General features: G+C 52.2%; 58 protein-coding genes (2 of these 58 running past the window's edge). 32 read left to right on the top strand and 26 right to left on the bottom strand.

Features of this window, described 5'->3' with window-relative positions; genetic code table 11:
- Together AB8Q18_05775 and AB8Q18_05770 are read left to right on the top strand one after the other, a co-directional pair.
- Positions 1-234, top strand: the end of a protein-coding gene (locus tag AB8Q18_05775; GenBank protein XDZ52566.1) for a phosphatidylserine/phosphatidylglycerophosphate/cardiolipin synthase family protein. It extends 1,245 nt beyond the left edge of the window; 234 of the gene's 1,479 nt are visible here — the last part of the coding sequence; its start codon lies beyond the left edge, outside the window; the stop codon is at positions 232-234.
- Positions 235-311: 77 nt separating this feature from the next.
- The gene (locus tag AB8Q18_05770) at positions 312-890 is read left to right on the top strand and encodes a MarR family transcriptional regulator (protein ID XDZ52565.1); all 579 of its coding nucleotides are present in this window, start codon (positions 312-314) and stop codon (positions 888-890) included.
- A gap of 64 nt (positions 891-954) precedes the next feature.
- On the opposite strand, the gene AB8Q18_05765 is transcribed toward AB8Q18_05770, so the two are convergent.
- The 4 genes from AB8Q18_05765 to AB8Q18_05750 form a co-directional block, all read right to left on the bottom strand.
- Entirely contained in the window at positions 955-4,821 is a 3,867-nt protein-coding gene (locus tag AB8Q18_05765; GenBank protein XDZ52564.1) for a DNA translocase FtsK, read from the bottom strand.
- 112 nt (positions 4,822-4,933) lie between these two features.
- Positions 4,934-7,519, bottom strand: a complete 2,586-nt coding sequence (acnB, locus tag AB8Q18_05760; GenBank protein ID XDZ52563.1) for a bifunctional aconitate hydratase 2/2-methylisocitrate dehydratase — start codon at positions 7,517-7,519, stop codon at positions 4,934-4,936.
- A gap of 139 nt (positions 7,520-7,658) precedes the next feature.
- Entirely contained in the window at positions 7,659-8,057 is a 399-nt protein-coding gene (locus AB8Q18_05755) for a GyrI-like domain-containing protein (GenBank protein ID XDZ52562.1), read from the bottom strand.
- 139 nt (positions 8,058-8,196) lie between these two features.
- Positions 8,197-9,723 (bottom strand): fumarate hydratase, encoded by a 1,527-nt coding sequence (locus AB8Q18_05750; GenBank protein ID XDZ52561.1) that lies wholly within the window; start codon positions 9,721-9,723, stop codon positions 8,197-8,199.
- Positions 9,724-10,030: 307 nt separating this feature from the next.
- Here AB8Q18_05750 and trkA point away from each other — a divergent pair, with 307 nt between their 5' ends.
- From trkA to AB8Q18_05735, 3 genes are read left to right on the top strand one after another with little or no spacing between them, the layout of a single operon-like run.
- On the top strand, positions 10,031-11,413 hold the full coding sequence (trkA, locus tag AB8Q18_05745) for a Trk system potassium transporter TrkA (GenBank protein XDZ52560.1): 1,383 nt from the start codon (positions 10,031-10,033) through the stop codon (positions 11,411-11,413).
- A 2-nt stretch (positions 11,414-11,415) separates the two neighbouring features.
- Complete coding sequence (locus tag AB8Q18_05740; protein XDZ52559.1) at positions 11,416-12,909, top strand: TrkH family potassium uptake protein; 1,494 nt, start codon at positions 11,416-11,418, stop codon at positions 12,907-12,909.
- A gap of 16 nt (positions 12,910-12,925) precedes the next feature.
- Positions 12,926-14,791 (top strand): transglycosylase SLT domain-containing protein, encoded by a 1,866-nt coding sequence (locus tag AB8Q18_05735; protein XDZ52558.1) that lies wholly within the window; start codon positions 12,926-12,928, stop codon positions 14,789-14,791.
- A 49-nt stretch (positions 14,792-14,840) separates the two neighbouring features.
- On the opposite strand, the gene AB8Q18_05730 is transcribed toward AB8Q18_05735, so the two are convergent.
- Positions 14,841-15,704 carry a hypothetical protein gene (locus tag AB8Q18_05730; GenBank protein XDZ52557.1) on the bottom strand — a complete coding sequence of 288 codons (864 nt, stop codon included), beginning with the start codon at positions 15,702-15,704 and terminating at the stop codon, positions 14,841-14,843.
- Positions 15,705-15,772: 68 nt separating this feature from the next.
- The gene (locus tag AB8Q18_05725; protein ID XDZ52556.1) at positions 15,773-16,147 is read right to left on the bottom strand and encodes a winged helix-turn-helix transcriptional regulator; all 375 of its coding nucleotides are present in this window, start codon (positions 16,145-16,147) and stop codon (positions 15,773-15,775) included.
- 147 nt (positions 16,148-16,294) lie between these two features.
- Here AB8Q18_05725 and AB8Q18_05720 point away from each other — a divergent pair, with 147 nt between their 5' ends.
- Positions 16,295-17,308, top strand: a complete 1,014-nt coding sequence (locus AB8Q18_05720; protein XDZ52555.1) for a zinc-binding alcohol dehydrogenase family protein — start codon at positions 16,295-16,297, stop codon at positions 17,306-17,308.
- A 74-nt stretch (positions 17,309-17,382) separates the two neighbouring features.
- Here the strand turns inward: AB8Q18_05720 and AB8Q18_05715 are convergent, their stop codons facing one another.
- On the bottom strand, positions 17,383-17,661 hold the full coding sequence (locus tag AB8Q18_05715; GenBank protein ID XDZ52554.1) for a hypothetical protein: 279 nt from the start codon (positions 17,659-17,661) through the stop codon (positions 17,383-17,385).
- A gap of 149 nt (positions 17,662-17,810) precedes the next feature.
- A complete protein-coding gene (locus AB8Q18_05710; protein XDZ52553.1) occupies positions 17,811-19,121 on the bottom strand; it encodes a nucleobase:cation symporter-2 family protein in 1,311 nt (436 codons plus the stop codon).
- Positions 19,122-19,678: 557 nt separating this feature from the next.
- On the opposite strand from AB8Q18_05710, the gene AB8Q18_05705 reads away from it, so the two are divergent.
- The 3 genes from AB8Q18_05705 to AB8Q18_05695 are packed head-to-tail and all read left to right on the top strand — an operon-like array spanning position 19,679 to position 22,440.
- Complete coding sequence (locus AB8Q18_05705) at positions 19,679-20,683, top strand: ABC transporter substrate-binding protein (protein XDZ52552.1); 1,005 nt, start codon at positions 19,679-19,681, stop codon at positions 20,681-20,683.
- Positions 20,684-20,740: 57 nt separating this feature from the next.
- Complete coding sequence (locus AB8Q18_05700) at positions 20,741-21,640, top strand: ABC transporter permease (protein XDZ52551.1); 900 nt, start codon at positions 20,741-20,743, stop codon at positions 21,638-21,640.
- Between the two features lie 5 nt (positions 21,641-21,645).
- Complete coding sequence (locus AB8Q18_05695) at positions 21,646-22,440, top strand: ABC transporter ATP-binding protein (protein ID XDZ52550.1); 795 nt, start codon at positions 21,646-21,648, stop codon at positions 22,438-22,440.
- A 60-nt stretch (positions 22,441-22,500) separates the two neighbouring features.
- On the opposite strand, the gene AB8Q18_05690 is transcribed toward AB8Q18_05695, so the two are convergent.
- On the bottom strand, positions 22,501-23,406 hold the full coding sequence (locus AB8Q18_05690) for an EamA family transporter (protein ID XDZ52549.1): 906 nt from the start codon (positions 23,404-23,406) through the stop codon (positions 22,501-22,503).
- A 373-nt stretch (positions 23,407-23,779) separates the two neighbouring features.
- Here AB8Q18_05690 and AB8Q18_05685 point away from each other — a divergent pair, with 373 nt between their 5' ends.
- Entirely contained in the window at positions 23,780-24,517 is a 738-nt protein-coding gene (locus AB8Q18_05685; protein XDZ52548.1) for a TatD family hydrolase, read from the top strand.
- Between the two features lie 118 nt (positions 24,518-24,635).
- Complete coding sequence (locus AB8Q18_05680) at positions 24,636-25,445, top strand: hypothetical protein (GenBank protein XDZ52547.1); 810 nt, start codon at positions 24,636-24,638, stop codon at positions 25,443-25,445.
- 50 nt (positions 25,446-25,495) lie between these two features.
- Here AB8Q18_05680 and argH read toward each other — a convergent pair whose 3' ends face one another.
- On the bottom strand, positions 25,496-26,878 hold the full coding sequence (argH, locus tag AB8Q18_05675) for an argininosuccinate lyase (protein ID XDZ52546.1): 1,383 nt from the start codon (positions 26,876-26,878) through the stop codon (positions 25,496-25,498).
- A 219-nt stretch (positions 26,879-27,097) separates the two neighbouring features.
- On the opposite strand from argH, the gene AB8Q18_05670 reads away from it, so the two are divergent.
- Positions 27,098-27,829 carry a nitroreductase family protein gene (locus tag AB8Q18_05670; protein XDZ52545.1) on the top strand — a complete coding sequence of 244 codons (732 nt, stop codon included), beginning with the start codon at positions 27,098-27,100 and terminating at the stop codon, positions 27,827-27,829.
- Between the two features lie 66 nt (positions 27,830-27,895).
- On the opposite strand, the gene AB8Q18_05665 is transcribed toward AB8Q18_05670, so the two are convergent.
- From AB8Q18_05665 to AB8Q18_05655, 3 genes are read right to left on the bottom strand one after another with little or no spacing between them, the layout of a single operon-like run.
- Positions 27,896-28,552 carry an HAD family hydrolase gene (locus tag AB8Q18_05665; protein ID XDZ52544.1) on the bottom strand — a complete coding sequence of 219 codons (657 nt, stop codon included), beginning with the start codon at positions 28,550-28,552 and terminating at the stop codon, positions 27,896-27,898.
- Positions 28,539-29,249 carry an HAD family hydrolase gene (locus tag AB8Q18_05660; GenBank protein XDZ52543.1) on the bottom strand — a complete coding sequence of 237 codons (711 nt, stop codon included), beginning with the start codon at positions 29,247-29,249 and terminating at the stop codon, positions 28,539-28,541. Before AB8Q18_05660 ends, AB8Q18_05665 begins: the two co-directional genes overlap by 14 nt.
- A gap of 23 nt (positions 29,250-29,272) precedes the next feature.
- Positions 29,273-30,112 (bottom strand): ferritin-like domain-containing protein, encoded by an 840-nt coding sequence (locus AB8Q18_05655; GenBank protein ID XDZ52542.1) that lies wholly within the window; start codon positions 30,110-30,112, stop codon positions 29,273-29,275.
- Between the two features lie 138 nt (positions 30,113-30,250).
- Between AB8Q18_05655 and AB8Q18_05650 the strand changes: the two genes are divergently transcribed.
- Together AB8Q18_05650 and lolA are read left to right on the top strand one after the other, a co-directional pair.
- Entirely contained in the window at positions 30,251-31,855 is a 1,605-nt protein-coding gene (locus tag AB8Q18_05650; GenBank protein XDZ52541.1) for an NAD+ synthase, read from the top strand.
- A 20-nt stretch (positions 31,856-31,875) separates the two neighbouring features.
- On the top strand, positions 31,876-32,493 hold the full coding sequence (gene lolA / locus AB8Q18_05645; protein XDZ52540.1) for an outer membrane lipoprotein chaperone LolA: 618 nt from the start codon (positions 31,876-31,878) through the stop codon (positions 32,491-32,493).
- A gap of 157 nt (positions 32,494-32,650) precedes the next feature.
- Here the strand turns inward: lolA and ubiE are convergent, their stop codons facing one another.
- The 5 genes from ubiE to queA all read right to left on the bottom strand — a co-directional run bounded on the left by ubiE (position 32,651) and on the right by queA (position 36,148).
- A complete protein-coding gene (ubiE, locus tag AB8Q18_05640; protein XDZ52539.1) occupies positions 32,651-33,421 on the bottom strand; it encodes a bifunctional demethylmenaquinone methyltransferase/2-methoxy-6-polyprenyl-1,4-benzoquinol methylase UbiE in 771 nt (256 codons plus the stop codon).
- Between the two features lie 147 nt (positions 33,422-33,568).
- The gene (locus tag AB8Q18_05635) at positions 33,569-34,141 is read right to left on the bottom strand and encodes an AAA family ATPase (GenBank protein XDZ52538.1); all 573 of its coding nucleotides are present in this window, start codon (positions 34,139-34,141) and stop codon (positions 33,569-33,571) included.
- Positions 34,102-34,725 carry a nicotinamide riboside transporter PnuC gene (gene pnuC / locus AB8Q18_05630; protein ID XDZ52537.1) on the bottom strand — a complete coding sequence of 208 codons (624 nt, stop codon included), beginning with the start codon at positions 34,723-34,725 and terminating at the stop codon, positions 34,102-34,104. Before pnuC ends, AB8Q18_05635 begins: the two co-directional genes overlap by 40 nt.
- A gap of 7 nt (positions 34,726-34,732) precedes the next feature.
- On the bottom strand, positions 34,733-35,098 hold the full coding sequence (locus AB8Q18_05625; protein XDZ52536.1) for a gamma-butyrobetaine hydroxylase-like domain-containing protein: 366 nt from the start codon (positions 35,096-35,098) through the stop codon (positions 34,733-34,735).
- 12 nt (positions 35,099-35,110) lie between these two features.
- Positions 35,111-36,148: a tRNA preQ1(34) S-adenosylmethionine ribosyltransferase-isomerase QueA gene (gene queA / locus AB8Q18_05620; GenBank protein XDZ52535.1), complete on the bottom strand. Its 1,038-nt coding sequence runs from the start codon at positions 36,146-36,148 to the stop codon at positions 35,111-35,113.
- A gap of 351 nt (positions 36,149-36,499) precedes the next feature.
- Between queA and aroQ the strand changes: the two genes are divergently transcribed.
- The 6 genes from aroQ (at position 36,500) to AB8Q18_05590 (ending at position 41,758) form a co-directional block, all read left to right on the top strand.
- Positions 36,500-36,949, top strand: coding sequence for a type II 3-dehydroquinate dehydratase (gene aroQ, locus AB8Q18_05615; protein XDZ52534.1), 450 nt, complete (start codon positions 36,500-36,502; stop codon positions 36,947-36,949).
- A 111-nt stretch (positions 36,950-37,060) separates the two neighbouring features.
- Positions 37,061-37,540 (top strand): acetyl-CoA carboxylase biotin carboxyl carrier protein, encoded by a 480-nt coding sequence (gene accB / locus AB8Q18_05610; protein XDZ52533.1) that lies wholly within the window; start codon positions 37,061-37,063, stop codon positions 37,538-37,540.
- Between the two features lie 86 nt (positions 37,541-37,626).
- Positions 37,627-38,994 (top strand): acetyl-CoA carboxylase biotin carboxylase subunit, encoded by a 1,368-nt coding sequence (accC, locus tag AB8Q18_05605; protein XDZ52532.1) that lies wholly within the window; start codon positions 37,627-37,629, stop codon positions 38,992-38,994.
- Positions 38,994-39,884, top strand: coding sequence for a 50S ribosomal protein L11 methyltransferase (prmA, locus tag AB8Q18_05600; GenBank protein ID XDZ52531.1), 891 nt, complete (start codon positions 38,994-38,996; stop codon positions 39,882-39,884). Before accC ends, prmA begins: the two co-directional genes overlap by 1 nt.
- Before the next feature lie 138 nt (positions 39,885-40,022).
- Complete coding sequence (gene argA / locus AB8Q18_05595) at positions 40,023-41,366, top strand: amino-acid N-acetyltransferase (protein ID XDZ52530.1); 1,344 nt, start codon at positions 40,023-40,025, stop codon at positions 41,364-41,366.
- Positions 41,367-41,491: 125 nt separating this feature from the next.
- Complete coding sequence (locus tag AB8Q18_05590; protein ID XDZ52529.1) at positions 41,492-41,758, top strand: oxidative damage protection protein; 267 nt, start codon at positions 41,492-41,494, stop codon at positions 41,756-41,758.
- A gap of 144 nt (positions 41,759-41,902) precedes the next feature.
- Here AB8Q18_05590 and AB8Q18_05585 read toward each other — a convergent pair whose 3' ends face one another.
- From AB8Q18_05585 to AB8Q18_05565, 5 genes are all read right to left on the bottom strand, one after another.
- Positions 41,903-42,781: an ATP-binding protein gene (locus tag AB8Q18_05585; GenBank protein XDZ52528.1), complete on the bottom strand. Its 879-nt coding sequence runs from the start codon at positions 42,779-42,781 to the stop codon at positions 41,903-41,905.
- Positions 42,782-42,885: 104 nt separating this feature from the next.
- Positions 42,886-43,269 (bottom strand): aspartate 1-decarboxylase, encoded by a 384-nt coding sequence (panD, locus tag AB8Q18_05580; GenBank protein ID XDZ52527.1) that lies wholly within the window; start codon positions 43,267-43,269, stop codon positions 42,886-42,888.
- 45 nt (positions 43,270-43,314) lie between these two features.
- On the bottom strand, positions 43,315-43,995 hold the full coding sequence (locus tag AB8Q18_05575) for an HAD family hydrolase (GenBank protein ID XDZ52526.1): 681 nt from the start codon (positions 43,993-43,995) through the stop codon (positions 43,315-43,317).
- Positions 43,992-44,675 carry a DnaA regulatory inactivator Hda gene (gene hda, locus AB8Q18_05570; protein XDZ52525.1) on the bottom strand — a complete coding sequence of 228 codons (684 nt, stop codon included), beginning with the start codon at positions 44,673-44,675 and terminating at the stop codon, positions 43,992-43,994. Before hda ends, AB8Q18_05575 begins: the two co-directional genes overlap by 4 nt.
- A 61-nt stretch (positions 44,676-44,736) precedes the next feature.
- A complete protein-coding gene (locus tag AB8Q18_05565) occupies positions 44,737-45,855 on the bottom strand; it encodes an AI-2E family transporter (protein ID XDZ52524.1) in 1,119 nt (372 codons plus the stop codon).
- A gap of 188 nt (positions 45,856-46,043) precedes the next feature.
- On the opposite strand from AB8Q18_05565, the gene purM reads away from it, so the two are divergent.
- The 12 genes from purM (at position 46,044) to fdxA (ending at position 55,080) form a co-directional block, all read left to right on the top strand.
- Positions 46,044-47,078, top strand: a complete 1,035-nt coding sequence (gene purM, locus AB8Q18_05560) for a phosphoribosylformylglycinamidine cyclo-ligase (protein XDZ52523.1) — start codon at positions 46,044-46,046, stop codon at positions 47,076-47,078.
- A gap of 113 nt (positions 47,079-47,191) precedes the next feature.
- A complete protein-coding gene (gene purN / locus AB8Q18_05555; GenBank protein ID XDZ52522.1) occupies positions 47,192-47,833 on the top strand; it encodes a phosphoribosylglycinamide formyltransferase in 642 nt (213 codons plus the stop codon).
- A gap of 9 nt (positions 47,834-47,842) precedes the next feature.
- A complete protein-coding gene (locus AB8Q18_05550; protein XDZ52521.1) occupies positions 47,843-49,087 on the top strand; it encodes a hypothetical protein in 1,245 nt (414 codons plus the stop codon).
- Between the two features lie 33 nt (positions 49,088-49,120).
- Positions 49,121-50,383 carry an RsmB/NOP family class I SAM-dependent RNA methyltransferase gene (locus AB8Q18_05545; protein XDZ52520.1) on the top strand — a complete coding sequence of 421 codons (1,263 nt, stop codon included), beginning with the start codon at positions 49,121-49,123 and terminating at the stop codon, positions 50,381-50,383.
- Positions 50,384-50,410: 27 nt separating this feature from the next.
- The gene (gene grxD, locus AB8Q18_05540; protein ID XDZ52519.1) at positions 50,411-50,716 is read left to right on the top strand and encodes a Grx4 family monothiol glutaredoxin; all 306 of its coding nucleotides are present in this window, start codon (positions 50,411-50,413) and stop codon (positions 50,714-50,716) included.
- Positions 50,717-50,796: 80 nt separating this feature from the next.
- A complete protein-coding gene (gene upp, locus AB8Q18_05535; GenBank protein XDZ52518.1) occupies positions 50,797-51,432 on the top strand; it encodes a uracil phosphoribosyltransferase in 636 nt (211 codons plus the stop codon).
- A gap of 66 nt (positions 51,433-51,498) precedes the next feature.
- On the top strand, positions 51,499-51,831 hold the full coding sequence (locus tag AB8Q18_05530) for a DUF2322 family protein (protein ID XDZ52517.1): 333 nt from the start codon (positions 51,499-51,501) through the stop codon (positions 51,829-51,831).
- A gap of 119 nt (positions 51,832-51,950) precedes the next feature.
- The gene (locus AB8Q18_05525) at positions 51,951-52,679 is read left to right on the top strand and encodes a YebC/PmpR family DNA-binding transcriptional regulator (protein ID XDZ52516.1); all 729 of its coding nucleotides are present in this window, start codon (positions 51,951-51,953) and stop codon (positions 52,677-52,679) included.
- A gap of 98 nt (positions 52,680-52,777) precedes the next feature.
- A complete protein-coding gene (locus tag AB8Q18_05520) occupies positions 52,778-52,993 on the top strand; it encodes a dioxygenase (protein ID XDZ52515.1) in 216 nt (71 codons plus the stop codon).
- Positions 52,993-53,379 (top strand): VanZ family protein, encoded by a 387-nt coding sequence (locus AB8Q18_05515; GenBank protein XDZ52514.1) that lies wholly within the window; start codon positions 52,993-52,995, stop codon positions 53,377-53,379. The genes AB8Q18_05520 and AB8Q18_05515 overlap by 1 nt, the downstream gene beginning before the upstream one ends.
- Entirely contained in the window at positions 53,366-54,664 is a 1,299-nt protein-coding gene (locus AB8Q18_05510) for an aminopeptidase P N-terminal domain-containing protein (GenBank protein ID XDZ52513.1), read from the top strand. Before AB8Q18_05515 ends, AB8Q18_05510 begins: the two co-directional genes overlap by 14 nt.
- 92 nt (positions 54,665-54,756) lie before the next feature.
- Positions 54,757-55,080 carry a ferredoxin FdxA gene (gene fdxA, locus AB8Q18_05505; GenBank protein ID XDZ52512.1) on the top strand — a complete coding sequence of 108 codons (324 nt, stop codon included), beginning with the start codon at positions 54,757-54,759 and terminating at the stop codon, positions 55,078-55,080.
- Between the two features lie 47 nt (positions 55,081-55,127).
- Here the strand turns inward: fdxA and AB8Q18_05500 are convergent, their stop codons facing one another.
- From AB8Q18_05500 to AB8Q18_05490, 3 genes are all read right to left on the bottom strand, one after another.
- Entirely contained in the window at positions 55,128-55,817 is a 690-nt protein-coding gene (locus AB8Q18_05500) for a DsbA family protein (GenBank protein XDZ52511.1), read from the bottom strand.
- 140 nt (positions 55,818-55,957) lie between these two features.
- Positions 55,958-56,542, bottom strand: coding sequence for an adenine phosphoribosyltransferase (locus AB8Q18_05495; protein ID XDZ52510.1), 585 nt, complete (start codon positions 56,540-56,542; stop codon positions 55,958-55,960).
- Positions 56,543-56,556: 14 nt separating this feature from the next.
- Positions 56,557-56,848: the 3' end of an NCS2 family permease gene (locus AB8Q18_05490; GenBank protein ID XDZ52509.1), read on the bottom strand. 1,031 nt of this gene lie beyond the right edge of the window; the window shows 292 of its 1,323 coding nt (coding positions 1,032-1,323); its start codon lies off the right edge, out of view; it ends in the stop codon at positions 56,557-56,559.

Below are 56,848 nucleotides of genomic sequence, written 5' to 3'. Positions count from 1 at the left end.
GGCAAGCGTGAAGTCAGCGAAACAGAATCCTGGGCTTTTTTAAGTTTAGGCTTGATTTTACTGCTGATTTCCCTCTTAATCTTTATGTGGCCTAAGCTATTAACCTACCCATTAATCTTCATTGGCCTAGCGGGGGCTTTCGCCCTGCTGTCAAAAGGGCTATCATTAAAGAAACACAAAGCCCAACAAAAACAAATGGCCAAATCGAGCAATAGCCCCAATAAAAACAATTAAACGGATGATTTTTTGATTCTTTTTGCGTAAAATAACCAATTCAACATATTATCCGTTTGTATAACTAAAGAGATGCAATGAGCAAAACCAAATTTGATCTGTCAGAACACACCCCCAAGTTCATCATGACAGAGCAGGCGATTAACAATATTCGCGATCTGATTCCAGATACGCCAACTGAGCTCATTAAGCTCATTCGCCTACAGTGCCACATTAAAGCTCAGCTGGACGTGATTGTGTTTCAGCTGATGGAAGACGTTTTGAATCAAACCGAGTCCCTCTCGATGTCGGTGATGTTGATGTGCCCTAACTACGCTATTTCCCCTAGCGATCTAGCCGCTGCCCTACAATTCTCAAAAACCAACGCCACCCGCATCTTAGACAGCCTGCAGGAAAAGGGCTTCATCACGCGTGAACAGTGTCACGCCGATAAGCGCAAGACCTTTGCCATCCTCACCCCAAAAGGCTTGGCCTTTTTAGAACGACACCTGCCACAGCAACATCAGCTGCTGAAAGACATCTTCGCCAGCGTCCTCAACCAAGAAGAACAAGCGCAGTACTACCACCTTGCCCTTAAGCTATCAGGTCAACTGGAAAACATTCTTGAAGGCAAAAAGCCCACCTTAGATCCTTGCCTACTCAAGGCCGCGCCCTAGAGGCCGCCCACAAAAAAAGCGTTCAGCCAAAACTGAACGCTTTTTTAATGCCTATTAATCAGGCCTACTCTGTTGGCTGACCCGCCACCAATACCGATCGATTGCCGTTGTTCTCTGGCGCCGACACCACGCTGTCTTGCTCCATCTGCTCGACCAAACGCGCGGCACGGTTATAGCCAATGCGCAGCTGGCGCTGTACCGACGAGATTGACGCGCGCTGGGTTCGGATCACCAAGGCCACGGCCTCATCGTATAGAGGGTCCTCATCGCCGTTATTGCTGCGACTATTACCGTTACTGAACAAGTCACCTTCTTCAACGCCTGCGCTGAGGATGTCGTCTACATACTGCGGCTCACCGTATTGCTTCAGATACTCCACCACATGATGCACCTCTTCATCGGCTACAAAAGCCCCATGAATACGTTGCGGATAAGCCGTACCCGGCGGCAAGAACAGCATGTCGCCCATGCCCAATAGGCTTTCAGCACCCATCTGATCCAAAATGGTGCGACTATCGACCTTACTCGACACCTGAAACGCGATACGGGTTGGAATATTGGCCTTAATCAAGCCGGTAATCACATCCACTGAGGGGCGCTGGGTCGCCAAAATCAAATGAATGCCAGCAGCACGGGCTTTTTGGGCCAGACGTGCGATCAGCTCTTCAATCTTTTTACCCGCCGTCATCATCAAGTCGGCAAATTCGTCCACCACCACCACGATGAACGGCAATGGCTCAAGAGGATTAGGCGTTTCTGGCGTCAAGGAGAACGGATCGGCCAAGGTTTGACCATTCGCCTTAGCCTCTTTGATCTTGGCGTTAAAGCCAGCCAGATTGCGTACGCCCATGTGGCTCATCAGGCGATAGCGTTTTTCCATCTCGTTCACGCACCAAGTTAAAGCATTGGCGGCTAGGCGCATGTCGGTCACCACTGGCGCCAATAAATGCGGAATGCCTTCATAAATGCTTAATTCCAGCATTTTGGGATCAATCATGATCAAGCGCACTTCTTCAGGCGTGGCCTTAAACAGCAGCGATAAAATCATTGCGTTCACGCCCACAGACTTACCCGAACCGGTGGTACCCGCCACCAATAAGTGCGGCGCCTTGGCCAGATTGGTCACAATCGGCTGACCGGTGATGTCTTGGCCCAAGGCTAAAGTCAACTTAGAACCAGACTCCTGAAACGCTGGGGCTGAAAAAATTTCCGCCAAACGAATGGTTTTACGGCGAGGATTAGGCAGCTCCAAGCCCATACAGGTTTTGCCTGGAATAGTCTCGACCACGCGAATCGCAGCAAAGCCTAGCGCACGCGCCAAGTCTTTTTCCAAGTTCACCACTTGGCTACCGCGAACGCCGGCTTCTGGCTCAATCTCATGCCGCGTCACCACAGGACCGGCATAAGAATCCACGACTTTTACCTTCACCCGGAATTCAGCCAACTTCTCTTCGATGACGATGCCGCTCTCAATCAAATAATCCTCACTGATGGGCTGACCTTGATCATCCGGTAAACCGTTCAACAATGACAAGTCAGGCAGAGGAAAGTCCCACTTTGGGGCCGCCGGCTGCACCACCACTTCACGTTTAGGCGCCCATGACGGCGCGGCATCGGCTTCTGCCAGAGCGCTTGGACGTTCATCGTCAACGTAATCGTCGGCTTCTTCATCGCCTTCAGCAAATGAGGCCACCAGTTCTTCGGCCAAGGCTGCTGGCTGATGAAAGGACGCCGTGCCCGTATCAGCGCTCGTGCTGGTTGCTAGAGCTGCGGCTTCATCATCAGCTCTGTCGACCACACTTAACGCTGGTGAACCTGCATCAGAATCATCGTCTACATCAAGATCCGTCAAACCCACTACTTCAGCTTCCACGTCTACTTCGGGCACGTCATCTACCCACGGCACATCGGCTAGCTCGGCTTCAACGTATACGTCTTCCGGCTGAGGCTCATCAACCTCATCGTCAAGTGGCTCAAACTCATTCGGCATCTCTGGCTCAGCCATACAGTTGGGCGCAACACTCGCCAATGATGCTTCTGCCGCATCTGCCAAGGCCACGCCGGCCATAAAGTCATGAGCCGCCAAAATAGCTGGCTCTGGCTCTGGCTCTGGCTCTGGCTCTGGCTCTGGCTCTGGCTCTGGCTCTGGCTCTGGCTCTGGCTCTGGCTCTGGCTCTGGCTCTGGCTCTGGCTCTGGCTCTGGCTCTGGCTCTGGCTCTGGCTCTGGCTCTGGCTCTGGCTCTGGCGCTGGCTCTGGCTCTGGCTCTGGCGCTGGCTCTGGCGCTGGCTCTGGCTCTGGCGCTGGCTCTGGCTCTGGCTCTGGCTCTGGCGCTGGCTCTGGCTCTGGCTCTGGCGCTGGCTCTGGCTCTGGCTCTGGCGCTGGCGCTGGCTCTGGCTCTGGCGCTGGCTCTGGCTCTGGCTCTGGCGCTGGCTCTGGCGCTAAAACGCTAACCACCTCATCCAACACCTCAAAAGACAAAGCCGTTGCTTCTTTTAAAATCGGCTTAGCTTGTCTTGGCACCTCGCTTACAGGCTCCTCTAACACAGCCTGCGCAGCCTCGGTTGCCGCGACATCTGCCTCAGGCACAATAATTAAAGGCTGCTCAGATTCGGCAATCAGTCGATCTTCGATGCGCCAAGTCGGTGCATCCACCACCAAATCATCACCGGCGATCACGCTGCGATGCACCTCAACGCTTGGCGCCAAAGGCTCATCTACAGCCGTTACTGCCGCCTCATCAAGAGCCGCCACCTGTAGCAAACTGGCCAAAGGCTTGGGCGCCACAGCAGCAGCCTGTAAACGCTCAACCGGGGCGGCCGTTGGCGTCGGCTTAGTCGCCACCTGCTTAGCCGCTGGTGGCGTATAAGGCGCATGTTCAAATGGAGTAAAGCGCGAAGAAATCGGCCCCGCAGGCTCCGCTGCCGGTGCTTGCGGCGTTTGTGCCACGGCATGAGGGCCAATCACGCGGGCCGAAGAAGGAATCACGCTGCTGCGAGTCACCATTTGCTTCGCCACTGGCGCACCGCGACTGTATGGCACTTTGGCATGAGCCAAATTGGCAAAGGCCTCTTCTACTTCAATGACGGGCAAGACTTTATGCTGTTCGGCCTGATCCTCCGCCTGCTGACGGCGCCGCGTTTCTCGTTGCTTGAGTAAATTCACCCGAATGTCGTCGAGGCCGATGACGGGCAGTGCATCGCCCTCTTTGGCTACAGTATAGGTTTGAGCCTGAGTCGGCTCAGTGGCTTGGTAAGCCTGTTGACTCACCTGCGGCGCCGCCACAGGTTCAATCTGTTTTTGGGTCACCAAGCGTATGGTTTCACGCGGCGACTCAACCACAATGGGCGCTGGCTTTTTTTTCACCGCAGCGACTTTAGCCGCCAGCTCAGTGGCCGTGGCTAGGGTGATCACTTCAACGGGCTTACTCGGGGCTTGGGGAATATGATCTAAATAGACGGCATGATCAGCTGCATCGGCCTGTTCAATGGCAGCACCGTGAGCCACCATATCGGCTTCGGTTAAAGCAAAATCGCTGCGATCTTCATCGTCCACGCGGCCTTCGCCGGCGTCTGACTCGGGCTCTTCACTGTCAAACATCGGCAACAGCTCATCGCTGCCCGCCTGCTGTGCACCACGGCGCTTCGGCGTGGGCAGGCTGGTTTCTTTTAGCTGTTCGGCCAGCTCACGGGTTTCCATGGCTTTTTGCTTGCTTTTAGCAACGTCACGCGCGTTGCTGAGCATGGGGCTCACCGCCACCTGACGATAGTTTGACTCTGCCAGTAAAGGGTCGGACCCACTCTGGTTTTGCCCATCTTGCTCATGACGCATTAAATAGGCCAGCTCGCGCTCCCACTCTTGAGCGCTTTTTCGATGGAACCAAATCAACACACCGATCAGCATCAGCAAAATGAATAACAGAAACCACATCATAGATAGTCAGCCCATTGGTTCTAAATCAAAGGGCTTATTGTACCTCTTTTTTATGAATAAAGAAAAAGCCTCGTGAGGTTTCACGAGGCTTTTTTTAACCCTTACGGACTAATTAAACGTTGACTTCATCTGCAACCGATTGGTAACGATCAATTTCATTGAAATTCATGTAACGGTACACTTCTGCACCCTTATCATTGATGATGCCAATGTTCTCACGATACTCTTCCACGGTAGGGATTCGGCCTAATTTAGAACAAATCGCAGCCAACTCCGCAGAGCCTAAATACACAAAGGTATTTTTACCCAAGCGGTTCGGGAAGTTACGGGTTGAAGTAGACATCACGGTTGCGCCTTCGCGTACCTGAGCTTGGTTACCCATGCACAAAGAACAGCCTGGCATTTCCATACGGGCGCCAGCGCGGCCTAAAATACCGTAATAGCCTTCTTCGCTGAGTTGCTGCGCATCCATTTTGGTCGGTGGGGCCACCCACAAACGCACAGGAATGTCAGACGACTGCTCTAGCAGCTTACCAGCGGCGCGGAAGTGACCGATATTGGTCATGCAGCTACCGATGAATACTTCGTCAATCTTGGTGCCAGACACTTCACTCATGAATTTCACGTCATCAGGGTCGTTCGGGCAGGCCACGATCGGCTCTTTGATGTCGTTCATGTCGATTTCGATGATTTCTGCGTATTGCGCATCGTCGTCGGCTTTCAACAATTCTGGGTTAGCCAACCAAGCTTCCATGGATTTAATTCGACGCTCTAAGGTACGGGCATCTTCATAACCATCGGCAATCATGTTCTTCATCAAGGTGATGTTAGAAGTCATGTATTCGATGATGGGCTCTTTGTTCAAATGAACGGTACAGCCAGCGGCAGAACGCTCAGCAGACGCATCAGACAATTCAAACGCTTGCTCAACTTTAAGGTCAGGCAAACCTTCAATTTCCAAGATGCGGCCAGAGAAAGCGTTGATCTTACCGGCTTTAGCCACAGTCAACAGGCCTTGCTTGATGCCGTATAAAGGAATCGCGTTCACCAAGTCACGCAAGGTCACGCCAGGCTGCAACTCACCTTTAAAGCGTACCAACACCGACTCAGGCATGTCCAAAGGCATCACGCCTGTCGCTGCCGCAAACGCCACCAGGCCAGAGCCAGCTGGGAACGAAATGCCAATGGGGAAACGGGTGTGGCTGTCGCCGCCGGTACCAACGGTATCAGGCAACAATAAGCGGTTTAACCATGAGTGAATCACGCCGTCGCCTGGGCGCAAGGCCACGCCGCCACGAGTAGAGATGAATTCTGGCAATTCTTTGTGGGTTTTCACGTCTACTGGTTTTGGATAGGCAGCGGTGTGACAGAATGATTGCATCACTAAGTCTGAGCTGAAACCTAGGCAAGCCAAGTCTTTCAGTTCATCACGCGTCATTGGGCCAGTGGTGTCTTGCGAACCAACAGTCGTCATGCGTGGCTCACAGTAAGTACCTGGGCGTACGCCTTCACCTTCAGGCAGACCACAGGCGCGGCCCACCATTTTTTGCGCCAAAGAGAAGCCGGCTTTAGATTCAGCCACGGCCTTAGGCAAACGGAAAGCGGTAGAAGCAGCCAAGCCCAAAGCTTGACGGGCTTTGGTGGTTAGGCCACGACCGATGATTAGGTTAATACGGCCACCAGCTTGTACTTCATCCAACAACACTTCAGACTTCAAGGCAAACTCAGCGGCCACTTGGCCGTCTTTTTCAATTTTGCCTTCGTATGGGAAGATGTCGATGACGTCGCCCATATTAAACTGGCTTACATCGACTTCAATCGGCAAAGCGCCAGAGTCTTCTTGGGTATTGAAGAAAATCGGGGCAATTTTACCGCCCAGGCACACGCCACCAAAACGCTTATTCGGCACGAACGGAATGTCTTTACCGGTGAACCACACCACTGAGTTAGTGGCTGATTTACGGCTAGAGCCGGTACCCACCACGTCGCCCACATAGGCGACCACATTGCCTTTAGCGGTTAATTCTTCCAATAGTTTGATCGGGCCCACAGAACCAGGCTGATCTGGGGTAATGCCATCGCGCGGGTTTTTCAACATCGCCAAGGCGTGTAAAGGAATGTCAGGACGGCTCCACGCATCAGGGGCGGGAGACAGGTCGTCGGTATTGGTTTCGCCGGTCACTTTGAACACGGTCACAGTGATTTTTTCCGCTACTTTTTCGCGCGCGGTAAACCATTCTGCGTTGGCCCAAGACTCAATCACCTCTTTAGCCACGGCGTTGCCCTGGTTCATTTTTTCTTCCACATCGTGGAAGGCATCGAACATCAGCAAAGTATGTTTCAAACCTTCGGCCGCAATGGGCGCTAAGGCTGGATTATCCAACAATTCAACCAAGGCGTGGATGTTGTAGCCACCCAACATGGTGCCCAAGAGCTCAGTGGCTTTTTCTGGGCTGATCAAAGGGCTGGTGGCAGTGCCTTCCGCAACGGCAGCCAAAAATGAAGCTTTTACTTTAGCCGCATCGTCTACCCCAGGTGGCACGCGATTGCTGATCAAATCAACCAAAAACTCGCCTTCTGCAGCCGGTGGGTTTTTGAGTAATTCAACCAATTGTTCTGTTTGCTGTGCAGATAAGGGTAATGGAACAATACCCAAAGCGGCACGCTCCGCCACATGGGCGCGGTAAGCTTCTAACATTATGGATTCCTTTTTTCTTAAATTGTTGGTTGGGTTGTGTGAACGTTAAAGGCGTTCTAACCTTGAATCATAAACCAAACGCCGGCTAAATTAAACCTCGGCCATGATTCCGTAGTGGCCACGCTTGCGGCCAATACGACTACTTCTCAATACCGACGGCAATGCGAATGCGGCCATCAATAAAGTACTCTTCATAATCAAATAAATAAGTGCGCTCTAGCGGCTGGCGCCAAATGTGTTGCCACATTTCGATCACACCCTGCGGATTGCCCGCATCCACCTCAAAATAAACGTAGTCTTGCTCTGGGATGGCCAAAACTTCACTGCTGTGGCCGGGTAAATCCACTGCCACGCTGACGTCGTAATCACCCTCGAAATCGTTTTCGTAATGGTGGTAGACGCCATAATAAACGGCACCCTCAATCGGCTCAGCCATCGCCAAAGCCCAAGCACCACTGATTTTGGCCATGATTTCAGGGTCGTTAAAATTATTGGTACGCACGCTGCTGAGTACGTATAAGGTTTGGGGTAAGCTCATGCTGGGCCTCCTTCGAGATGGTTATGCCACCAAGGCTGATGACAATACATCCTCGGCCCTAATGCACGAATCCCCTCCATTATAGACCTTCACGACACAGAAAAACAGCCTAAACGCGGTGCGTTTAGGCTGTTAGGGCTTATTCAGCAGTCACAGGAATGATGCCGATTTTTTGCTGCCATATTTTAGGCGCCGTAGCGTGTACGGATGTGCCTTGAGCATCAACAGCCACCGTCACCGGCATGTCTTTGACTTCAAACTCATAAATCGCTTCCATGCCCAAATCTTCAAACGCCACCACTTTAGAAGCCTTCACCGCTTTAGACACTAGGTAAGCCGAACCGCCCACCGCCATCAAATACACGGCCTTATTGTCTTTAATCGCTTCAATCGCCACCGGGCCACGCTCAGCTTTACCGATCATGCCCAATAAACCAGTTTGTTCCAGCATTTGGCGGGTAAACTTATCCATCCGCGTCGCCGTGGTGGGGCCAGCAGGGCCAACCACTTCATCGCCTACCGGGTCGACCGGACCTACGTAGTAAATCACGCGATTTTTAAAATCCACCGGCAAGGATTCGCCATTATTCAACATGTCGATCATGCGCTTATGCGCAGCATCACGACCGGTCAAAATTTTACCGTTCAGCAACACCACGTCGCCAGGCTGCCAGCTGGCCACTTCTTCCTTGGTCAAGGTGTCTAGATTCACGCGCTTGCCGTTGCTTGGGTCATAGGTAATGTCTGGCCAATCATCGGTATTGGGCGCTTCCAAACTGGCAGGGCCGGTGCCGTCGAGCTCAAAATGAACGTGACGGGTCGCCGCACAGTTAGGGATCATCGCCACAGGCAGGCTGGCTGCATGGGTAGGATAATCCAAAATTTTCACGTCCAATACCGTGGTCAAACCACCCAAGCCTTGAGCACCAATGCCTAGGCCGTTAACTTTTTCCAACAGTTCTAAACGCAAGGCTTCAATCGTGGTCAAGGTTTCGCCCGCGTCTTTTTTCGCCTGCACGTCTTGGATGTCAACGTGGCTCATTAAGGACTCTTTCGCCAACAGCATGGCTTTTTCAGGCGTGCCGCCGATGCCGATGCCTAAAATACCTGGTGGACACCAGCCCGCACCCATAGTCGGAATGGTTTTCAAAACCCAATCCACGATGGAATCCGATGGATTCAACATGGCCAACTTGGATTTGTTTTCTGAGCCACCGCCTTTGGCCGCACAGGTCACTTCTACTTTGTCACCGGCCACGATTTCCATGTGAATCACGGCTGGGGTATTGTCCTTGGTGTTTTGACGCTTGCCAGCAGGATCAGACAAAACCGAGGCGCGTAGCTTATTGTCGGCGTTTAAATATGCGCGACGCACGCCTTCATTGGCCATTTCCTGGATCGACATTTCTGCATCCCACTGCACCTGCATGCCCACCTTCAAGAAGATCACCGCGATGCCGGTATCTTGGCAAATCGGACGATGGCCTTCAGCACACATACGGCTATTCACCAAAATTTGGGTCATGGCGTCTTTAGCGGCTGGGTTTTCTTCTTTTTCCCACGCTTTGGTCAAGGCTTCAATGTAGTCTTTAGGATGGTAAAAGCTGATGAATTGAAATCCGTCAGCAATGCTTTGAATGAAATCTTCTTGTTTGATGATGGTCATCACGTGCCCTTTTGGTAGATAAGGTTCTGTGTTTCCTGGTGGAAACCATTGTTATGGCTTGCTGTGGCTCAAGTATTGGGAGGCAATGCCGGCCCAAGCCCGAACGCAATCACGGCATGATACTACAGAAAAGGCGGCATTTAAACGTCCATAAACAGGGCTTAAAGGAACAACTGACCTTTTTTTGTGACCCTGCTGGTGACAAGAATCTGGCCCCAAGCACGCCAGAACGTGGTTAAACGTGCATATTAATGCAATCCGTTTTAAAATGAGGCCTAACCATGGCTTGATACGAGTACACCAATCAGTGAAGATTTTAATTTTAGGGGCCGGCCAAGTGGGCTCAACCGTGGCGCACAACCTGGCCGAGTTCTCGCAAAACGACGTCACCGTCGTGGATATTTCCGAAGAAGCCTTGAAAGACATGAGCGCCAAACTGGACATCCAAACCCTAGTCGGCAACGCCGCCTCGCCGCGCATTCTGGCTGAAGCCGGCGCCGACGACTCCGACTTACTGCTGGCCCTAACCCGCAGTGACGAAACCAACTTGGTGGCCTGTAAGCTGGCCCAAACCTTGTTTAACATCCCGACGCGCATCGCCCGCGTTCGCCAAAGCGATTACCTCGAATACTCAGAGCAAGACACCTTAGCGCTGTTTGACGTCAACGAATCCATTTGCCCCGAGCAGCTGGTCACCGACCATCTTTATGAGCTGTTTGCCTACCCTGGCGCCCTGCAAGTCTTGAATTTTGCCAATGGTCTGGCCCAAATGGTGGCCATTCGCGCCCAAAACGGCGGCCTCATCGTGGGCAAACCGCTCAATCAGCTCAAACACGACCTGCCGGCCGACGCCGACTGCCACGTCTGTGCCGTGTATCGCAACGATAGGCTCATCATTCCCGACGCCAACACCACCATTATTGACGGTGACGAGGTGTTTTTTATTGCGTCGCGCAAAGACATCGAGCTGATTTTAAAAGAAGTCCGTAAAGACCCAAAACACGCTAAAAAAGTCATGATCGCCGGCGGCGGCAATATTGGCTTTCGCCTCAGTCGCCAGCTCGAAAAAGAGTTTGACTTAAAAATCATTGAAAACAACCGCGGGCGCGCCGAGTGGCTGTCGGAAAACCTCGACAGCACCTTAGTCTTAAATGGCTCGGTCACCGATGAAAGCCTGTTGGAACAAGAAAACATCGACGAGATCGATATTTTTTGCGCCCTCACCAACGATGATGAGGTCAACATTATGTCGGCGCTCTTGGCCAAACGCTACGGCGCTAAGCGGGTGATGGCCTTAGTCAATCGCTCCAGCTATGTAGACCTCTTACAGGGCAACACCATCGACATTGTGATTTCGCCCCACCTCTCTACCATTGGTTCAATCTTGGCCTACATCCGCCGCGGCGACATCGAAGCCGTGCATCCACTGCGCCGTGGTGCGGCCGAAACCATCGAAGCCATCATTCACGGTGACCAGCACACGTCTCGCCTGATTGGCCGGCCTATTTCCCAAATTGACCTGCCCATAGGCTGCTACATCAGCGCCGTGGTGCGCGGCACTGAGGTGATCTTACCGCACGATGAAGACATCGTGATTCGTGAAGAAGACCACATTATCTTTTTCGTTTCGCGCCGCCGTCTGGTTAAAGAGGTGGAGAAGCTCATCCAAGTTAAAGTAGGTTTCTTCTAATCATGTTCCCATCCAAACAGTTGCTGAACGTGCATCAGAACCTCTACAAGGTCTTCCCGACCCTACACGTCCTATCCAAGCTCGGTTTTTTATTCTCCTGCTTGCTGATCCTGCCTGCGCTGATCTCCTTAGCCTATAACGATGGTCTGATCGAGACTTTTTTGATTTCAGGCGTTTTGGCCGCTTCGGCCTGCCTATTCATTTGGGGCGTCACCAAACGCTTCGAGCAAGAGCTTAAGCCACGCGAAGGCTTCACTCTGGTGTTTGCGATGTGGATGGGTTTTGCACTTGTGGCCAGCCTGCCGTTTTACCTTCACCTACCCAAAATGGGCTTTACCGACGCGTTTTTTGAAGCCATGTCTGGCCTCACCACCACGGGCGCCACCGCCATCACCAATCTGGACGCACTGCCGCCATCGCTAAACTTTTGGCGCCATTTTTTAATCTGGATTGGCGGCATGGGGATCATCGTGTTGGCCGTCGCCATTTTGCCCATGCTGGGCGTCGGCGGCATGCAGCTGTATAAAGCCGAGATGCCAGGCTTAAACAAGGACACCAAGCTAGCGCCACGCATCACCCAAACCGCCAAACACCTGTGGGTGATCTATTTCGCCCTCACCATCATTTGCTTCTTGGCGCTCAAAATCGCCGGCATGAGCTGGCTTGACGCCATTTGCCACGCTTTTTCAACCCTTGGCCTAGGCGGCGTATCCAGCCACAATGAAGGCATTGCCTACTTTGATTCCATCCCGATCGAGCTGATTATTTCGCTGTTCACCATCATCGGCGGCATCAACTTTGCCAACCACTTCTTTGCAGTTCGTCAAAAAAGCTTTAAGATCTATGCCAAAGACCTAGAGACACGGGTTTTACTGATTATCTTGCTCGGCAGCTGCGTGTTGATGAGCCTGTTTTTATGGCTGGACGGCTTTTATGGCTTTTGGGCCTCTATCCGCTACGTGTTCTTTACCTTTATTTCTTTTGGCCTAGCCTCTGGCTTTTCCAACACCAATTTTGCCGAATGGCCGCTGGCCGTTTCGCTGTGGATGTTCTTATTGGCAAACTTTTTGGCCAGCAGTGGGTCAACAGGGGGCGGTATCAAAATGGTCCGCGCCATTATTTTGTTTAAATACGCCATCCGCGAGATGACGCTGTTGCTGCATCCTCATGCAGTACGGACGGTAAAGATTAATCAACGCCTGATTCCGGAACACACGGCCTTAGCCGTCATGGCGTTTATTTTTGTGTACTTCAGCACCATCGTGATTTTTACTTTTGCGATGATGTTTACCGGCTTTGATTTTATGAGCGCATTTACCGCCATCATTGCCAGCATCACCAATACCGGCACTGGCCTGGGCGCCGTTGGCCCCTCAGGCAGCTTTGCCACCCTTTCCGCCTTGCAAAAATGGATTTGTTTATCCGTAATGTTGCTAGGGCGTTTAGAAATTTTCACCATATTGATTTTGTTTACCCCAGCCTACTGGCGTAAATAACCACGGGAACCTGCACATGCGTCTTCACACCCCTATTAAGCTGAGCCTAGCATCGGCCCTCTTGTTTGCCCTAGCCTCTTGCTCCAACGTAGAGCAGCCGCCGAAGGAACAGGCTATCGCCAAAAATGAAGCCATCCTCAAACAAGAAACCAGCATCATGGCTGAATACCAACAGTATCTTGCGGCCATTGCAGCCCTCAAGGCCAATAGCGACGCTGCCGCCCAACGCTACTTAAGCGAGCACACCGAGGCGAGCTATTTAACCGAAGACTTACGCAACCAATGGCTCAAGCTATTGGGTAAAAACAATGACTGGAACGGCTTTAACCAGCAATACGCCCTTTTGGCCAAGTTAGCCAATGGCCCACAAGGCATTCAGCAAGAAGTGGCCTGTTTTGCCGACGTGGCTAAATTAAAAGCCGGCCAAAACAACATCAGCCCTCTGGCCCAAAACCTCACCAATAGCCGCGGCGTCTTGCCTTTAGGCTGTAATACCTTGCTGCGCGAAACCGCCAGCCGCCAATTACTGCCTAAAGAAGCCTTATGGAAGCGCGTGCGCGGCATGTTGAGCAAAAATCTGGTCACCGAAGCTCGAGCTCTGTCTCAAGCCATGGGTGAGCCGTTGCCCGCCTTAGGCGGTACGCCCAGCGGCAGCCGCGCCAGCCAAGAAGCGGCCCTCTACGCCGTCAGCTCACCGGCAGGCAGCCGTAGCGCCACTGCAGGACGCATTGAATCACTGGCCAGCGCCGGCCTCAATGCCGACCAAGTAGGCTTTGCCTGGGGCCAAGCCGCGGTAGAGCAAGCCAAACAGCAAAACATGTCCACCGCCATTCGTTTTTACGACAATGCCGACAAAGCCCAGCTAGACGCCGAGCAATGGGCCTGGTACGTCCGCGCCGCACTGCGCCAGCAGAACTTTGCCAAGGTGGGCAGCATCATCAAACAAATGCCGTCTGAGCTACAGAACGATCCTGCGTGGCAATATTGGCTAGGCCGCTCCGAGGCCGCCGCCGGCAATCGCTCTGCCGCCGAGAATCTGTGGCAAAAAGCCAGCGGCTCTGGCCGCAACTTCTACGCCACACTGGCTACGGAAGCCTTAGGCCGAGCCGTTTCGACTAAGAGCAACGCCGGGCGCGCTTCCAGCAAACAAATTGAGCGTATGGCCAAAGAGCCTTCGGTTCACCAATCCATCGTGCTGTTCAAGAACGCCCTAGCCCAAAACAGCAGCAGCATCCGCAACGATGCGCGCAATGAATGGCGCTACGCCATGCGCGGCAAGTCTGAGGCTGATTTATTAGTGGCCAGCGAAGTGGCCTTGAAAAATGAATTTTTGGAAATGGCCATTTACAGCGCCGAACAAACCGACAGCCTGCTTAACTACGAGCTGCGCTACTTGTCACCGTTTAAAACCAGCACCATCCGCTACGCCACCGAAGTCGGCATCGATCCGGCTTGGGTGTATGGCTTAATCCGACAAGAAAGCCGCTTTGTGATTGGCGCGCGCTCTCACGTAGGCGCATCTGGCCTGATGCAAATCATGCCCGCCACAGCGCGTGAAATCGCCGGCAAAATTGGCGCAGGCAACAACATCAGCGACATCGACAACAATATCCGCATGGGCACGTGGTATTTGGCCAGCGTCAACCGCCAACTGGGCCATCCTGTCTTAGCCACCGCTGGCTATAACGCCGGCGCCAGCCGCGCCAAACGTTGGCAGGCCGGTACCGCTCTAGAGGGCGCGATTTACGCCGAAACCATCCCGTTTGACGAAACCCGCGACTACGTGAAAAAAGTCATGTCCAATACCGTGTATTACGCCAGCTTATTCAACGAACCTGGCATTTCCCTAACCAAGCGTATGGGCACGGTTCCAGCTAAGTAAGCCACAGCCGTATCAATCAAACAGCGACCAGTTTTACTGGTCGCTGTTTCTACAGATGGGCACTAAACTCATTTTTACTTTTAAGATCCACAAATGTATCATCAATATCTTTCTTACTAACTAACTGATCATAATTTAGGTCACTTCGCCAAGACTCTGCAAGATAAAAATTAAACTTACACATAAAAATAAGCTTCCCCAAAGCATACCTTCTCATTTTCAAGTTAGGGATCCGATAATGAAGGCCAACATAAATACCATCATAGATTACATAAGCCTTAATAAGAAATAAAAAAGGTAAGAATGATATGGAAAGTAAAATGGGGCTTATTAGTTCTCTAAATTGATAGTCAACAAAAAAACCATCTGGAGAATTCAAAATTTTAAGCAGACTATTCGTTAAGTTCAAAACTAGTAAACATATCAACAAAAGCAAAACAATATCTCTTACGACTCTATGCTCCATCTGATTCCTTTGTACAGCAACCCAATACATCGAGCTTAAAAGAATAGTAATAAAAACCAAAAATAATTCCGTTAGATAACTAAATGTGTGAGCATTAGTAATAAAAATAATTAAAGCTGAAACATTAACAATATCCTTTAATTTTTTCCTTAATCCAAAATAACAACTACTATTAACAACACTTGAAATCATTACAAATACAAATGTAATGAACCAAAATACTGTTGTTTTAAAATTATCAAATCGCCAAAGATCTAAAATTGCCAGTAGGGAAACAGTCACTATTACCCATACAATAGAACTCATTAATACCAATATAATTTTTTTTTGAAAAAATGCTTTTATTAGTTGTAAAAAACTATCTTTCATATCCAACTTAAGCGCAACATATAGGAGAAATAATAAAATAATTGTCAAAAAAGCTAGTTCTCTATTATTAAAAACCACATTTTTTCCTCTGCAACCAAACTTAATTAAAGCTGCTACACAAACTGTACAATAATATTTTTATCGTACTAGTCAATTATCTGTCTTACATGAGTCGACAACTGGTCGGCATGAGCAATCCCCCAAGCGCGCATGCTGAGAATCACCTCGCTTAAGGTTTGGCCGAATGGAGTCAGAGAATACTCTACTCGCGGTGGCACCACCGCATATACTTGCCTCAACACCACGCCATCGGCCTCTAATTCACGCAGCTGTTTGGTCAGCATGCGCTGGGTGACGCCGGGCATCAGCCGCTTCAATTCGTTAAAACGGCGGGTTTCGGTTAATAGGTGAAACAGCACCACCCCTTTCCATTTGCCGCCGATCACCCCAGACGTAATCGCTACAGGGCATGGCTGCCGATGGCCATTGATGGGGGCGACTGCCTGTCTATCTGTGTTCATGTTCTGCATCCTTGGTCAACGCCACCGCCGTGAGCGGTATCCTTTATGAGCCTATAGTACATCTAAGACCGTACTTACTATTATTTTTAATATGCACTAGACTGAAGGCATTCGTCTACCCCTTAATGCCCTCAACAAGGAGCCATCATGAATGCTGTAGGACTGTTCCGCTACTTACCCATTACCGACCCAGACAGCCTAGTCGATGTCGTCGTCCCCACACCGCAGCCACAAGGCCATGAGCTTTTGATTTCCGTTCGGGCCATTTCCGTCAACCCCGTCGACACCAAGGTCCGCTCACCTAAAGATCAAGTGGAAACCGAAGCCAAAATTTTGGGCTGGGACGCAGCGGGCGTAGTGAGCGCCGTCGGCGATGCAGTGACCATGTTTCAGGTAGGCGATGAAGTCTATTACGCCGGCTCAATCGACAAGCCTGGCTGCTACGCCGAGCAGCAGCTGGTCGAAGAAGCCATCGTGGCCCATAAGCCCAAAACCCTGAATTTTGCCGAAGCCGCCGCCCTGCCGCTGACCACCATCACCGCTTGGGAGTCCCTGTTTGAACGCATGCACATCAGCCTAGACCCTGAAGAAAACACGGCCGACAGCGTGTTGATCATCAACGCCGCCGGCGGCGTAGGCTCCATCGCCGCTCAGCTGGCCAAGAAAGTCGGCCTCACCGTCATCGGCACCGCCTCACGGCCAGAAACCCGCAGCTGGGCGCTGGCGCATGGCTGCGACCACATCATCGACCATCATCAGCCTTTGGCGCCTCAATTAGCGCAGATTGGTCTGGCATCCGTACGCTATATTCTGTGCCTGCATCAGCCCGACCCTCACTGGGACAACATCGCCACCGTCATTGCGCCACAAGGCCATGTATGCTGTATCGTCGACGCCAAAGCCCCCTTAAACCTCAACCTACTCAAAAGCAAAAGCGTCAGCTTCAGCTGGGAATTCATGTTCACCCGTCCGCTGTTTCAAACGCCTGACCGCATTGAGCAACATTGTCTCTTGCAGCAAGTTGCTGACTGGGTCGACGACGGCAGCCTCAAAACCACCCTTAATCAGCAGTGGCAAGGCATCAACGCGGCCAACTTAAAAAAAGCGCATCAACTATTAGAAAGCAACCAAATGGTGGGTAAGCTGGTCATCGAAGCCTAGCCCAACACCCATGCAAAAGCCGCACCCATGATTCATGGGTGCGGCTTTTAACCTCACGACTGACCAATCTACCGCTAAAGCCGGCCTTCGCCCTGGCCTTTGCCATCGTCTAGGCCATCTTTATAGCCTTGCCGATAGGCGTCTTGAATTTTCTTTTGCCAATAGCTGTTCGCCTGTGCCAAATCTTGTTCTGGCAACAACACCTCTGGCTCAGAAGGATCAGCCCACTCATTCACCGAGCGCGGCGTATGCAGGTCAGGTTCGGCGGGCTGCTGCCTCGAGGCCAAAAACCCCTTCACCACCCGCAGCAGTAAAAACACCACCAAACTTAAAATGATGATCCGCAGCAACATAACCGACGCTCGCTTTCTACTGTAGGCATTAATTGTCGTCAATCATAACACGAATGAACGCCTCCACTCACCCTGAGGCAAGCCCTGTACACGCATAAAAAAAGCATGGCCACATGATGCAGCCATGCTTACAACATTCTAAAGTCCGCTTACTCTTCGTCAACCACAATGGTCCGACCAGGCAGAACCAAGTTTAAGATCAAAGCCAGCAAAGACCCAACGGTGATGCCAGAGCCCAGTACTTCTTTAAAGAAGCTAGGTAATTGATTCAAAATCTCAGGACGAGTGGTCACGGCCAAACCGCAGCCAATCGACACGGCAATAATCAAGCCGTTACGCTTACTGCGCTCGACCTTATCCAGCATCTGAATACCGGCGGTAATGATCATGGCAAACATCATCAGGCCTGCGCCGCCCAATACTGGTAAGGGAATCGACACAATCATGGCGCCAAACACTGGGAATAAGCCCGCCAACACCAACAGCACGCCCGTCATCGCCACCACATAGCGGCTGGCCACGCCGGTCAACGAAATCACGCCAATGTTTTGGGCAAACGATGAAAACGGCGTGGTCGACATCACCGCCGCCAAGGCCGAGCCTAAGCCATCGCATAAAATCCCACCCTTCATATGCTTGCCGGTGATCTTAGTGCCGGTTGCAGCGCCCAAGGCCAAGAAGTTGCCGCTGGATTCCACAATGGTCACCAGATAGGCAATGCTCATGCCGATGATGCCAGAAATCGGGAACGATAGGCCGAAATGCAGCGGCTGCGGTACGGCAAACCAAGCGGCCTGATGCATTTGGTCAAAGTTCACCCAGCCTAAAATCAAGGCCACCACGTAGCCGACCATCATGCCGATCACAATCGCCGCTGCAGAAAAAATGCCTTTACCCCACTGCACCAGGATCAACACCATCACCAGCACAAAGCTGGCCATGGCTAAATTTTCTGGCGAAGCATATTGGGCCTCGCCCACTTGGCCGCCAGCAAACCAGTCAACCGCCACAGGCACGAGGCTTAAGCCAATCATGGTCACCACAGTGCCGGTCACCACTGGCGGGAACAGCTTGCGAATCTGCGGCATAAAAAAGCTGCCCACAATCATCACCAAAGAGCCGACCAAAGACGAGCCCAAAATACCCGCCACGCCATGCTCACTAAACCCTACGGCCAAAGCAGCCGCCACAAAGGTAAAGCTGGTCCCCATCACGCAAGGCAGGCGAATCCCGATGGGACCAATCCCACGGCACTGAATGATGGTCACCACGCCTGACACCAATAGCGCAGCGTTCACCAAAGCTACGGTTTGCTCCGTCGGCAGCTTCAATACGCCGCCAATCACTAAGGGCACGGCAATAATGCCCCCTAAAGCCGCCAATAGATGCTGAGCAGCCAAAAGCCAAGCCAAACCAAATGGCGGCTTGTCTTCCACGTTATATAACAATTTGTCGTCCATGACCCTACTTTATATTTAAGATTAGCAAAAGTGATGACCGCACCCGCAGCGGCACAGATAAGGATGACAAAACAGTGGCTTAAACACCAGGCTTAGGCCTCACCATAAGGTCTATGCGTAAGCGACTGTTTTTCCTTGGCGCATATTGTACTGCTTACCACCAAAACGTGCAGATTAATTTCGCCCTTCCTCATCTTCACGCCCGAATCTAGCCAAGCAAACGCCGCCCAGCATCGGGGTTCAGCATAAAAACCACACTAGCCAGACAGAAATTATCTAAAAAGCAATCACTTGCTAAAAAGTCTATCAAATAAAGTCATTATTTGCCTGAGTTAACTCATCCTAACATAATTACCGCATCATAGCGCCTGCTACGCAACTATACGCCAAGACTGTCTTTTATTTAATTAAATATAAATATATCTACCAATATATCCTTATTTTTAAAACATCATGCCAAGATAAGCCCATGCACAACTCAGACAACTGCTATATCATGGGTCATCGTCAACGCTACGGTATGTTGACCACGATTACGCTTTTTTTAAGGATACCCGATGAATAAATTGCGCCTTGCAGCCCCAGTGGCGGCTCTTCTATTGGTGATGGGCTGCAGCAAAACTGCAGACTCACAAGACCAAAACACCGCGACGGCCACCCCCAGCGCCGACGTCAAACAGGTGGCGATTACCGCCATCGTAGAACACCCCGCTCTAGACGCCGTTCGCGTGGGCGTTGAAGACGAACTCAAAGACGCCGGCTTTATCCAAGGTCAAAACATCAAAGTGGTGTTCCAAAGCGCTCAGGGCAATACCGCCACCGCTGGTCAAATTGCCAAAAAATTCATTGGTGACAAATCAGCCGCCATTGTCGCCATCGGCACACCCAGCGCTCAAGCCGTTGCCGCCTCTACGCGCGACATTCCTTTAGTATTTGCCGCCGTGACCGACCCTGTTGCGGCTAAGTTAACCCCAAGCTGGGAAGCCAGCGGCACCAACGTCACCGGCGTATCTGATGCGCTGCCGCTGGAGCCACAAATCGACTTAATCAAAGCCTTGCTGCCCAATGTCAAAAACATCGGCTTCGTCTACAGCCCTGGCGAGGTGAACTCCACCACCATTTTTGAACAGTTGAAAACCACCCTAGCCAAAGACGGCATCGGCGCCATCGGCGCACCGGCCCAACGCACCGCCGACGTGACCACCGCAGCGCGTAGCTTATTGGGCAAAGTAGACGTCATCTACAGCACCACCGACAATAACGTGGTGTCGGCCTACGAATCGCTTTACAAAGTGGGCATAGAAAACAAACTGCCCTTGATTGCGTCCGATCCGGACAGCGCCAAACGCGGCGCAGTGGCGGCACTCGGTGCGAACTACTACGATATGGGCCGCCAAACCGGCAAGATCGTCGTGCGTATTTTAAACGGCGAATCGGCTGGTGCCATTGCGCCTGAAAAAATGGCCACCTTTGATCTGATTTTAAATAAAAAATCAGCTGCATTGATGGGCATTACCCTACCACAAGCCATTATAGACAGCGCCAAAGAAGTTATTGAGTAAACCTGCCCCACCTCTGGTGCGGCTATTGCGGTGCCAGAGGCGTTTGTGAAAGCCTTTATGTCCTCCATCGCCTTATTCGGTGCCCTTGAAATCGGGCTGATCTACGCCCTGGTTTCACTAGGGGTACTGATCTCATTTCGCATTCTTGATTTTCCTGATTTAACCTCAGACGGCAGCTTCCCCTTAGGCGGCGCCGTTTGTGCCGTGTGCTTAAGCAGCGGCATGAATCCTTGGCTGGCCACTGGGCTAGGCATGCTGGCCGGCGCCTGTGCCGGCATGGTGACCGCCTGGCTACACGTCTCGCTCAAAATCATGCAGCTTTTGGCCAGTATTTTGGTCATGATTGCGCTGTATTCGATTAATCTGCGCATCATGGGCGCACCCAACCTACCCTTAATCGGCGCCGACACCGTTTTCACCCCCTTCTTGGCCAGCGATTTCAGCAATCAATGGTGGCTACAGCCCTTGATGATTCTCGGCTTTGTAGTGGTGGCCAAGCTGGCGTTAGACGTGTTTTTCTCCACCCAAACCGGCCTCTCCTTGCGCGCCACTGGCGCCAATAGCCGCATGGCCCGTGCCCAAGGCGTCGCCACCGGCAAAATGGTGGTGCTGGGCATGGCCGTCTCAAATGGCTTAATCGCTTTAGGCGGCGCCTTATTTGTCCAAACCCAAGGCGGTGCCGATATTTCCATCGGCGTCGGCACCATCGTGATTGGCCTCGCGGCCGTGATCATTGGCGAAACCTTAATCCCCGCTAAACGCATTTTCTGGATGACGTTGGCCGTGATCGTAGGCGCGCTGCTGTACCGCCTTTTCATTGCCGTGGCCTTGAACAGCAGTATGCTGCAAGACTTTGGCTTTGGCGCCCAGGATCTCAACCTCATCACCGCCCTATTAGTGGTTTTGGCCTTGGTATTGCCGCAGGCCAAACACAAGCTGTTGGCCAGAAAAGGATAAGCCTTATGATGTACGCCCAAGATTTAAAAATCACCTTCAATCCTGGCACGCCCATTGAAAACCCAGCTTTGAAAGGCATGACGTTAAACATCGAAGAAGGCGAGTTTGTCACCGTGATCGGCAGTAACGGGGCGGGTAAATCAACCTTGCTCAACGCCATCAGCGGCGACATCATCGTCGACTCTGGCCGCATCAGCGTCAACGGTCAAGACGTGACCAAACTGCCGGCGCATCAACGCGCCAAAATGGTGGCACGCGTGTTTCAAGACCCAATGGCCGGCACCTGCGAAGCCTTAAGCATCGAAGAGAACCTAGCCCTAGCCTTGAAGCGCGGCGGCAAGCGCGGCCTGAAGCCCGCCTTAAACAAGGCCAGCCGCGCCCTCTTTCGTGAACGCTTAGCCGTTCTGAATCTGGGCCTAGAAAATCGTCTCAGCGACCGCATGGGCCTGCTTTCGGGTGGTCAGCGCCAAGCGGTCAGCCTATTGATGGCCTCGCTTCAGCCATCACAAATCCTACTGCTAGACGAACACACCGCTGCCCTCGACCCCAAAACGGCCGCCTTCGTGCTTGAGCTGACCGACCAAATCATTAAAGAGAATCAGCTCACCGCCATGATGGTCACCCACTCCATGCGCCAAGCGCTTGACTACGGCACCCGCACCGTAATGCTGCATCAAGGCCGAGTCGTCCTCAACGTCGCCGGCGAAGAACGCGCCAAAATGGATGTTCCTGACCTATTGGCGCTGTTTGAACAAACTCGCGGCGAAGCCATCAGTGATGATGCCTTACTCCTAGGCTGACCTCAAAACTCAGCCACAAAAAAGCCGTGACCCACGTCACGGCTTTTCATTGTCTGTCGATTACGCCAAGAGGCGTTTAAGCTGGAGCCGTGAGCCAAAGGTATTGATTAGCATCGCCACCATGACAATCAGCGCACCCACAATTTGCAGCAGGCTGAGCCGCTCATCAAAAGCCCAAACGGCAGTAATCAGGCCCACAACGGGCACCAATAGGCTAAGCGGCGCCACCTTATTGGTGGGATAGCGCGACAGTAAGTAGCCCCATAGGCCGTAACCAATCATGGTGGCCACAAAGGCCAAATACATCAGCGCCAAGATATTGCTCAGATGAATGTTCACCAGACCGGCCACCATGGCCTCACCGCCTTCAAACAGCCATGAGCTGATGAAAAACGGCACAATCGGCACTAGGCCGCTCCACACCACCAAAGACAAAACCGGCGTTTGTGGCGCTTTTTGCATGATGTTTTTATTCACAATGTTGCCGCAGGCCCAGCACAGCGCCGCCAGCATGATCAGCACAAAGCTCATCAAGGGCACGCTCACCACTTCTCCCGCCTGCATGCTGCCCTTCACTAACACCGCCATGCCAATGATCGCCACGACCACCGCCACGTACTGGTTGGTCAATACTTTTTCCTTCATCAGTATGGCGCCCAACAATACCGTAAAGAACGCTTGAGACTGTAAAATAATCGAGGCTAGGCCTGCCGGCATGCCAAACTTCAGCGCGCAAAACAAGAAGGCAAACTGGCCAAAGCTGATCATCAAGCCATACAAGAGCAGCTGACGCACAGGGATTTTCGGTGGCTTAATGAATAAAATGGCGGGAAAGGCCACCAAACAAAACCGCAATCCGCCCAAAAGCAGCGGCGGCATGCCTTCTAGGCCTAATTTAATCACCACAAAATTAACGCCCCACACGAGGACGACGCATAGGGCTAATAGGGTGTCTCTAAATGACATGTGCTGCTCTCTGTTTTCTATTCTGGGTTTAATGGTCTAATCGTTTGATCAACATTTCAGGGGGCAGCCATCTTTACCATGCACGAGGCTGGCTAATTGACATCCCACCTTTGCACTATAGCGCGAAATAACAGGGTAAAACAACGTTTAGTTTGCTCTCTAAACCCCTACCAGATATAGGGTTTTAGCCCCATCATCGACATTTTTGACTAGCCGTGACACCAGCACTGCTAATTGGGCAAGCATCTGCCCATGATCACGCGAATATGGGCCACAACATTGCCGTTCGGCAATAGATGCTTTAACCTAGGATGGTTGCCCCCGTTCAACACGCCTTCTGTACCCACCCCTGTCTAATCATTAAGGATGCCTCATGTCTTATTTTGACAGCCATTGCCACCTCAATCATCCTTTGTTTATGGCCCAACCCGAACGCATACGCGCCAATATGCGCCAGCATTGCGTCGGCAAGGTGCTGGTACCCGCCACCTGCCTGGCCGACTGGCCCGACCTATTGGCCTTACCCGCTCTCTATCCCGAGCAGGAAATCTTGTTTGCCTTAGGCATCCACCCCTATTACCTGCCCTCAGACGTGCCTCAAGCGCTGACTGAGTTAGCCGCCATGTTGGCCAACCCCGACATCAAGCCAAAGCTCAGTGCCTTAGGCGAGATCGGTTTAGACTTTGTTGACAAACAGCAGGCCGAAGCAATCAAAACCGCTCAGCTGGCGCTCTTCCGCGGCCAACTTGATCTGGCTCAGGCCCATCAATTACCGATTGTCTTACACAGCACCCACGCCGTTTATCAATGTTTGGCCGACTTAAAGGCTCAAAAATTCACCCATGGTGGCTATGCACATGCCTTTGGTGGCAGCGTAGCCGAGGCCAAGCAAATGATTGAGCTCGGCTTCAAAATTGGCATTGGCCCTATGATTTACCACCCAACGGCCAAGAAGTTTAAAGAATTAGTTAATAATCTACCCCGGGACGCGCTGGTTTTTGAAACCGACGCCCCTTTCCCAATCAGGGAACCTATTGATCTGAATCAGTTAAATATGCCTGGCAATGTAGCCAAGGTTGCCCGCACCGTCGACGCCATGACCCGTGCGTAAAATAAATCAAATATCATATGATAAGTTTTGTAAAGAAATGTAATCTTGTGTTTATAATGGTTTAGAATGAATCTACAGATACCAATAAGCACGCTACCTATGAGGCATTCGCGAACCCATGAGAACCCAGCAAGAATTAACCGCCTTAGGCGAAGTCTTAAAAACCTACCAGTTAAATCCGCCTAAGCCTAATGCCACCTTACAGCAAAGCTGTTTAATCGGCGGTGGGCTCTTATTGGTGCTGGGCCTAATCTTGAGCCAGCTCATCCTCATCATCGTCGCTTTAGGCGCCTTAGGCTATGGCCTATGGCTGCGTCAGCACAGCCAGTCCACCGCCAAGGGCTTAAGCATCACCCTGCATCAAAAAGGCGTTAACCCCATTCATGCACCGTATAACAAAGCCTGGTTGTATGAAGACATCGAATACAACTATCTGTTTCACACCGGCGAGGTCAAGCCTGAAGAGCCTTATAATAATTTAGCTTTACGCCGCAACGACCAAAACCCCTGGTTTGTGATTCCAGCGGAAATGCCGCAGTTTACCGAGTTTTTACAAACCTATTTGACCCTTCACTACGAACACCGCTTTCCGCGCCTGCTCAAAAAAATCATGCAAGGTCAAGCCGTTACCTTTACCTATGTGGACAGCGACGAAGCCCTCGTACAGTCCTTCCAGAATCAAAGCTTTGACCTACCGCCGACCAAGACGTTAACGCTGTGCCAACGCTACATCACCATCGACGGTGAAGCCCACATGTTGGCCGACCTCACCCTCAGCGTCATCGACAAACAAAAGAATTTCATTGCGATCACCGACCAGCAAGGACAGCTGCTGTTTGGTAACGACACCATGGGCCTTTTTAATCATTTGATTTTTATTGATCTATTAATACACCTGATGTCGGTACAAAAGCCCATTCCTGAATGATCTTGGCCGCATAAAAAAAGCACCCTAAGGTGCTTTTTTTGTGTCTGAACTTAAGCCAATTGGCTACGCCATTTAGCAATTTGAGCCTTCACTTGGTTCGGCGCAGTGCCGCCCAAATGATCACGCGCATTCAGAGAACCCTCTGGGGTCAAAATCTCATACACATCTGCGGCCACAAGCGCGCTAAAGCCTTGCAACACCTCTAGGCTTAAGTCGCTTAAGTCTACGCCTTCGGCATCGGCATGACGCACGGCCAAGGCCACCACTTCGTGGCTGTCGCGGAACGGTAGGCCTTTTTTCACCAAATAATCGGCTAGGTCAGTTGCTGTCGCAAAGCCTTGCATCACGGCGGCACGCATTGCCTCTGGCTTCACGGTCACGCCACGCATCATGTCGGCATAAATTCGTAAGGTGTCGATGATGGTGTCCACCGTATCAAACAAGGGCTCTTTGTCTTCTTGGTTGTCTTTATTGTAGGCCAAAGGCTGTGATTTCATTAAGGTAATCAAGCCCATCAAATGCCCCACCACACGGCCAGACTTACCGCGTACCAGCTCAGGCACGTCAGGATTTTTCTTTTGCGGCATGATGCTAGAGCCGGTACAGAAGCGATCGGCGATGTCAATAAAGCCCACGCGTGGGCTCATCCACAAGATCAGCTCTTCAGAAAGGCGCGACAAATGCACCATGATTAAAGACGCAGCGGCCGTGAATTCAATCGCGAAGTCGCGATCTGATACGGCATCCAATGAGTTTTGGCAAATGCCGTCAAAGCCCAATAGCTGAGCGGTTAATTCGCGCTTAATCGGGAATGTGGTACCGGCCAACGCCGCGGCACCTAAGGGCATGCGGTTGGTGCGTTTGTAGCAGTCTTGCATGCGCTCAACGTCACGGCCCAGCATTTCCACATAGGCCAGCATATGGTGGCCAAAGCTCACTGGCTGAGCCACTTGCAAGTGGGTAAAGCCTGGCATCACCACATTCACATTGGTTTCGGCCAAGTCAATCAAAGACAGCTGTAAAGATTGGATTAAAGGAATAATGGCCTTGATTTCATCACGCAACCACAGGCGAATGTCGGTGGCTACTTGGTCGTTACGGCTACGGCCGGTGTGCAAGCGTTTACCTGCATCGCCAATCTTATCGGTCAAACGGCGCTCAATATTCATGTGCACGTCTTCTAAATCCAAAGACCAAGGCATGGTGCCAGCGTCAATTTCAGCCAAAATTTCTTGCATGCCGGCCTCAATGGCGGCCAAGTCTTGTGTAGACAACACGCCGGATTCAGACAACATCTTGGCATGGGCCAAAGAGCCTTGAATGTCCCATTTGGCCAAGCGCTGGTCAAAGTTAACCGAACCGGTGTATTTTTTCACTAATTCAGAAACCGGTTCATTAAACCGTCCCGACCATGTTTTGTCGTTGTTACTCATGTCTTTACTGTCCTGTCTTGTCTTTATGCGTAAATAAATAAAAATTAAAGCAAGGCCTGCATCATCTTTAAATCAGGCACAATCCCCCCATTATTCTATGCCTTGTACGCTGTGGCAAGGGTCGTCACCGAAAAACCAAGCGAACTTGAATTTCACTCGCCGCCACGGTACATTTAAGCCCACACGATTTCTGACTAAGCCCTTCTTGGAGTAAACCGCATGAACCCCACCATCGCCACGCTGACTCAGCACCGCACCTATCGCGACTTTGATCGCAACCATCAGCTCGACGACGCCAGCCTACAGGCCATTTTAGCCGCCGCGCAGCAGGCCCCAGCCTGGCGCAACGCCCAGCACTACAGCATCATCAACATCAAAGACCCTGAGCTGCGCGCCCAAATCGTGGCCTTACAACCACTCAATCCACAGATCGGCGACTGTTCTGAATTTCTGATTTTTTGTGCCGACCTTTATAAAGCCAAATTAGCCAGCGACGCCGTTGGCGGCAGCTTCGATGGCGCAGGCCACCCCGAAGCCTTCATCAACGCCATCACCGACACTTCTATGGCGTTCCAAAATGCCGTGGTGGCGGCTGAATCCCTGGGTTTGGCCATCTGCCCTATCGGTGGGCTGCGTTCGGCCGCAGAAGAGCTGATCGATCTGTTGAAACTGCCTGAATACGTTTATCCCATCGTGGGCCTGTGCATCGGCAAGCCCAGCATCGACATGCGTCTGAAACCCCGCCTGCCGCTGCGCGCCGTGTATTTTGACAACCACTACGACAGCAGCCATCTGCCGGCCGACCTAGCGGCCTATGAGGCCACCATGACCGAATTCGGTGAAGCGCGCGAGAAGTTTCCGTGGCGTCAAAAACTGGCCTATACCTACGCCAAATCGTTGGATGAAAAAAGCCCGGCGCTGCTAAAAAAACAAGGTTTTTTAACCGACTAAGCCTAAACCAACAAAACAGGCCATCATCGATTCTGATGATGGCCTGTTTTTTGTGAGCCCAATGCGCTAAACCACGAGAGACAAAAGCTCACCAGCCGCATCAATGCGCCAATCAGCCCCCCAAGTATCAGGCGCTTCAGCCGCAGTAAAATAGCCCCAATTCACCAACACGGTTTTCATGCCAGCGTTTCGCCCAGCTTCAATATCGCGCAAGGCATCACCCACGTAGAGGCAAGCCTCTGGCGCCATCCCGAGCTCAGCGCAAGCGTACAGCATCGGCTTGGTGCTGGGCTTGGCTTCTGCCGTGGTGTCGCCACTGACCACCACCGCTGGCGGCACGCTAAAGCCCAGACTCGGCACCAGCCTATCGGTAAAGCGCGCGTGCTTATTGGTGATGATGCCCCATACATAGCCTTTGGCCGCCAAAGCCGTCAGCATCTCGTTGATGCCTTCAAACAATACCGTATCACGTTTGAAGTTTTGCTGATATTCATCTAAAAACGCTTGTTTTAAACGTTCATGCTCAGGGTGATCGGCCTCGATGCCAAACCCCAAACTGATTAAAGCACCCGAGCCTAGGCCAGCAATCGGCCGCACGGCTTCAATGCTTTGCTCCGGCAAGCCACGCGCACGCAATAAGGTATTCAAGGCGCCGCCCAAGTCCAAGGCGGTATCTGCCAAGGTGCCGTCAAGGTCAAACAAAATGGCTTTAATTTGGGTCATGTCGGCTCTTTTTCTCATTAAGATCGGTGTGGGTACCGCATTGGGCAATCACGCCAAGCAAGTCTAAAGGGGCATCAATGGCCGCATTCGGCCCCCAGGCAAGGGCCTCTGCGTGATCACTGATGTAGCCCCAGTTGGCCAATACCGTGTACATGCCGGCGTTATTGCCTGCCACCACATCGCACTCGGCATCGCCTAAATACAGGCAGGCCTCTGGTTCAATATCGATGAGTTCACAAGCGTGCAGCATGGGCTTCACGCTGGGCTTAGGCTCGCTCACCGTGTCGTAACTCACCACCACCGCCGGCGGAATCTGAAAGCCCAGCTTGGGCACTAAGCGTTCGGTAAAACGATGCGGCTTATTGGTGATGATGCCCCATACTAAGCCTTGGGCATCAATGGCCGCAATCAACTCTTGTACATCGGCAAACAGCTGACTTTTGGCCAAGAAGCAGTGTTCGTATTCATCTAAGAATTCAGCCCGCAGCGCCGCGTGTTCTGGATCGCCCTTTTTCACCCCCAGCGCGTGCGCAATCAGCCCATTGGTGCCGCTGCTGGCGATGGGCCGAATGTCGTTAAACGGCACTTCTGGCATGCTGCGCTTACGCATCATCGCGTTGATCGCACCGCCTAAATCCACCGCCGTATCGGCTAAAGTGCCGTCTAAATCAAACAGTATTGCCTGTAAGGGACGCATACGCTCTCCTAAAAAACACGCCATTATCGACCTTGGGCCGCCAAACGAGCCAAGGCATCATTACCTTCTTGAAAATCTTGCAGCATCGAGAGCTCAAACTCACTAAAACCCGCCTCGGTACGCGCGTCCACGTTGAAATAGCCGCGAAACACAAACACATCATAACGCTTAAGCAGCCCTTTAAACACCCTGAGCGGGTCAAGACCTCGCTGCTGGCACAAATAGGCAAACCAGCGATTGCCAATGGCCACATGGCCTTTTTCTTCGGCATAAATCATGTCTAGAATCGCCACGGTCTCTGTGTCGCCAATACTGGTCAGCTTGGCCTGAATGCCTGGGGTCACGTCTAGGCCGCGCGCTTCCAATACGCGCGGCACCAGCGCCATGCGCACCAGCGGATCATAGGCGGTTTTATGCGCCATCGCCCACAGGTGGTTATGGGCATCAAAATCACCATAATCAAACCCTAAGCCATGCAAGCGCTGCCTTAAAGCCAAAAAATGCTTGGCCTCTTCGCTGGCCACTTGCAGCCAGTCCCGCACAAAAGCCGGCGGCAAGAGGCGATAGCGCCAAGCGGCATCAAGGCCCAGATTAATGGCATTAAACTCAATATGGCATAAGGCATGCACCATGGCCGCATGCCCCTCTTTACTGGCAAGCTTACGTCTGGCCACGCTTTGTGGCGGCACCAATCGCGGCAGGTCTGGCTGCCCGGCAACCGGCACTTCAAACGGGGGCGACAAACGTACATCGAACAGCGCTTCTTCGGCCGCCACAGCGGCCGTCATTTCGGCCACTAAGGCACATTTTTGGGTTGGATCGGTACACATTAAAGCCTGTGCCAAAACGGGATACATCTGCATGACGCGCCATCCACACAATCAAAATGGCCATAGTATAGCAAATCCCCACAGACTTTTTTTGGCAAACCCACACAGCCTCGCTGGCTTTGGTTTACAATGAAGCCATTGTTGACGAACGAAAGTCTAAAAATGAGTTGCGTGGCCGTATTTCAATTTAACCCAACCGTCGGTGATGTAGCAGGTAATGCCCAGAAAATTGTGGCCGCCGCAGAAGAGGCCAAGGCTGCCGGCGCCACCCTATTGGTGACGCCAGAGCTGGCTTTAACCGGCTATAGCCCGGAAGACCTATTATTCAAGCCAGCCTTCTGGCAGCAGGTCAGCGCCGGCCTCGACCAAATTGAAGCCCTAGACGACATTACCGTGGTGGTGGGGCATCCGCAGCGCCAAGGCGATGAATACTATAATGCGGCCAGCGTCTACCGCGACGGCAACCGCCTCGGCGTTTACCAAAAAATGTGCCTACCCAATGAAGGCGTATTTGACGAAGTGCGCTATTTTGAAGCGGGCGCGGCACCTTTAGTGTTTGAACACGAAGGCACCCAGATCGGCGTCATCATTTGTGAAGACACTTGGGCCACAGAACCCGCACTTGAAGCTCAAGAAGCCGGTGCCGAACTGATCCTAAGCCTTAACGCTTCGCCCTTTTACGTCGGCAAGCTGGCCGAGCGCCAGCAGCAGGCGCGCTATCGGGTCGAAGAAACCCAGCTGCCCATCGTCTACGTCAACATGATTGGCGGCCAAGACGAACTGGTATTCGACGGCGCTTCATTTGCCTTAGACAACCAAGGTCAAGTGGTGTACCAAGCCGCAGCCTTCAGCCAAAGCTTAGATTATCTGACCCTCCTCGATGGTCACATCCAGCCACAACCCCTAGCTGCATTACCCGACAGTAAGTCTGCCTGGCAATATCAAGCCTTAGTCTTGGCCACGCGCGACTATCTGCATAAATCGGGCTTTCAAAAGGCCTGCCTCGGCCTCTCTGGCGGCCTAGATTCGGCCTTGGTGCTGGCCATTGCCGCCGACGCCATAGGCGCCGCCCAGTGTGAAGTTTTGCTTATGCCCAGCCAATACACGGCCGACATCAGCAATACCGACGCCTTATTGATGGCCCAAACCCTCGGCGTGAAGCATCACACCGTCGCTATTGAACCCATGTTTGACGCCTTTAAAACCAGCCTCGCGCCTGTATTCAACGGCGCGGCCGAAGACGTCACCGAAGAAAACCTACAGGCGCGCATTCGCGGCACCTTGTTGATGGCGCTGTCCAATAAATCAGGCGCCTTACTGCTCACCACCGGCAATAAAAGCGAACTGGCCACCGGCTATTGCACCCTTTACGGCGACATGAACGGCGGCTTTGCAGTGATCAAAGACGTATTAAAAACCGAAGCCTATGAGATGGCGCGCTACATCAATACCTTGACCCCCGGCCAAGAAACCATCCCTAGCCGCATCATCACGCGCCCGCCTTCTGCGGAACTAAGAGCCAATCAAACAGACCAAGATAGTCTACCCGACTATGCTGTCCTAGACGGCATCATCGAACGCGTGATGACCGACAACGCCTCGGCCGCCAGCCTGCTACAGCAAGGCTATGCCGAAGCCGACGTAACCCGAGTATTGAAACTGCTGAAGATCAGCGAATACAAACGCCGTCAGGGGGCCATTGGTCCCAAGGTCAGCCGCCGTAATTTCGGCAAAGATTGGCGTATGCCCATCTGCCAACGCTTTAATGAATGCTAAGCCTCTTTGAAAGGAACCTTATGCTCAAAAAAATGACGGCCCTCATGGCCACCGGCGTTTTAAGCCTCAGCTTGGCCACAGCTCATGCTGGCGCCATCGATACTTTAAAGCAGTTTAACGACTCCGCCCAAGGTATGAGCGGTCAGTTCAGCCAGGTGGTCACCAATAAAAAAAGCACCAAGCGCAGCAGCGGCCAGTTCCAAATTCTACGCCCCAACCTGTTTAAATGGACGTACAGCAAGCCTTACCAGCAAGTCATCGTCGGCGATGGCAAAACCATTTGGCTCTACGACGTAGACTTAGCTCAAGTCACCAAGACCAAGCAGAACACCGCTCTAGGCGACAGCCCAGCGGCGATCTTGTCTAATAAAAGTTCTTTAGACAGCCAATACACCTTAGTCGAAGACGGCAGCGAAGGCGGCGTTGAATACGTTAAGGCCACGCCCAAGAACCCCGACGGCAGCTATCAGTTTATTCGCCTAGGCTTCAAGGGCAGCGAACTGAGCCAAATGCAGCTTAAAGATAACTTCGGCAACGAAACCAAGTTGACGTTTAGCGGCTTGAAAACAGACGCCAAACTCAGCCCCAGCAGCTTTAAATTCACGCCACCCAAAGGCGTCGACGTGCTCGAAAACTAAGCCAATCAATGATAAAAAAGCCCAGCCTTGCTGGGCTTTTTTATCGCTCACAAACGACTAAGGCCTGCCCACCATGACCCACAAACAACAAAGAGGAATCCAGCAGGCAATAAAAAACCCAGCCAAAGCTGGGTTTTTGAATCACTGGGCGCACTGATTAATACTTCACGCCTTTGTGTAAGGCCACGATGCCAGCGCTTAGATTATGATAGTCAACGCCATCAAAACCAACGTCTAACATGATTTGCTTCAGCGTTTCTTGATCAGGGTGCATGCGGATCGATTCGGCCAAATACTGATAGCTCTCAGCGTCCTTAGCCACGAGATTACCCATCACAGGCAAGAATTTAAATGAGTAAAAGTCGTAAAACGGCTTAATCGGCTTATACACTTTAGAGAATTCCAACACCAGCAAGGTACCGCCCGGCTTTAACACGCGATACATCTCAGCCAGCGCCTTGTCTTTATGGGTCATATTGCGTAAACCAAAGGCCACCGACACCAAATTAAAGTAATTGTCTGGGAACGGCAGCTTTTCGGCATCGGCCAAAGACACCGGCAACACAATGCCTTGGTCCAATAGGCGATCACGCCCCACGGTCAGCATAGAAGAGTTAATGTCCGTTAACCAAACTTCGCCCGTCTTACCCACGCGCTTGGCCCAGCCCTTGGCCAAATCGCCCGTACCGCCGGCAATATCCAAGACCTTATCGCCTTTTTTAACCGGCGCGGTATTCAAAGTAAAGTGCTTCCATACTCGGTGCAGACCACCCGACATGATGTCGTTCATGATGTCGTACTTAGCCGCCACAGAGTGAAACACTTCTGCTACCTTGCCTGCTTTTTCGGCTTCGGCCACGGTTTGATAGCCGAAATGAGTTTCGGGCGTGGCTTGCTTTTGGGTATCTTGCTGATTTTGCTCGTTCATAGGGCATTAATCCTTTATTCTGTGCTGGCTAACCAGCCGCTCACATGATTTTATCTGGCCATTATAATGTATTTTCAGCCACAACAGGCCTTCAGCCTTGATCTTTTATTCACTTTTAACCGAAATCCATCGCTGAGTCGATTTAAGTCAAACATCGGCATGGTTGGCCAAATAACCATCCACCACCGCAATCGCCCGCTTCAAGCGAGTGGCCTCATCCCCCTGCAGCAACACATGCGGTAAATCGTGGGCCACCAGGTCGGCTTGAAACTTAGCGAATAAAGCATCTCGACCGTGCGGCTGGTCGCGTAAATCGTCGGCCACCCAAGGCACATCAATGTCGGTTAAAAAATACAGGGTATAGCTTTGATTCGCGACCAAATCCACCAGTGACTGTGGGCAACGCCCATAATAATGATGGGCGTACAGCACCGTGGTGCGTACATTGGTGTCCAAGAACAGCACCCGATTGGCCTTGGCCGCAGCGGCATTTTCAGCCGCCATCTGGCCGACGGCAATCGGCATTAAATCGGACTCTTCACAAATAGTTTGAGTTAAATCCCATTTTTCTTGTAAATAGTCGCGCGAAAATTCCGCCACCCACTGCGTCTGGTAATGCTTGGCCAACTGCGCAGCCAAAGTGGTTTTACCCGTCGATTCGGGGCCGTAAATCACAAACTTCAGGCAGTCTGTAGCCGCTTGCGCAAGCTTTTGCTCCATTGTGCGTAACCCCAGATGGCAATAAAGGTAAAGAAAACGTACTGAATGCTGGTGAACACATAGCCTTTTTCATAATACATAAACACCGACAGCACATTGGCCACAATCCACAGCAGCCAGTGCTCGATTTTTTTTCGCGTCATCAACCACATGGCCATAAAAAACAGGCCGGTGGTCAAGGTGTCCACATAGGCCCACCAAACGTTAAAGCGATCCAGCCACAGATACACGGCCACCACCACCGCCATACTGGCCACCACGATTAACGCCGAAATGCGGTATTCGTGGGCGTCGGCACGGGCAATCTGCACCACATCCTCTTCGCCAACCCGTTTACCCCAATGGTACCAACCATAGAGGCCCATCACCACATAATAGGCATTGATGATCATGTCGCCAAACAGCCCCCACTTAAACAAGAGGTAAACGAATAGCGCTGTGCTCAGTAAACCAATCGGGAAGACCTTAACGCTGTTGCGGCTGGCGTACACCACGCTCATCACGCCCGCCACGCTGGCGATGATTTCCAACACAATGTCGATGGTGGCATAGCCCTGATACTGGGCAAAAAGAGTCTCTAACATAGCAGCCTTAATGCACCACCACGTCACGACTGGCGCCTGCCGCACTCAGCCGATCCAGATAGTTCTGCCAATGATCGGCCTGATTCAGCGCCAAGTCATAGAGATAGTTCCAGTCGTAGAGGCCGCTGTCGTGGCCGTCGCTGTAGGTAATCTTAAGCGCATAATTGCCCATGGTTTCCAAGCCTAGGATTAACACCTTACGCTTGCCGACCTGCAAGGTTTCTTGGCCGATGCCGTGGCCGCGCACTTCGGCGCTGGGTGAATACACGCGCAAATATTCGGCCGGCAAGCCATAGGCCTGGCCTTCATACACGAGGGTTAAGGTGTTTTTTTCTGGATTCAAGCGAACCTCTTGTGGCACTTTTAAGCTCATCACTGCCTCCTTTTATACGGTTATTGGCTTCAAACTCAACAGCATGGCGTCGCCATAGCTGAAAAAGCGGTATTCTTGCGTAATCGCATGCTGATAAATGGCCTTCATTTCATCGTAGCCAGCAAAAGCACTCACCAACATCAATAGGGTTGATTTGGGTAAATGAAAGTTGGTCAGCAGGCCATCGACGGTGTTAAAACGATAGCCAGGGGTAATGAAGATATCGGTTTCTTGGCTACCCGCTTTTAGCTCGCCACCCACGGAACCCGCTTCAAGCGAGCGCATGCTGGTGGTGCCTACGGCCCAAACCTTATTCCCACGCGCCTTAGCGGCATTAATGGCCGCCACCGTTTCGGCTGGAATATTAAACCACTCACTGTGCATTTTATGCTGGTCTAAGTTTTCTTCGCGCACCGGCTGAAACGTACCGGCCCCTACGTGTAAGGTCACAAACTGTAGCTCAACGCCCTTAGCCTTAATGGCCGCTAACACCTCATCAGTAAAGTGTAGGCCGGCGGTAGGCGCCGCCACTGCGCCTTGATGGGCGGCATACACGGTCTGATAGCGGTCATCGTCGTCGTCATCGGCGCTGCGTTCAATATACGGGGGCAACGGCAGATGACCCACGCGCTCAAGAATGTCCCAGCTGCTTTCTGTTTCGCTCACAAAACGTAAGCGAAACAGCTCGCCTTCTCGACCCTGCATCACCGCGGTGACGCCACCTTCAAATTCAAGCACTGAACCTGCTTTAGGAGATTTAGACGCCCGTACGTGGGCCAAGACTTCATGCTCATCCAGCACGCGTTCAACCAGTGCTTCGATTTTACCGCCGCTGGCCTTTTGACCAAACAAACGGGCCTTAATCACCTTGGTGTTGTTAAACACCAAGACATCACCCGCCTGTAGGTAATCGGGAAAATCAACAAACGACTGATCCTGGCGAGCTTGCCCATCGAGGGCCACCAATAAACGACTGCTGCCGCGCACTTCTGGCGGGTGTTGAGCAATCAGGGCTTCGGGCAATTCAAAATCAAAATCACTTAAAAACATGCGGGCTTACCTGTGGTGTTCAATGAATAGGCGGCATTATACGCCTAAAGTCGGCATCGCTTTACAAATTCTGATTGACCCCCTAGAATGCATAAACTGGCTTTGAGTCATGATTCATGACAAAAGTCGTCGTCAAGAATCAAATCCAGCAGTGAATTGATTCTTTTTTATTCGCCAGAGCCTTTTTTGAATAAAGACTCTACAAACCCAGCGCCCGCACCGTGCCCACGGCTTTCCCGCCGGAATAAAGGGCTTAAACTTCCGCTCTTTTTCGTATTTTTTAAACGAAATACTGGACATTTAGAAACATTTTGCGGCAAAATGCAGGATTATTTAACAAAAACCATGTTCATGAATAATCATTTGTTGGTCTTGCATGGACCAAACTTAAATTTACTCGGCACCCGCGAACCTGAAATTTACGGTCACGCCACCCTAAACGACATCAACAACGATTTAGTGAGCCTGGCCGAGTCTAAAGGCTTTACGCTTGAGGCGCTGCAAAGCAACGCCGAACATGAGCTGATCAACCGCATCCAAGCGACCCAAACCGACGGCACCCAATTCATCATCATCAATCCTGGCGCCTTCACGCACACCAGCGTGGCCATTCGTGATGCCCTAGCCGCGGTTCAAAAACCCTTCATTGAAGTACACCTATCGAACGTACATGCGCGCGAGCCATTTCGCAAACACTCCTATCTGTCAGACCTTGCGGTCGGAGTAATCTGCGGCCTAGGCGCGAGCGGATACCACTATGCGCTCAATCACGCCATAGCAACCTGTTTAAAAGCTAAGTAAGGCACACAGCCTTACGCACAAGATCAAGTGATGCCTAAGCATCACCCACAATATGACATGAAGCATGCTGCTTCATCGACACGATATTTACCTTAATAAGGAATTGGACTCATGGATTTACGTAAATTAAAAAAACTCATTGATTTGGTAGAAGAATCGGACATCGCCGAAATCGAAGTGACCGAAGGTGAAGAAAAAGTACGCATCACCCGCTCTCACGCCAATCAATCACCAGTTTACGCGACCCAGCTATCTGCGCCTCAGTACGCCGCAGCGCCAGCCCCTGCTCCAGCACCGGCAACCGACGCCGCCCCGACCATTTTGACCCCAACGCCCGTGCCCAGCGCCGCGCAAAACCCTAATGCGGTTAAATCACCTATGGTCGGCACTTTCTACCGTGCCCCTAGCCCAACCGTAGGTCCTTTTGTAGAAGTAGGCCAAACCGTCAGCGTCGGTGACACCTTGTGCATCATCGAAGCGATGAAGCTAATGAACGAAATTGAAGCCGAAAAATCAGGCGTGGTAAAAGAAATCCTATTGGCCGACGGCCAGCCTGTTGAATTCGGCGAGCCTTTATTCATTATTGAATAAGCCGCATCCGTTCGATCCGATTAAATCAGCAGGTGCGCCTTGGCCTTAACCGCCCAGCGCACCTGCCCTTGTATAAAGAGCCCGCTATGTTTGAAAAAGTCCTCATCGCCAACCGTGGCGAAATTGCCCTGCGCATTCAACGTGCTTGTCGCACCATGGGCATCAAAACGGTGGCCGTACACTCAGAAGTAGACCGCGAAGCCAAATACGTCAAGCTAGCTGACGAGTCCGTGTGTATTGGCCCTGCTGCTTCTGCTCGCAGCTATTTAAACATCCCCGCCATTATTTCAGCGGCCGAAGTGTCTGGCGCCGACGCCATTCACCCAGGCTACGGCTTCTTGGCCGAAAATGCTGACTTTGCTGACTGCGTTGAGCAATCAGGCTTTGCCTTCATCGGCCCGCGCGGCGACACCATTCGCCAAATGGGCGATAAAGTATCGGCCAAAGACGCCATGCTCGCCGCTGGCGTACCGTGCGTTCCTGGCTCTGAAGGTGCCTTACCGGACAACCCCATCGAAGTCATTGAGATTGCCAAAAAAGTGGGCTATCCAGTGATCATCAAAGCCTCTGGCGGCGGTGGCGGTCGCGGCATGCGCGTGGTTGAAAAAGCCGAAGACTTAATCAGCTCGGTAGAAATGACCAAAACCGAAGCCGCTGCGGCCTTTGGCAACCCCACCGTGTATATGGAACGCTACCTACAGCTGCCGCGCCATATTGAAATTCAAGTATTGGCCGACCAACACGGCAACGCAGTCTATCTAGGTGAGCGCGACTGCTCCATGCAGCGCCGTCACCAAAAAGTCATTGAAGAAGCACCGGCACCCGGCATTACCGCCGAAGAACGTCAGCGCATTGGTGAACTGTGCGCCGACGCCTGTCGCCGCATTAATTACCGCGGTGCGGGCACCTTCGAATTCTTATACGAAAACGGTGAATTCTTCTTTATTGAGATGAACACCCGCGTTCAAGTAGAGCACCCAGTGACCGAAATGATCACTGGCATCGACATCGTACAAGAACAAATTCGCATTGCTGCGGGCTTCCCGCTGAGCGTGAAACAAGAAGACATCCAATTCAAAGGCCACTCCTTTGAGTGCCGCATTAACGCGGAAGATCCATTCACCTTCATCCCTAGCCCTGGCCGTATCGAAAGCTACCATCAAGCTGGCGGCCCCGGCATTCGCGTTGATTCGCACATTTACCAAGGCTATACCATTCCGCCTAACTACGACAGCATGATTGCCAAGCTAATCAGCTACGGCGACACCCGTGAAGAAGCCATGGCGCGCATGCGCGTGGCCCTCTCGGAAATGGCCATTACCGGCATTAAAACCAACGGTGATTTGCATCGCGAACTGTTCCAAGACGAAGGTTTTGTTAAAGGCGGCACCAGCATTCATTATTTAGAAAAACTACTGGCCGAGAAAAAAGCCAAAGCCAAAGAGTCTAAATAATGGCCTACCTACAAGCCTCCATTGAAACCGCCTCGGTGTTTGCCGAAGTATTGTCAGACGCGCTCATGGATCACGGTGCGCTCAGCACCGCCATCCAAGACGCCTTTGCCGGCACCGACAAAGAGCAGCCGATTTTTGGTGAACCGGGTGAACCGCTAGAACAAATGTGGGACGAGAGCATCATCATCTCCCTCTTTGACGAAGATGCTGACGTCGCCGCCATCATTGGCGCGGCGGCTGCGGCGGTGAATCAACCGGTGCCGGCCTTTAAGCTGGAAACCTTGCCGGATCAAGACTGGGTGCGCCTCACTCAAGCTCAGTTTGACCCCATTCAGATTTCCAAACGCCTGTGGATCACCCCCACTTGGCATGAAGCACCGGACGCCAACGCCATTAACCTCAAGCTAGATCCAGGTCTGGCCTTTGGCACCGGCAGCCACCCCACCACGCGCCTATGCCTAGAGTGGTTAGACAACCACATCAGCGGCGGCGAAAGCGTGCTGGACTATGGCTGTGGCTCCGGCATTTTGGCGATTGCAGCGGTTAAGCTGGGCGCCGCGTCAGCCTTGGGCATCGACATCGACACCCAAGCCGTACGCGCCAGCCGTGACAACGCTGATCAAAACAACATCACCACCGCGGTCTTCACCCTGCCAGACGCCGCCCCTGAAGGCACGTTTGACGTCGTGGTGGCCAATATTTTGGCCAATCCATTGCGCATGCTGGGTGAAATGCTCGCCAGCCGCACCAATACCGGCGGCACCATCGTGCTGTCAGGCATCTTGGCCGAGCAAGCCGATGAATTGATGGGCATTTACCAAACTTGGTTCAATATGCACCCACCCGTCTTTTTAGAAGGCTGGACCTGCTTATCCGGCACCAAACGCTAGGCCGCAAAACAGCAACCAACGCCTCCCTCACCGGAGGTGTTTTTTTATGCCCAATCCACGCCCAATAGGCTGTTGCTGGGCTTTTATTTATGGCATGATGAGCCTTTATTCTTTCGCCTAACCACAGATATTGATGCCATGACCCCAGACACGCCCGTCAAGCCTACTTCGGCTTTTGTCCAATCCTTTCGGGAAGCCGCACCCTATATTCACCTGTATCGCCACCGCACCTTTGTGCTGGCGATCAGTAGCCGTACCGTGTACTCTGGGCGCTTCTTAGAAATCGTGCAGGACATCAACCTGCTCAGCAGCTTGGGCATTCGCGTGGTCTTGGTGCATGGCCTACGCACCTATACCCGAGCGCTGATGAAGCATGAGGCCAAAACCAATCCACCGCTTGAGCACGGCCGTCATCGCGTCACCACGCCTGATGCCCTAGCCTACATCAAACAAGCCGCAGGGCTGATCCGCTTTGAGATCGAAGCCGCACTGTCCATGGGCCTGCCTAATTCACCCATGCAAGGGGCACGCTTACGTGTGTCGTCCGGCAACTTCATCACCGCCAAACCGCTGGGCGTACTCGATGGCATCGACATGCAGCACACTGGCAGCATCCGCAAGATTGACACCGACGGCATCAAACAGCGTCTCCACGATGAAAATCTGGTCTTGGTCAGCCCCATCGGCTATTCCCTCAGCGGCGAGCTGTTTAGCCTTAATATGGAAGAAGTGGCCAGCCAATTGGCGATTAAGCTAGGCGCAGAAAAGCTCATTTATTTGGTTGAAGGCCAAGGCGCGGCCACGGCTGACGGCCAGCGCATCAGCACCCTCACCGCCCAAGAAGCCAAAAACCTGCTGGAGCGTACGCCACAGGCCGAAGACGTGCAGCGGGTCTTGCCACAGGCAATTCAGGCCGTCTCCGAAGGCGTGAATCGCGCCCACTTACTTTCTAGCCTTGAAGACGGCGCCATGCTGCAAGAGCTGTTTACCCGTAACGGCACCGGCACCAGCCTGGCTCGCGATTCCTTCATCACCGTTCGCGAGGCCAATATTGACGACATCGCCGACATCATTAATCTGATTCGACCGTTAGAAGAACGCGGCGTGCTGATCAAGCGCAGCCGCGAAGAGCTAGAACACCACATCAATGAATATTCGATTCTGGTGCACGACCATCAAACCTATGGCTGCGTCGCCCTCTATCCCTATCCGGAGGAAAACATGGCCGAGCTCGGCTGCCTCGCCGTTGCGCCTGAAAAACGGGCCGCTGGCTATGGTGAACTGCTGCTCAGCCACATCGAATACCGCGCCCGCATCGCCGGATACGATCAGCTGTTTGCACTGACCACCCAAACCAGCCATTGGTTTACCGAGCGTGGTTTTAAGCCCACCAACCACGCCAATCTGCCGGCCGCCAAACGCGCCCAATATGATGAGGCGCGCCACTCTAAGGTTTTGATTAAGGATTTAAACAGCTATTAGCCCTGCCACCGCCTTAGGCATACCCAGCAGCGCCAATATCCATTACAATAGAGCCATAACGATGCCGTCGCTTTGCCCCAGGCAAACAGACGGCCCATCACACAACCAACCATGAAGGACACAACATGACACGTATGGTTAACTGCATTAAATTAGGCAAAGAAGCCGAAGGCATGGCGTTCCCGCCCCTACCCAATGACTTAGGCAAACGTATTTTTGAAAACGTTTCGAAAGAGGCTTGGGAAGGCTGGATTAACTACCAAACCATGTTGATCAATGAAAACCGCTTGAGCCTAGCCGACGCCCGTGCTCGCCAATACATTGCCCAACAAATGGAACAATACTTCTTCGGCGACGGCGCCGACAGCATCGGTGGCTTTACCCCAGCGTAAGCCCCTTGCACGCCAAAGCCCAACCCCTTAATCGGCGTTGGGCTTTTTTATATTCATTAACCCGTAAAAAGCCCCTACACTGCCTCATCGCACAGTCTAGGGGCCTATTAATGGCCTAAAGCTCAGCAAAGGCGATCAGCCTGCCTACACGCCTTTTTCTGCCACGCGTTCGTGCGGCTCACGTCCCACCCAATCACACACAAACTGCCACGCCACACGGCCAGAACGGCCACCGCGCGAACGCGACCAGTCTAAGGCAGCATCACGGGCCACGTCGTCGTAAACCACGTCAGCATCACCCAACCAGTTGGCGACTGCTTGCAAATAAGCCTCTTGATCAAAGGGGTAAAAGCTCAGCCACAGACCAAAGCGATCAGATAAAGATACTTTTTCTTCCACCGCTTCTTTTTCATGCACTTCGCCAGAGGCGCCTTGAGTGGCCTGATTGTCGGCAAAATACTCGGGCATGAGGTGGCGACGGTTTGAGGTGGCGTACACCAGCACATTGGCGCTACGCACCGACAGACCGCCATCCAATGCCGTTTTCAGCGCCTTGTAGCGGTCATCACCAGCATCAAACGACAGATCGTCGCAGAACACAATAAAATGCTCTGGCCGCTCAGCCAGAATCTCCAATAGCTCAGGCAGCGTCACCAGGTCGGATTTATCCACTTCAATCAGGCGTAGGCCTTCTGCCGCGTATTCGTGCAGTAAGCCTTTCACCAAAGAGGATTTACCCGTGCCACGAGCACCGGTGAGCAGCACATTATTGGCGGGCTTACCGGCCAAGAACTGTTTGGTGTTACGCACTAGCTTGGTCATTTGCAAATCCACCGCAGCCAGGCGACTCAACGGGAAGGTGTGAGGCTGGGGTAAGCTTTGCAAATAACCAGAGCGGCCGACCTGTTGCCAACGGAAGGCTAAGGCCGTCCAATCGATGTCTTGCTTCTCTGGCGGTAGCCAGGCATCCAAACGCGCCAATACGCTGCTGGCGCGCTTAAAAAATCTTTTTGCGGCTTTCATTTCTGATCCATTCCTTTAAAAAAACATACATTTTGTGATTGATCCTCCAGCATATAAAAAAAGCTTGCCCTAAGGCAAGCTGATTGTGACACTTTAGACATTCCTTACAAAACCGTTTGCGGAATTTCTTCGTGAATGATCTCTTTAATTTTGTTGCCCTCACCCATCACCACCACGCGCGGCTTATGATTTTTCAGTTCTTCGTCTGAAAAAGTCGCGTACGCGATAATGATGATCACGTCACCTGGCTGCACCAAACGGGCGGCGGCGCCGTTTAAACACACCACGCCACTGCCACGCTGGCCCGCAATCGTATACGTTTCTAGGCGAGCACCATTATTGTTATTCACAATGGCCACTTTTTCGTTCACCAAAATACCCGCCGCATCTAACAAGTCTTGATCGACGGTGATGCTGCCGACGTAGTTTAAGTTGGCTTCTGTGACCACGGCACGGTGAATCTTGCCATTTAACAGGGTGCGATACATGATTCCTTCTTTCTTTATGTGTGATTGCCCAACAAGGCTTAAGGCCTAGCTTAGGTTAGCTGGGGCAAAATGAAGAATAGGCCAACCGCTGGCGGTGGCTTGTTCTGTTAAAACAGGGTCAGGATTGACGGCTACGGGGTGATTCACCAGGTTCAGTAACGGCAGGTCGTTTTGCGAGTCGCTGTAAAAATAAACCGTTTTAAAGTCCGCCAATGCCTGTTCGCGCTCGCCTAGCCACTCATGTAGGCGCGTGATCTTGCCTTCTTTAAAGCTGGGCGTGCCTACGTATTGGCCGGTGTAACGCCCGTCCGCCGTTTGCTCAAGCTCTACGGCCAACAGGTGTTGAATGCCAAATTCAGCCACAATCGGCGCCGTAATAAAGCGGTTCGTGGCCGTGATCACCAAGACCTCATCGCCGGCATCAAAATGCGACTGTACTAAGTCACGCGCACCTTGGGGGATGACGGGCATAATATAATCGGCCATGAATTCCCGATGCAATTCGGTCAACTCGGCGGGGCTAAACTGAGTCAAAGGCGCTAACTGAAACGCCAAGAACTCATCAATGTCCATGGTGCCCGCTTTATATTGCTCATAAAAATAATCGCTGCGCTTGTCGTAAAACGCCTGGTCGACCAAGCCCTTATTGACCAAAAAGCGCGGCCACTCAACGTCTGAGTCGGCTAAAATCAACGTGTGGTCTAAATCAAATATGGCTAAGTTCATGTCTCCGTATGCTCCTGATTTAATAGTTTTTTTAATAATGGCAAAGTAATCGGCTTATGCAAGGCCATCGAGTAATGGTCTAACGCCTCCACGATTTGCATCAGGCTGTCCATGTCTCGGCGCCAATGGGTGAGTAAATAGCGAAACAATTCATCGCCAATCACCAGCTGCCGCGCCTTGGCCATTTCACGTAAAGAATTAATTTTTTCCAGATCGGTTAGGGCTTTGACCTCATACACCAAGCAATAGCCCATGCGCGTGCGCAAATCTTCGCGAATGTTTAAGAACGCCGGCGCCACATCGCCACTGATCAGCAAATGGCCGCCGCTTAAATCGCGAAACTGATTAAAAATAGAAAACAGCGTCACCTGTTCGTGGCCGCTTAGAGCCTCAACCGCGTCCACCGCCAAAAAGCGATTTTCGCGCAGATGATCACCTAAGGGTTCTTTAGAGGCATCCACATAAGCCGCGGCCTCGCCCTGCTCTAGGGCTTGGGCCACCCATGCTTTCAGTAAGTGGCTCTTACCCACGCCAGTGGCGCCCCAAACGTAAATAAAACGTTCTTGTTGATGTTGTAAAATATGAATCAGCTCACGGTTAGAGTCGCCCAAAAAATCATTGAAATCTGGATATTTTGGGGTGGTGGTCTGACTGTCAAATTCTAATATTAACTGGCTCACAGCGTCTCTACATCACTTCATCTATTGGTTTAAGGGCATTTTACCCTGCTTTGACGTTTGCTTAAATGGTTTTGTCGTCTTCTCTGGGCAAGGCTGAAGATAAAGGCTGCTGCTTACGCTGGTAAAAGCGGCTTTTTTCATAGCGCTCTAAGCCTTCACGCGCCAACACCACGGTAATCGCCGCCATAGGCAGCGCCAGCAACATGCCGACAAAGCCCATCAGCTCCCCAAACGCCATTAAGGCAAAAATCACCGCCAGCGGCGACAAACCAATGCGGTCCCCAACCAAATACGGCGTCACCAAGAAGCTTTCGATGGTCTGGCCGATGGCAAACACCGCCCACACCAGCAAAATGCTGGTAAAGGCGTCAAACTGTAATACCGCCGCCATGGTCGCCAACAGCAGGCCAAGAAAAGCGCCAACGTAGGGCACGAACACCAACATCCCCGCTACCATGCCAATCGCAAAGCCAGACTCCAGCCCCGTCAACCATAGGCCAATGCCGTAAATCAAGCCCATGATGAGCATGACCAGCAGCTGGCCGCTGATGAATTCGCGCAACACCACGTGTAGGTTATGCGTAATGCGCTTGACGTCGCCAATGAAACGCCGCGGAATCAGCTTGCCCAAACGCGCCAGCAAATTAGGCCAGTCTAACAATAGGTAATACAGCACAAACGGCATCAAAAACAAATTGGTCATCAAGCCCACGACGTTGCTGCCGCCGGCAATGATTTGCGACGCATAATTGTTTAAAAAATTACGAATCTGGGCGCTGTTGTCTTCCAGCAGGCTCAGCATGGCCTTACTGTCCAACTCCAGCTGGGTGCCGAACTGGCTGTTGATTTTAGGCAGCACACGGTCTTGCATAAAATGCACCATGCCTGGTAAACGTTGAAATAAAGCATCAAACTGGTGCACCAACATCGGCACCACAATGGCCACAAATAAAGCCACCACAATCACCGCCATCAAGAGCACCAGCAGCACCGCCGGCGTTCGTTTGATGCGTCGTTTGGTCAACTTGGTCACAAAAGGGCTTAAAATATAGGCAAAGATGGCGCCCACCACAAACGGCGTCAAAATACCTTTTATCTTAGTTATCAACAAGATAAATACAAAAAGAACCAGACCAAACACAACCCATGGCATTAAAGCTTGATTTCTTCTGCGATACATAGTGACTTTCAGGTAAAATAGAGCTTCATTCTAGCAAAGATAGATTTAAAATGGCTGAATTTCACCACCCGCTTCCTGATTTAGCCGGTGAACCAACCGCTTTAACTCATGCTATTTTGCCTGCATGATCTAGTAACAGCCGCTTTTCTAAGTAAACACTCACTAAAGTTAAAGGAAATAAACGCATCATGTCTGAATCGTTAAGCTATCGCGACGCTGGGGTTGATATCGACGCCGGAGATCAACTGGTTGAAAACATCAAACCTTTCGCCAAAAAAACCATGCGTCCAGAAGTACTCGGCGACCTAGGCGGCTTTGGTGCCTTGGTAGAAATCAGTAAGAAATACCAAGAGCCCGTATTGGTTTCAGGAACCGATGGCGTGGGCACTAAATTAAAACTGGCCTTCGACTGGGACAAGCACGACACCGTCGGCATTGACCTTGTGGCCATGAGCGTAAACGACATCTTGGTTCAAGGTGCCGAACCTTTATTTTTCTTAGATTACTTTGCCTGCGGTAAATTAGACGTGGCACGCGCCACCGACGTCATCAAAGGCATTGCCCAAGGCTGTGAAGAATCAGGCTGCGCCTTAATCGGCGGCGAAACGGCTGAAATGCCAGGCATGTACCCTGAAGGCGAATACGACCTAGCAGGCTTTGCCGTCGGCGTGGTGGAAAAATCAAAAGTCATCAACGGTCGCAGCATCGGCGCTGGTGACGTGGTGCTGGGCCTAGCCTCTAACGGCGCCCACTCTAACGGCTACTCTTTAGTGCGTAAAATCATCGACCGCGCCGCGCCTGATCTAGACGCGCCCTTCGATGGCGACAAAACGCTGCGCCAAACCGTGATCGCCCCTACTCGCCTCTACGTCAAGCCCATTTTGGCAGCACTTAAAGAAGTCACCATCAAAGGCATGGCCCACATCACCGGCGGCGGCATCACCGAGAACGTACCGCGCGTCTTGCCGGCCAACACCGTTGCTCAGCTAGATGCAGCATCTTGGACCTTCCCTAAGCTATTCCAATGGCTACAGCAAGAAGGCCAAGTGGCCACTGACGAAATGCACCGCACCTTTAACTGTGGCGTCGGCATGGTCGTGATCGTAGCGGCAACAGATGCTGCGCGCGCTACTGAAATCTTAAGCGCTGCGGGCGAAACCGTTTACCAACTGGGCCACATCCGTGAGCGTCAGGGCGATGAGCACCAAACCCAAATCGCCTAAGTTGATTTAGGATAAAAGCTTAGGGTATCCTTACCTTAAGCTTTTTTTTAGCTTTGCTTTTGTGTCACCGTCGTACTGTCAGCGAGCGCAGCATGCTCGCCCCAAGGAGAAACATGAATAAGAAAATCGTCATCCTCATCTCTGGTCGTGGCAGCAATATGCAAGCCATTGTTGAGGCCAACATCCCCAACGCCGAAATTTGCGCCATTGTCAGCAACGACGCGCAAGCCGAAGGCATCGCCTGGGCAAAGGCCCGCGGCATCGCCACGCATGGCCTTGACCATAAAGAATTCCCTTCGCGAGAAGCTTTCGACCAAGCCTTAATTAAAGTCATCGACTTCTATCGCCCAGACCTTGTCGTTCTAGCCGGCTTCATGCGCATTTTAACCACGCCATTTTGCCTGCGCTACGAAGGCCGCATGATCAACATTCATCCGTCGCTATTGCCGTCGTTCCCAGGCCTACACACCCACCAAAAGGCCCTCGACCTTGGCTGTAAAGTGGCCGGTGCCACCGTGCACTTTGTCACTCCCCAGCTAGACCACGGCCCGATTATTGCTCAGGGCGTGGTGCCGGTATTGAATGGCGACAGCGCCGACGACTTAGCTCAACGCATCTTGGCCGTTGAACACCAGATTTTCCCTAAAGCCGTGGCCGCTTTTGTCGCAGGCACCATTCGCCTGGATGAACGCAAGCAGTGCGTCCTCAACGACGACGCAGGCGCCGACGCCACGGCGCAACTGATTAGCTTCTAAAAGCCCATCATGCGCCCGCAGCCACTACAGCCCAAAAAAAGTAAGTTTATCTACACTGCCTTACTGTGTTCCTTACTGCTTCATCTAGGCTTAGTGGCCGCGCCCATGCTGCGCCCGCCGGCGCCCGAGCCAGAAGCACTGCAACCCGTGCGCATCACCCTCAACGAATACCAACTGGCGCCCACGCCAAAGCCAGTCGAGCCCAAACCACCTGTCAGCGCCCCACCGGTTCAGACCAAACCCGCCGTCATCAGCAACAAAGCTAAAGCCCCTATTCAGACCAAGCCTGCCGAAGCCACAACTGAAACGCCTGACGTCAACACAGACCCATCCGCTCAGACTGACGACGCGGCCACGGCCGAGCCAGACCAAAACAGCCATGACGACGCCAGCGCCCAATCGTCAGCGAGCAACGACGCGGCCGGCACCGAGCAAACAACGCCAGAGCCTGACGACACGGCAACCGCAGAAGCAGACGCTGCCGCCGAAGCTCAAGCCTTAGCAGAGGCTGAAGCCGCGGCCCAAAAAGCCAAAAAAACCAGCTCCGGGCCCAAACTGTCGGAACAAGACATCGCCAATAATGGCAATGTGATTCAGCCTAAGGCCGGCACTCAACCCAGCTTTCCCAGCAATGCTCAGCTGCGCTATGAAGGCCCAGCTGGCGTGACTGGCTATATGTCCTTCCAACGCGGCGGTGGACGCTACAGTCTCACTACCACGTTTAACATACCCTTTTACAAAATGTCTTTCGAATCCACCGGTCTTGTTGAAGGTAAATACTTTAAACCATTGCGCTACACCGACAAGCGCAAAGGCAAAATTTACGCTCAGGCTATTTTTGATTACGACCAGCAGCAAATTCACTATGGTAAAGGCGCTGAGCCTGATCAAGTGGAACCGCTCACCCATCATGCCCAAGATTTCTTCACCCTAGCATGGCAAATGGCGCTTAATGGCGGTAAGCTGAGCGAGCCCATGCAGGTCACCAACGGTAAAAAAGTGTATCTACACAGCGACTTTAGCCCCAAAGGAGATCGCCAATACGACTCCAATGAGGGTAAAATCAACGTCCAAGTGTTTCGCATTAACCGCGGTGAAGACGGCATAGAATTTGCTTTTGCCCCCGATTTTGCTAATATCCCCGCACAGATCATTCTGACCGACGGTGGAAAAACCCATCAGCTTCGGCTGATTGGCATCACCCTAGATGGGGTGGATTATTGGCAGGCCATACGCCGCACCCGCGACAAGTAGTCGTTACCCGTATTATTTAACAGAAAAGAAACCATGACACCCAGTCAGTTACGCCACACCCAAAATGTCATTGAAGAACTCATCAGCTTTAAACGTCCTGCTGATGCAGTTCTCTCGTTGTACTTTAAAAACCACAATAAGCTTGGTCGCCAAGACCGCCATGAAATTGCCGAAACCGCTTTTGCGGCATTACGCCACTATGAAAAAATCGCCGACTTTTTAGGCGACGACGCCAAAAATCCGCATTGGGTTGCCTTGGCGGCTTTAATCATTGGTCGCGGCCTGAGCATCAATGTTTTAGGTGACTGCATCACCGATGAAGAAAAGCCACGCCTATCCGCGCTAAAGGCACATAAAGCAGCCTTCGCCGCCCAACTCAACACCGCCGCCGAGCTACCGACTTGGCTGGTTGAGCGCCTGTCTGAACACCTAAGTGACGACGACATCAAAAACATCGGCAAGTCGCTCAGCGCACCTGCGCCGCTTGACCTACGCGTCAACACCCTCAAAGGCAAACGCGACAAGGTTTTGAAACAGCTGCAAGATGAAGGCCTAGATGCCGTTGCCACGCCTTACTCACCATGGGGCATTCGCCTCCAGCAAAAAATTGTCCTCACTCGCCACCCCTTATTTCGCGAGGGCGTTTTAGAAGTTCAGGACGAAGGCAGCCAACTATTGGCTTTGCTGACGGGCTGTAAACGCGGTGACATGGCCGTCGACTTTTGTGCCGGCGCCGGTGGTAAAACGCTGGCCATGGGCGCCATGATGGCCAACACTGGCCGCGTCTACGCTTTTGACATTGCCGAGAAACGCTTGGCCAATATGAAGCCACGCTTAGCGCGTTCGGGCTTGTCTAACGTGCACCCAGAATTATTGGCCCACGAAAACGACAGCAAGATTCGCCGCCTGATGAATAAAGTCGACACCGTTTTGGTCGACGCCCCTTGCTCAGGCCTTGGCACCTTGCGCCGCAACCCCGATTTAAAATACCGCCAAAGCCCAGCCAGCGTGGCCCAGCTCTTAGAGCAACAAGCGTCTATTCTAGAAAGCGCCGCACGCCTCTTGAAACTAAACGGCCGCCTGGTGTACGCCACCTGTAGTATTTTGCCGGAAGAAAACCAACAGCAAGTAGCACGATTCCTAGCCAATCACCCCAATTTTGAATTATTAGATTGCGCTGAGCTACTGAAGGGGCTTAAAATTCCACTAAATACTGGAACTTCGTTAAGCTTAAACCCATATGCCCACCAAACTGACGGCTTTTTTGCCGCAGTCTTACAAAAAAAATCGCATTAAATTAACCCATATAAGGAAAGAATCAACATGAGCGCACAAGCTTCTATCCAACAAATCGTCACCGATCATAAAGTAGTGTTATTCATGAAAGGCACCAAACAGTTTCCACAATGTGGCTTCTCTTCTCGTGCCGTCCAAATCCTACAGGCTGCTGGCTGCAATGACTTCGCCACCGTGAATGTATTGGAAAATAACGAAATCCGTGAAGGCATCAAAGTCTTCTCAAACTGGCCAACCATTCCACAACTGTATGTAAACGGTGAATTCCTTGGCGGCTCTGACATCATGTTGGAAATGTTTGAAGCGGGCGAACTACAAGCTGCCCTAGCTTAACCCCCTTTCTCCCAGCGCCGCGACCTTGGCTCAAGCCTGCGCGGCACTGTTGTATCTACTGCGACTAAAGAAGCAAACACATGAAAATTACCGTTGTTAATCACCCTCTTATCCAACACAAACTGACCTTGATGCGTGAGCAAGACTGCAGCACCTACAAGTTCAGAACCCTAACCAAAGAGCTGGCGCGCCTAATGGCCTACGAAGCCTCTCGCGACTTCCCGACCGAAACGTTCGAAATGGAAGGCTGGTGCGGCCCAATCGAAGGCATCCGCATCAAGGGTAAAACCGTGTCGTTGGTGCCGATTCTACGCGCCGGCTTGGGCATGTTGGACGGTGTTTTAGACATGATTCCTACCGCCAAAGTCAGCGTCATGGGCCTGTCTCGCAATGAAGAAACCTTGCAGCCAGAACCGTACTTCGATAAGTTTGTAGACAATCTATCGGAACGCACCGCATTAATCCTGGATCCCATGCTGGCCACCGGCGGCTCTATTGTGGCCACCATTGACATCTTGAAGCGTAAAGGCTGCAAAGACATCAAAGCCTTGGTTTTAGTAGCCGCACCTGAAGGCGTTAAAGTGGTCAACGAAGCGCATCCAGACGTGACCATTTATACCGCCGCGCTAGACAGCCACCTAGATGAAGACAGCTACATCATCCCAGGCCTAGGCGATGCAGGCGACAAGATTTTTGGCACCAAACAACACCACTAAGCCTAACGCTTAAGCGTGTGACCTCATCCACCCCCTCGGCTAGGCCGAGGGGGTTAAGGCATGGACATGACCACATTTAAACAACACTTAGCCACCCTACCCAGCATCGACCATCTGTCGGGCTTAGACGTGGTCAACCTCTTGGGCCTCACCGTCCATCACATTCCGAACGCCCCGAATACTCAAGGCTCGCTAAAGATCTATCACGCCCTGTCGCTCGGCGGTAAAGAGCTAGATGAAGACGCCGTGGCCATGGGCCTCATCTTATTTGGTGAACACGTAGAAGCCGCGCAAAAACACCCTGGCAGCCATCCCAACATCGATTTTTTATTGGCGCAAAAAAACCATAATTTAGAATACCGATTAAAGCCAATTACGGCGGCCACGCCAGAAAAATAAAGGCGCGCCGCACAACGCCCTTTTATCCGCTTTCTTGAATATGCTAGAATAGCACTGTTTATTTGTTTGTTTGTCTGACTCATGGTGGGTTAGACAGGTTGCATTAAGGAAATCAATACATGGCAGGTCACAGTAAGTGGGCGAATATCCGCCACAAAAAAGAACGTCAAGACGCCAAACGTGGCAAAATTTTCACTCGCGTGATCAAAGAGATCACCGTAGCGGCCAAAATGGGCGGCGGTGACCCTGGATCCAACCCACGCCTACGCCTTGCCATGGATAAAGCCCTTGATGCCAACATGCCTAAAGACAACATCCAGCGCGCCATCGACCGCGGCACGGGCAGCCTAGAAGGCGTTGAATACGTAGAGTTGCGCTATGAAGGCTACGGCATTGGCGGCGCAGCCGTCATGGTTGACTGCTTAACCGACAACAAAACCCGTACCGTTGCCGACGTACGTCATGCGTTTACCAAAAATGGCGGCAACCTGGGCACCGATGGCTCAGTAGCGTTTCAGTTTGCGCACCAAGGCTATTTATTATTTGGCCCAGAAACCGATGAAGAAGCACTGATGGATGCGGCGCTCGAAGCCGGCGCCGAAGACGTGATCATCAACGACGACGGCTCGATCGAAGTCATCACCCAGCCAAACGATCACAGCCAAGTAAAACAAACCCTAGAGGCAGCAGGCTTTAAGGCCGAAGACGGCGAAGTCACCATGCGCCCACAGAACGAGATTGAACTGTCTGGGGACGACGCCCAGAAAATGCAAAAGCTGATTGATGCTTTAGAAGACCTAGACGACGTCCAAGAAGTGTATACTTCTGCCGTCCTCGATCTGGACTAAACATTTAACTGTTTTTTGTATCATTATTTAAAGAAGGCGACCCACAAGCGTGGTCGCCTTTCTCCTTGTTTAGACCGACCTAACTTAGAAAGAACGGCATGTCAGATAATCACTTTTTAGACGTAATGTACAACGAAAACGCCGCTGCGGTGCAGTTTGCCATCGACTTTTTGCTGTACGAAGCCGCCATCGACGAGGCCCCTAGCCCTGAAGAAGTGGCCCAGTGGCGCGACATTTTAATGAAACGCGGCGGCAAATTCGAACGTTACGCCCACCTATGCCAAAAATGGTTAGAAGAAGAAGCCGGTCAGTAATGCCTAAAAATAAAATGATGGTGGTGGCGCTGTTGTGGTTTGTCGGCAGCCTGTATTTTTTATTCCGTCCAGCCGACCCCGATGAAGTCGCCCCATTTATGCACTTTGACAAATTTGCCCATTTCTCCCTCTTTTTTGGGCAGTTTTGGCTATTGTGCAAAGCCTACACCCTAGAGCTTAAGGTTATTCCCCTTAAGCCGCTGCTGCTCGGCGCAGCGGTCTGGGCCGTCAGCAGCGAAATGCTACAAATGCTGTTGACCACCACCCGCAATGCCGACGCTTGGGATGCGCTGGCCGACGTCATGGGTGCCGCTTTGGCACTGGTGATTGGCCTGTATGTCAACCAACTGAAAAGAGAAATCGGGAGGGCTTATGATGAGTCATGATGTTTACTTCAAACGCCGCCAACGGGTATTACAAGCTATGGCAGAAGGCATTGCCATTGTTCACGCTGCGCCAGAACAGCGCCGCAGCAACGACACTTTTTACCCCTACCGACAGGACAGCTATTTTTATTACTTAACCGGGTTTAACGAACCGGGCGCCAGCTTGATTCTGAATGCCCTAGACCAAACTGCCCTCTTATTTTGCCGCGACAAGCATCCCGAGCAAGAAATCTGGGAAGGCTTTCGCTACGGCCCTGAAGCCGCAGCAGACGCCTTTGGCTTTGAATATGCTTACAGCAGCGATGACTTTGACAGCGTGGCCCATGCCTGCATCAGCAATAGCCCAACGCTGTACGCACTTTGGGGCCTCTACCCGGAGCAAGACCGAGTCTTAATGAATCTTTGGCAAAGCGTCAAAGAACAGGCTTGGCACAACGTACGAGCGCCCAAAGCACTGATGGACCTCGGTGTCATCCTCGACAATATGCGCCTCATCAAAGATACACATGAGCTCACCCAACTCAAACAGGCCGCCAAGATCAGCGCACTGGGCCATTTAGCCGCCATGCGCGCCGCCAAGCCGGGGCTATACGAATATCAGCTAGAAGCTGAGCTTCTACACACCTTCGTCCAGCACGGTGCCCGCTCACCGGCTTACGAAAGCATCGTGGCCTCAGGTAAAAACGCCTGCGTGCTGCATTACGTCAACAATAACGCCCAGCTTCAGGATGGCGAACTGGTGATGATCGACGCCGGCGCCGAGTTTGGCAGCTACGCCGGTGACATCAGCCGCACCTTCCCTGTCAACGGTCGTTTTAATGACGCTCAGCGCGACGTGTATGAAATTGTTTTAGCCGCCCAGCTGGCCGCCATCAAAAGCATTAAGGCCAAAGTCAGCTGGCAAACGGTGAGCGATGCCGCCCTGAATATTCTGGTGCAAGGCCTGATCGACTTAAAGCTATTGCAAGGCTCGGTAGCAAGCAATATCGAACAGCAAACCTATCGCCGCTTCTATATGCATGGCCTCGGCCACTGGGTGGGCCTAGACGTTCATGACGTCGGCGGGCGCCACCGCGGCGGCAAACCCATCTTGCTTAAAGAAGGCATGTGTACCACGGTTGAGCCCGGCCTATACATTCCGGGCGACGCTGACATTCCTGAAGCCTTCCGTAATATGGGCATTCGCATCGAAGACAACGTTTTGGTCACCGATTCAGGCTGTGTGGTATACACCGCCGACGTGCCCAAGAACATCAGCGACATCGAAGACGTCATGCATGGCTAGATTTGATGAAATGCACCGCCCCTCTGCCTAACCGCACGAGGGGCTTTTTTATGGTACATTTTAACCAAGATTATTTCATGAAGGAGTCCCGTATGGCTTTCGTGGTCACCGACAACTGCATCCAGTGTAAATACACCGACTGCGTAGACGTCTGCCCCGTCGACTGTTTTTACGAAGGGCCTAACTTCTTGGTCATCAACCCAGATGAGTGCATCGACTGCGCCATGTGTGAACCAGAATGCCCAGCCAAGGCGATTTTTGACGAGCAAGATTTGCCTGAAACCTTACACCATTTTCTGGCCTTGAACGCCGAGCTGGCCGAAACCTGGCCCAATATCGACCAAAGTAAAGCGCCTTTGCCCGATGCGGCCGAATGGGATGGCGTACCCAATAAGCTGCCCAAACTGATTCGTTAAGCCAAGCGCGCATCTAAGCCATCGGTGGGTGGCGGCGCGACACCACCCTACACCGCACAGCTGCCGCCGCTATCCGTTCCGGGCTTAGCCTTACCTTGATCCTCTTGCATCACCTGAACCAAAGCCTCGGCAAAATAATCGGCCGACTGCGCGCCGCTGATGGCGTAGCGATTATCCAACACCACAAACGGCACGCTGCTGATCTGTAAGCGCTGCGCCAACGCCTCATCATCACGCACGGCGGTGGCGTAAGCCTCTGTGGCCAAAACCTCGGCTACTTTGGCACCATCTATGCCCACGGCCTCGGCCAAGGTTTGCAACACCGCCGTATCGCCGATGTGCTGACCATTCACGAAATGGGCCTCAAACAGCGCCCGCTGCATGGCCTCACCCAGCCCCTCAGCCGCAGCCAAATGTGCCAGCTGATGGGCGGCAAAAGTATTGGTCATGATCACCCGATCATAATCCATATGTAGCCCAACTGATTCGGCCATACTGGTGGCCTGGCGCGCCATCGCATGGGCACGCTCGATCGACACATTGTATTTTTGTGACAGCTGCTCGTATTTGCTTTGCGGATTATTAACCAAGGCATCTGGCGCCAGCTCAAAGCTGCGGTGAATCACCTGAATGCTCGCCCGCTGAACGTCGTTTAACTTGGCCAATCCCTGCGCCAGATTGTGCTGGCCAATATAGCAATAAGGACAGGCAAAATCAGACCATATTTGTACTTGCATCACGCACTCCTTTTCTCAATGACGGCCTGGCTGTGTTCACCCCAACCAAACCCAATAGACTTAGCCTACCATTATGCGCGCACAGGCACAAAAAAACCGCGCCCTGATCAAACAGCGCGCGGTTTTAGATGATTCAGCGTCTAAGCCTTAAGTTCTGGCATCACGCCCTCTACCTGGCAGATGGTAAAGAGCGGCAGGCCGGCTTGGCGAATGCGCTTAGCGCCTTCCAGATCATTAAACTCAATAATAGCGGCTGCTTCAACCACTTCAGCATTCAAGCGTTGTAACAGCTTAAAGCCCGCCTGCATGGTACCGCCGGTAGCGATTAAGTCGTCCACCAACAGCACCCGATCGCCCGCCTTAACCGCATCGACGTGCATCTCTACCGTGGCGTTACCGTATTCCAACTCATAGGTTTCTTCAACGGTGGTAAACGGCAGCTTGCCTTTTTTACGAATCGGCACAAACCCCACATTCAATTGGTAGGCAATCGCCGCGCCCAAAATGAACCCGCGAGCATCCAAACCCGCCACCACGTCGATTTTTTGGTCCATATAGCGATGCACAAACAGGTCAACCAAGATGCGAAAGGTTTTAGGGTCTTGTAAAATCGGCGTGATGTCGTAAAACAAAATGCCTGGGCTCGGCCAGTTAGGTACTTTGCGAATCGCCGCCTCAATAAAGTCAGCGTAGTTTAAATGGCTCATGTCCTGTAATTCTGTCATTTCTTTCATCCTGTTTATGCCCCCAAGAACACAAATTTAGCCGCCCACATCAATGCCACTACCCACACCATCAGCTTAACTTCGCGCGCCCGGCCGGTAAATAGCTTAATCAATGTATACGACAAGAAACCAAAGGCCACGCCATCGGCAATCGAATAAGTAAACGGCATCGCCACAATGGTCACAAACGCCGGCGCCGCCTCAGTCATGTCTTCCCAATCAATGTCGACCACGCCTCTGACCATTAAAATAGCCACATACAGCAAGGCTGGTGCCGTTGCAAACTCAGGCACGCTGGCCGCCAAC

It is taken from the genome of Neisseriaceae bacterium CLB008 (assembly GCA_041228285.1).
GTDB lineage: Bacteria > Pseudomonadota > Gammaproteobacteria > Burkholderiales > Neisseriaceae > JAGNPU01.
This window is presented reverse-complemented; position numbering and strand designations above follow the sequence as displayed.

Excerpts from the sequence above, each read along its gene's own strand:
- AB8Q18_05750 (XDZ52561.1), bottom strand. The coding sequence starts at position 9,723 with ATGACCATCATCAAACAAGAAGATTTCATTCAAAGCATTGCTGACGGA.
- AB8Q18_05510 (XDZ52513.1), top strand. The coding sequence starts at position 53,366 with ATGATGAGTCATGATGTTTACTTCAAACGCCGCCAACGGGTATTACAA.
- AB8Q18_05680 (XDZ52547.1), top strand. The coding sequence starts at position 24,636 with ATGAGAACCCAGCAAGAATTAACCGCCTTAGGCGAAGTCTTAAAAACC.
- fdxA (XDZ52512.1), top strand. The coding sequence starts at position 54,757 with ATGGCTTTCGTGGTCACCGACAACTGCATCCAGTGTAAATACACCGAC.
- AB8Q18_05625 (XDZ52536.1), bottom strand. The coding sequence starts at position 35,098 with ATGAGCTTAAAAGTGCCACAAGAGGTTCGCTTGAATCCAGAAAAAAAC.
- AB8Q18_05585 (XDZ52528.1), bottom strand. The coding sequence starts at position 42,781 with ATGAAAGCCGCAAAAAGATTTTTTAAGCGCGCCAGCAGCGTATTGGCG.
- argA (XDZ52530.1), top strand. The coding sequence starts at position 40,023 with ATGACCCCAGACACGCCCGTCAAGCCTACTTCGGCTTTTGTCCAATCC.
- AB8Q18_05720 (XDZ52555.1), top strand. The coding sequence starts at position 16,295 with ATGAATGCTGTAGGACTGTTCCGCTACTTACCCATTACCGACCCAGAC.
- AB8Q18_05710 (XDZ52553.1), bottom strand. The coding sequence starts at position 19,121 with ATGGACGACAAATTGTTATATAACGTGGAAGACAAGCCGCCATTTGGT.
- aroQ (XDZ52534.1), top strand. The coding sequence starts at position 36,500 with ATGAATAATCATTTGTTGGTCTTGCATGGACCAAACTTAAATTTACTC.
- purM (XDZ52523.1), top strand. The coding sequence starts at position 46,044 with ATGTCTGAATCGTTAAGCTATCGCGACGCTGGGGTTGATATCGACGCC.
- pnuC (XDZ52537.1), bottom strand. The coding sequence starts at position 34,725 with ATGTTAGAGACTCTTTTTGCCCAGTATCAGGGCTATGCCACCATCGAC.
- ubiE (XDZ52539.1), bottom strand. The coding sequence starts at position 33,421 with ATGAACGAGCAAAATCAGCAAGATACCCAAAAGCAAGCCACGCCCGAA.
- AB8Q18_05500 (XDZ52511.1), bottom strand. The coding sequence starts at position 55,817 with ATGCAAGTACAAATATGGTCTGATTTTGCCTGTCCTTATTGCTATATT.
- AB8Q18_05525 (XDZ52516.1), top strand. The coding sequence starts at position 51,951 with ATGGCAGGTCACAGTAAGTGGGCGAATATCCGCCACAAAAAAGAACGT.
- panD (XDZ52527.1), bottom strand. The coding sequence starts at position 43,269 with ATGTATCGCACCCTGTTAAATGGCAAGATTCACCGTGCCGTGGTCACA.
- AB8Q18_05575 (XDZ52526.1), bottom strand. The coding sequence starts at position 43,995 with ATGAACTTAGCCATATTTGATTTAGACCACACGTTGATTTTAGCCGAC.
- accC (XDZ52532.1), top strand. The coding sequence starts at position 37,627 with ATGTTTGAAAAAGTCCTCATCGCCAACCGTGGCGAAATTGCCCTGCGC.
- AB8Q18_05495 (XDZ52510.1), bottom strand. The coding sequence starts at position 56,542 with ATGACAGAATTACAGGACATGAGCCATTTAAACTACGCTGACTTTATT.
- lolA (XDZ52540.1), top strand. The coding sequence starts at position 31,876 with ATGCTCAAAAAAATGACGGCCCTCATGGCCACCGGCGTTTTAAGCCTC.
- AB8Q18_05655 (XDZ52542.1), bottom strand. The coding sequence starts at position 30,112 with ATGCAGATGTATCCCGTTTTGGCACAGGCTTTAATGTGTACCGATCCA.
- AB8Q18_05705 (XDZ52552.1), top strand. The coding sequence starts at position 19,679 with ATGAATAAATTGCGCCTTGCAGCCCCAGTGGCGGCTCTTCTATTGGTG.
- AB8Q18_05520 (XDZ52515.1), top strand. The coding sequence starts at position 52,778 with ATGTCAGATAATCACTTTTTAGACGTAATGTACAACGAAAACGCCGCT.
- AB8Q18_05530 (XDZ52517.1), top strand. The coding sequence starts at position 51,499 with ATGACCACATTTAAACAACACTTAGCCACCCTACCCAGCATCGACCAT.
- AB8Q18_05740 (XDZ52559.1), top strand. The coding sequence starts at position 11,416 with ATGTTCCCATCCAAACAGTTGCTGAACGTGCATCAGAACCTCTACAAG.
- AB8Q18_05700 (XDZ52551.1), top strand. The coding sequence starts at position 20,741 with ATGTCCTCCATCGCCTTATTCGGTGCCCTTGAAATCGGGCTGATCTAC.
- AB8Q18_05635 (XDZ52538.1), bottom strand. The coding sequence starts at position 34,141 with ATGGAGCAAAAGCTTGCGCAAGCGGCTACAGACTGCCTGAAGTTTGTG.
- AB8Q18_05590 (XDZ52529.1), top strand. The coding sequence starts at position 41,492 with ATGACACGTATGGTTAACTGCATTAAATTAGGCAAAGAAGCCGAAGGC.
- AB8Q18_05670 (XDZ52545.1), top strand. The coding sequence starts at position 27,098 with ATGAACCCCACCATCGCCACGCTGACTCAGCACCGCACCTATCGCGAC.
- AB8Q18_05550 (XDZ52521.1), top strand. The coding sequence starts at position 47,843 with ATGCGCCCGCAGCCACTACAGCCCAAAAAAAGTAAGTTTATCTACACT.
- AB8Q18_05695 (XDZ52550.1), top strand. The coding sequence starts at position 21,646 with ATGATGTACGCCCAAGATTTAAAAATCACCTTCAATCCTGGCACGCCC.
- acnB (XDZ52563.1), bottom strand. The coding sequence starts at position 7,519 with ATGTTAGAAGCTTACCGCGCCCATGTGGCGGAGCGTGCCGCTTTGGGT.
- AB8Q18_05685 (XDZ52548.1), top strand. The coding sequence starts at position 23,780 with ATGTCTTATTTTGACAGCCATTGCCACCTCAATCATCCTTTGTTTATG.
- AB8Q18_05755 (XDZ52562.1), bottom strand. The coding sequence starts at position 8,057 with ATGAGCTTACCCCAAACCTTATACGTACTCAGCAGCGTGCGTACCAAT.
- AB8Q18_05660 (XDZ52543.1), bottom strand. The coding sequence starts at position 29,249 with ATGCGTCCCTTACAGGCAATACTGTTTGATTTAGACGGCACTTTAGCC.
- prmA (XDZ52531.1), top strand. The coding sequence starts at position 38,994 with ATGGCCTACCTACAAGCCTCCATTGAAACCGCCTCGGTGTTTGCCGAA.
- grxD (XDZ52519.1), top strand. The coding sequence starts at position 50,411 with ATGAGCGCACAAGCTTCTATCCAACAAATCGTCACCGATCATAAAGTA.
- accB (XDZ52533.1), top strand. The coding sequence starts at position 37,061 with ATGGATTTACGTAAATTAAAAAAACTCATTGATTTGGTAGAAGAATCG.
- AB8Q18_05665 (XDZ52544.1), bottom strand. The coding sequence starts at position 28,552 with ATGACCCAAATTAAAGCCATTTTGTTTGACCTTGACGGCACCTTGGCA.
- AB8Q18_05515 (XDZ52514.1), top strand. The coding sequence starts at position 52,993 with ATGCCTAAAAATAAAATGATGGTGGTGGCGCTGTTGTGGTTTGTCGGC.
- upp (XDZ52518.1), top strand. The coding sequence starts at position 50,797 with ATGAAAATTACCGTTGTTAATCACCCTCTTATCCAACACAAACTGACC.
- AB8Q18_05545 (XDZ52520.1), top strand. The coding sequence starts at position 49,121 with ATGACACCCAGTCAGTTACGCCACACCCAAAATGTCATTGAAGAACTC.
- AB8Q18_05690 (XDZ52549.1), bottom strand. The coding sequence starts at position 23,406 with ATGTCATTTAGAGACACCCTATTAGCCCTATGCGTCGTCCTCGTGTGG.
- AB8Q18_05725 (XDZ52556.1), bottom strand. The coding sequence starts at position 16,147 with ATGAACACAGATAGACAGGCAGTCGCCCCCATCAATGGCCATCGGCAG.
- purN (XDZ52522.1), top strand. The coding sequence starts at position 47,192 with ATGAATAAGAAAATCGTCATCCTCATCTCTGGTCGTGGCAGCAATATG.
- AB8Q18_05565 (XDZ52524.1), bottom strand. The coding sequence starts at position 45,855 with ATGTATCGCAGAAGAAATCAAGCTTTAATGCCATGGGTTGTGTTTGGT.
- argH (XDZ52546.1), bottom strand. The coding sequence starts at position 26,878 with ATGAGTAACAACGACAAAACATGGTCGGGACGGTTTAATGAACCGGTT.
- AB8Q18_05715 (XDZ52554.1), bottom strand. The coding sequence starts at position 17,661 with ATGTTGCTGCGGATCATCATTTTAAGTTTGGTGGTGTTTTTACTGCTG.
- AB8Q18_05765 (XDZ52564.1), bottom strand. The coding sequence starts at position 4,821 with ATGATGTGGTTTCTGTTATTCATTTTGCTGATGCTGATCGGTGTGTTG.
- AB8Q18_05770 (XDZ52565.1), top strand. The coding sequence starts at position 312 with ATGAGCAAAACCAAATTTGATCTGTCAGAACACACCCCCAAGTTCATC.
- queA (XDZ52535.1), bottom strand. The coding sequence starts at position 36,148 with ATGTTTTTAAGTGATTTTGATTTTGAATTGCCCGAAGCCCTGATTGCT.
- AB8Q18_05735 (XDZ52558.1), top strand. The coding sequence starts at position 12,926 with ATGCGTCTTCACACCCCTATTAAGCTGAGCCTAGCATCGGCCCTCTTG.